This window comes from Streptomyces sp. NPDC002018, assembly GCF_042890865.1.
GTDB lineage: Bacteria > Actinomycetota > Actinomycetes > Streptomycetales > Streptomycetaceae > Streptomyces.
In genome coordinates this window covers 288,358-344,040 of sequence record NZ_JBIASO010000007.1, presented here as the reverse complement: position 1 = coordinate 344,040, position 55,683 = coordinate 288,358, and the positions used below count along the sequence as shown (strand labels likewise).

Here is a 55,683-nt window from a genome sequence, read left to right as displayed (position 1 = left end):
CTGGAGTACCGCAATCACATCGAATCCTGCTACTGCATCGAGGGTTCCGGCGAAGTGATCGAGCTGGACGGCACCTCGCACCCGATCGTGCCCGGGGTCCTCTACTCGCTCAACGAGCACGACGCCCACTACCTCGTGGCCAGCCCGCACGAGGACCTGCGTCTGGTGTGCGTCTTCTCCCCGGCGCTCCAGGGCGACGAGGTGCACCAGCTCGACGAGCACGTCTCCTCCGCCTACTGATCCACAGGTCATCCCTACGTCACCCGCACGACCGCCCGCCACTGATCCGTAACGGAAAGGCTCGCCGTGATCCGCTGGAACGCCGACCAGGCCGAACTGCGCGAAGGTCTGGCCCGGTGGGGTGAGGCGCTCAGCGCCGGCCACATAGAACAGGACGAACAGGCCACGTTCTCCTGGGACAAGTGGAAACTGATCCGGGAGACCGGCATCCTCGGACTGCCCTTCGACGAGCGGTGGGGAGGCCTCGGCCAGTCCCTGCTCACCACCATGTATCTGCTCGAAGGGCTGGGCGAGCACTGCCGTGACTCCGGGCTGAGCTTCTCGGTCACCACCACCATGGCCAGTACCGGCGTACCGGTGGAGAAGTTCGGTACGGACGAGCAGAAGGAGCGGTATCTGACCCGGATCTGCTCCGGAGAACTGATCGGTGCCCATGCCATCACCGAGGCGGAGGGCGGCTCGGACGCCATGGCGATGACCACCCGGGCGGTACGGGACGGCGACCAGTTCGTCCTGAACGGCTCCAAGATCTTCGTCAGCAACGGCCCCGTCGCCGATGTGTTCGTCGTCTACGCGCGTACTCATCCGGACGGCGGTCCGCTCGGGGTCACCGCGTTCCTCGTGGACCGGGACACCCCGGGACTCACGATCGGCAAACCGACCAAGAAGATGGGCCTGCGGACCTCGCCGCTCAGCGAGTTGTTCTTCGACGAGTGCCGTATCCCCAGGACCCAGGTGCTCGGCCGGGTCGGCGGAGGGTTCATGGTGCTCGACCATGTGATGAAGCGGGAGATCCTCTTCTCGTTCATCGTCAACGTGGGGGAGATGCAGCACCGGCTCGACCGCTGCCTCGACTACGCGAAGACCCGCCGTTCCTTCGGCAGGACCATCGGCTCGTACCAGTCCGTCGCCAACAAGATCGTCGACACGAAGATCCGGCTGGAGACGGCGAGGAAGTGGCTGTACGACACCGGTGAACGGCTCGCGGCCGGCGAGAACGTCACGGTGGATCTGGCCATCGCCAAACTGGTGACGAGCGAGAGCAATCTGGAGACCAGTCTGATCGCCGTGCAGCTCTTCGGCGGGCACGGTTACATGACCGAGTACGGACTGGAGAAGGACGTGCGCAACGCCGTGGCCGGCACGATCTATTCCGGCACCACGGAGATCCAGTACAACCGCATCGCCTCGATGCTGGGCCTGGGCAAATGATCCCGGAGCCCGCCTCCGGGCTCCCGGCGGGACACTCGGCCGCACCCGAGACCCGCCGGGTTCTGAAAGTCTGCGGGGCCACCTCGCCCGACGACATCGCCACGCTGGCGGCCGCGGGAGCGGACTGCGTCGGCGTGTGGCACGGCGTACCGGGCGGCCATGCCGAGCTGCCCGAGGAGCGCCTCACCGAACTCGTCGCGGCGGCCCGTGCCACCGGCCGGCTCGAACCGGTCCTCGTCACCTTCCTCGGTGACCCCCAAGCCCTGACCGGCCTGGCGCGCCGCACCGGCCTGCGCTGGCTGCAACTGCACGCGTACCAGCCGCCCGCCGTCGTCGGCGCGCTGCGCGCCGCCCTGCCCGACGCGGTCCTCGTCAAAGTCCTCCATCTGCGCGGCGGGAGCTGTGTCGAACGCCCGCTGATCGGCGCGTACGAACGGGCGGGCACCGATCTGTTCCTGCTCGACACGGCCACCGAGGACGGCCGTATCGGCAGCACAGGACACCGGCTGGCGGAGCCCGACGTGCTGGCGCTGCTGCCCCGGCTCACCCGTCCGTTCCTGCTCGCGGGCGGGATCACCCCGTACAACCGTCCCGACTACGACGGCGTCGCCGCGCATCCCGGGTTCCGCGGTGTCGATGTCGACACCGGCGCCCGGGACGGCCGCGGACGCTTCTCGGCGCCCGCCGTCACCGCCCTGGCCCGCGCCTGGCGGACCGCCCTGTCCCCCGAGGAGTCCGTATGACCGCCCGTTTCCTGGAAGCCCTGCTGGCCGCGGACCGCCCCCTGGTCATGGAGGTCAAACGGCGCGACGCCCACGGCTACGACCTGCTCGGCGGACGGACCCCGGTCGCGATCGTCGAGTCGTACGAGGCCGCGGGCGCCCCGTGCATCTCGGTGGTGACCGGACGCTGGTTCGGCGGGACCCCCGCCCTGCTGCGCGATGTCGCCGCGCTCACCGATCTGCCGCTGCTCCAGAAGGACTTCATCACCCGCAGGGACCAGCTCAAGACCGCGGTGGAACTGGGTGCCTCCGCCGTGCTGCTGACCGCCGCCCTGCTGCCCAGGTCCAGCATGCGCACCCTCATCACCGCCGCGCTCGGCAACGGCCTCACGCCCTTCGTGGAGGTGACCGAGGAGTCCGAGCTCGACGGTCTGCCGCACACCGACGAATGTGTGATCGCCGTCAACAACAAGGACATCAAGGCCAAGGAGAGCGACCGGGGCAACCTCGACCGCAGCCTCGCCCTGCTGCCCGCGCTCCAGGCCGCCGGGACGCCGTGCCCGGTCAGCGCCAGCGCCATCGACAGCCCGCTCGCCGCCGCCAGGCTGCTCGACGCGGGCTTCGCCGGACTGCTGGTCGGCACCTCGCTGCTGCGCACCGCGAGCGCCAGCGCCTGGCTCGACGAACTGGACCGCGCCAGGAACAGCTCCGTGGCCGCCCGCAAGGCCTGACGGCCCGGCCGCGCGGGTCCTTCGCCCGGAACGGGCCGCGCGCCCCGTGGACCGTACGGCAGGTCGCCAGGTCGCCCGCCCGGCTGCCGCGCCCCGCGCCCCGTTTCCCGTACCGCTCCTGCACCCGCTCCCCAGGAGAGCCGCCCGCCATGACCGCACCCGTCGCACCCGCCGTCCCCGCAGAACCGGCCGTTCCCGTCGCACCCGCCGTCCCCGCCGCACCGGCCGTTCCTGTCGTACCCGCCGTCCCCGCCGCACCCCCCGTCCCCGCAGCACCGGCCGTCCCCGCCGCACCGGCCGTCCTAGCCACGCCCGTCGTGCCGGCCGCGCCCGCCGTACATGCCGTGATCCTCGACGCCGACGGCATCGAGATGTCGGGTCTGCTCGCCGAACCCGAGGGCGTCGAGCCCCGCGCCGTGATCGTCGCCATCCACGGCCGGGGCATGTGCGCCGACTACTTCAACGGGCTGACCGACCCGGCCGGCTCCCTGCTCGCGCTCGGCGCGCGGCTGGGGTACTCCGTGCTGGCACTCGACCGCCCCGGCTACGGCGCCTCCGCACGGCAGCTTCCGGAGGGCCAGCCCCTCGGCGAGCAGGCGACGACCCTGCACGCGGCGCTCACCGACTTCGCCCGCCACCACAGGACCGGGGCCGGCTTCTTCGTGGTCGCCCACTCCGACGGCGGCAAGGTCAGCCTGCACATGGCGGCGCAGGAGGCGGGCGCCTCGCTGATCGGCCTCGACATCAACGGCTGCGGCTGGCGGTACGCCCGCGAGGCCCGGCACTTCCCCGACACCCTCGGTGGCGGCGCCTCCCGCCTCAACTGGGGTCCCCTGAACCTCTACGCGCCCGGCACGTTCCGCGCGAGCCGTTCCCTGCTGAGGTCCGTACCCCGGCGCGAGGAGATCCAGACGGCGGTGTGGCCCATCCAGTACCCGCGGCTGGCCGGCCGGATCACCAGCCCCCTGCGGCTGACCTTCGCCGAGCACGAGCTGTGGTGGGAGCTGGACGACGCCTCCCTGACCTCGATGACGGGCCGGCTGACGGCCGCGCCCCGCGTCACCGTGGACCGGCTGCCCGCCGCCGGGCACAACATCAGCATCGGCCGCGCGGCCCGCACCTACCATCTGCGGGCCGTGGCCTTCCTGGAGGAGTGCCTGCTGCTCGGCGGGGGCGACGCCAGGCGCGTCTGAACTCCCGTCCCCGCGCGGCCGGTTGACGGGGCCGGCCCGTACCCGTGATCAGTCCGTGGTCTTCCCCGGGTACCCGCGGCCCATCGCGGTTACTGTGTGCGGACCGTACGCATCCACACACCGAGCGACCAGGAAGGACACCCCGCCATGGCGGCAGAGAACGTGGAACGTCCGCGGCACTCCCGGCCGGGCCCGCGCCCGCTGACGGCCGACGGAGGGCGCTCGTACTCCTTCGAGTTCTTCCCGCCCAAGACCGAGGCGGGTGAGCGCACGCTCTGGAACGCGATCCGCCGTATCGAGGCGCTCGCGCCCACCTTCGTCTCGGTGACCTACGGGGCCGGGGGCTCCTCGCGCGACCGTACGATCGAGGTCACCAAGCGCATCGCCGCCGAGACCACGCTGCGCCCGGTCGCCCATCTCACCGCGGTCGGCCATTCCGTGGCCGAACTGCGCCACATCATCGGCCAGTACGCGGACGCCGGGATCCGGGATGTCCTCGCCCTGCGCGGCGATCCGCCGGGCGACCCGCGCGGCGAGTGGGTCCGCCATCCCGAGGGCTTCGCCCAGGCGAGCGAACTGGTCTCCCTCATCCGGGAGTTGGGCGACTTCACCGTGGGCGTGGCGGCGTTCCCCGAACGCCATCCGCGGTCGGCGGACTGGGAGAGCGACATCCGCCACTTCGTGGCCAAGTGCCGGGCGGGCGCCGACTACGCGATCACCCAGATGTTCTTCCATGTGGAGGACTACCTCCGGCTCCGCGACCGGCTCGAGGCCGCCGGGTGCACGACGCCGATCATTCCGGAGATCATGCCGGCCACCGACGTCCGGCAGATCCGCCGTTTCGCGGAACTCAGCGACGCCCGGTTCCCCGACGATCTGGCCGAGCGGCTGGAAGCGGCCCGTGACCAGCCGGGGGAGGGCCACCGCATCGGTGTCGAGTACGCCACGGCCATGGCCGGGCGCCTGCTCGCGGAAGGCGCCCCGGGGCTGCACTACATCACCCTGAACCGCTCCACGGCCACACTGGAGATCCACCAGAACCTGGGCGTCGGCCCGGGGGTCCGGAGCGTCCCCCTGCCCGCTGCCGCCTCCGCCCCCGCGGCCTAGGATCTTTCGTCTGGATCTGCCGGGGCACGCGAGCCCGGCAAGATCCAGACGAAAGGCCCCAGGCTCTCCGGCGCGGGGTGCTCCGCCCGCTGGAGTCCTGGTCGAGGACGGCTCCAGCGGGTCTGGCGGGCCACCGCCCGGCCTGCCATGATCTTCTGGCCGGTCAACTCCGGCTTGGACGCTGAGATATGAATCTGAGCTTCGTGGCTATGTACCGTCTCATCGCACTGGACTTGACTGGTCTCATGACGCGGATCATGAGAATTGCCCAGGGAACCGGACCAAAGGCCGCGTGGACACTCTGAGATCAGCGGGCAGACCCTTCGCCGTGTCACACGTCGGCGGCGGCGTCGACGACGACACCGTGGCGGCCGCCGGATCACCTCGTATCGGACGGCTTCGACCACCAGACAAGGACATCCCATGAGCTACAACCCGGCCGGAACCCCCAATCCCTACGCCGCCCACCCGCCGCAGGCCCCCGTCGCGGCGCCCGTGCGCCAGAGCAGGGCGGTCGGGCCGCTGCTGATGATCGCCACGGTCGCGATGGGGCTCATGGCGGGTCTCTTCTTCGCGTACGACATCTCCGTCATGCCCGGTCTGGCCAGGACGGACGACCGTACGTACATCGACGCGATGCAGAACTTCAACGCCCTGATCGACGGCAACGGACTGTTCGGCATGGTCTTCGTCGGAGCCCTGCTGGCCGCCGCGGTCGCGGCGTTCCTGGAGCACCGTCAGGGCCGCCGGGGCGCGGCGCTGTGGATCGGCGCCGCGGCCGCGCTCTATCTGGTGGCCCTGTTGATCACGTTCAGCGTCAACATCCCGCTCAACAACGAGCTGGCCGCCGCCGGTGACCCGGCCAAGATCACGGACTTCTCGATCGTCGACAAGTTCAAGGGCACCTGGGAGACGAGCAATATCGTGCGGACCCTGGTCTGCACGGCGGCGCTGGGCTTCCTGGCCCGCGCGCTGGTGCTGCACGGCCGTGGCAGCGGTGCCGCCGCCGCTGTCGCTCCCGCGATGCGCCCGTACGGCGTCTGACGGAGCGAACGGCCGGAAGAACGAACGAACAGAGGCCGGAAGAGCGAACGAACAGAGGAGGGGGCGACGGGCCCGGAGCCCGTCGCCCCCTCTCGCGTTTCTCCCGTGCCCGACGGGGGCCCCGGCGTACACCCAGGCCCACGGCCGTACACGCACGGGCCCCGGCCACCCGTGCGGGCGGGGCCGGGGCCCGTGTGAGCCGAAGCCGCCGTCAGCCGACCGGAGCGGGCGGAGTGGCCGAGGGGCTCTCCGCGGCCCGTTCCTGCTTGCTCTCCTCGGCGAGCCGCTCCAGACCACTGGTCGTCTTGAGCGGCTTCTCCTTGAGGAAGAGCACCGCGACCAGCGCGAGAGCGGCGAAGGGTGCGGCGACGAGGAAGAGCTCCGCCGTGGCCACGCCGTACGCGTGCTGCACGATCTCCCGCATCGGCGCGGGCAGCGTGGCGATGTCGGGTACGGCACCCTCGCCCGAGCCGCCGGACGCCGACTGGCCGGCGCCGCCCAGGCTCTTGGTCATCTCGGCCGTCACCCGGTTGGCGAGGATCGCGCCCAGCACGCTCGTCCCGATCGTGCCTCCCATGCTGCGGAAGAACGACAGCACCGAGGTGGCCGCGCCGAGCTCCGCCGCCGGCACGTCGTTCTGTGCCGCGAGCACCAGGTTCTGCATCAGCATGCCGACGCCGATACCGAGAACGGCCATATAGAGGCTGAGGACGCCGAAGCCGGTGTCGGCGTCGATGGTGGCCAGCAGACCGAGACCGCCCGTCATGATCACGGCGCCCGCGATCAGATGGATCTTCCACTTGCCGGTGGCGCTGATGATCTGGCCGGCGACCGTGGAGGACACCAGCAGACCGAGGATCATCGGCAGGCTCATCAGCCCCGCGACGGTCGGGGACTTGCCGAGCGAGATCTGGAAGTACTGCGAGAGGAAGACGGTTCCGCCGAACATCGCGACACCGACCAGCAGGCTGGCCACCGTGGTCAGGGAGACGGTGCGGTTGCGGAAGATGTCCAGCGGGATGATCGGTTCGGGGACCCGCGCCTCCACGAACACCGCGGCGGCCAGGAGCACGACCCCGGTGCCGGTCAGCGCGGCCGTCTGCCAGGACGCCCAGTCGAAGCGGTTGCCCGCCAGCGTGGTCCAGATCAGCAGCGCGCTGACACCGGCGACGATCAGGAAGGCGCCCAGGTAGTCGATCTTCACCTCACGGCGCACCGTGGGCAGTCGCAGGGTGCGCTGGAGGATCAGGATCGCGGCGAGGGCGAAGGGCACCCCGATGAAGAAGCACCAGCGCCAGCCCAGCCAGGAGGTGTCCACCAGCACACCGCCGACGAGCGGCCCGGCGACCGTGCCGACGGCGAAGACCGCGCCGAAGATACCGGCGTACTTGCCCAGCCGCCGGGGCGGGATGACCGCCGCCATCACGACCTGGGCGAGGGCGGTCAGACCACCCGCGCCGATGCCCTGGACGACCCGGCTGAAGATGAGCAGCCCGACGCCCTGCGAGAAGCCGGCGAGCAGCGACCCCACCACGAACATGGCGAGCGAGAGCTGGAGCAGCAGCTTCTTGTTGTAGAGGTCGGAGAGCTTGCCCCACAGCGGCACGGTCGCCGTCATGGCCAGCAGTTCGGCGGTGACCACCCAGGTGTACGAGGACTGGCTGCCGTGCAGGTCGGCGACGATGCGGGGCAGCGCGTTGGCGACGACCGTGCCGGCCAGGATGGCCACGAACATACCGGCCATCAGACCCGACATGGCCTGGAGTATCTGCCGGTTGGACATGGAGGTGGGCGCCTGTTCGGGCGCCTCGGTTGCACTCAAGGTGTCCTTCTTCGGATGGTGGTGGAAAGTCGGAGGACGAGGGAGGGACGGGGGAGTCGGGGGCGGCTCACTCCGCGGGAGGCGGTTGGGCGAGCCCGTCCGTCAGAAGGGTGAAAACGCGCCGGAACACCTCGGAGAAGTCGGCGTCCGGTCCTTGCGCGCACCAGTGCTCGACGGCCACCCGTACGGCCGTACCGGCGACGGCGGCGAGAAGCCGCGGGTAGAGGTCCGGTGCCGGGGTGCCGGCGCCGGGGCCGTCCCGGCGGGTCCCGTGCGGGGGCGTGCCCTTCTCGCCCGGGACGCGCGCGCCGAGCCGTACGGCGATGGCGTCGGCCAGCTCGATCTCCTCGGCCATGTGCGCGCCGAGGCCGCGGACCAGCAGCCGGGGCGAACGCTGGAGGACCGTGGCCCGCAGCCGCCAGATCTCCTGCCGCTCGGCCACATCGACCAGTTCGGTGGCGAGCGCCTCGCGCACCGCTTCGAGCGGGGAGAGACCGGCCGGCGCCTCGCGCACCGCCTGGCGCACCCGTTCACCGGCGTCCCGGTCCATCATGACGAACGCGTCGTCATGGCTGTCGAAGTAGTTGAAGAACGTACGCGGGGACACCCCGGCGGCCTCGCTGATCGCCTCGACCGTCACATTCTCGGCCCCGTGCTCGGCGGCCAGCCGTACCGCCGCGTCCGCCAGAGCCGTCCGCGTGGCCCGCTTCTTGCGCTCGCGGAGTCCCGGCGCCGCACCTTCGTTCGTCACATATTGCAGGGTATGCAAAAGTGCACGCTCCGCAAAATTGATTCCGGACGATCATCGTACGGGCCGGTCGCGGGTTGGGCCGATCGCGGTCCGATACACGCCACGTGCGCAAGAGTTGGTCGTTTCTGTGGCTGTATCGCTTCGAGCCCTGTAGCGTCTTGATCAGCTGTCGTGGTTCCGAAGTACCGCTCGCCCGTGACGTGCCGTCACGGGCGTTTGTGCTGTTCAGCGTCTCTGCGGACCAGGGCGATCACCTCCGGTTCCCGCACCGTGCGGGAATCACGCGTCCCTTGAAACGGAGACTGAGCAATGGCCAGTGGAACAGTGAAGTGGTTCAACTCGGAAAAGGGCTTCGGCTTCATCGCGCAGGACGGCGGTGGCCCCGACGTGTTCGCGCACTACTCGAACATCGCGACCTCCGGCTTCCGTGAGCTCCAGGAGGGCCAGAAGGTCACGTTCGACGTCACCCAGGGCCAGAAGGGCCCCCAGGCGGAGAACATCCTCCCCTCGTAACACCGCGTCCCGACGGCCCGGAAGGGCTGGGACGACAGGGCGCCCGCCCGGTGGATTCCCTTCCACCGGGCGGGCGCCCGCCGCATTTCGGGCCCGGCGCGGCGCGTCGCGGCAGCCGGACGGGGACGGCTGCCCATGCTGAGTGGGCCGCCTCCGAGCCCGGAAGCGGCCGAAGCGTCCCCCTGCCCGAGAGACAGACGGAGGAGATTCCGTGGCCCTGACCCGAGAAGAGCGCGAGCAGTTCCTGGCCGAGCCCCATGTCGGAGCGCTGGCGGTGAACGCGGCGGAGGGACAGGCTCCGCTCACCGTTCCCATCTGGTACCAGTACCAGCCCGGTGACGACCTCTGGATCCTCACCGGCCGGACCTCGCGCAAGGGGCGGCTCATCGGGGCCGCGGGCCGCTTCTCCCTCATGGCCGACCGGACCGAGCCCACGGTGCGCTATGTCTCGGTCGAGGGGCCCGTGACGGCCACCGACCCGGCCACGCGCGATCAGCTCCAGGAGATGTCGGCCCGCTATGTCCCGGCCGAGCACCTCGACGCCTATATCGAACTGGCCACGCGTGAGCACGGCGAACAGGTCGTCATCCGGATGCGGCCCGAGCGCTGGTACTCGTCCGACCTCGGAAAACTCTGAGACCTCCGGCCCGGCCCGCCGCCGGGCCACCCCTCCTTCTCTCGCCGGGTCACCCCTCCTTCTCGCCGGGCGGTCCGGAAGGGCCTCGTCCGCCCGGTCCGGACACGTCTTGTCCGCGGGGCGGCCGGACAGGGCCTCTCAGGCGGCGTTCTCCTTCTCCCGCGCCGAGGCGCGCAGCAGATCCTCGGGAAGGGTCAGATTCCATGCGGTGATCACCGGCCGGCCGTGTTCCGTACCGAGCCGGGAGAGGGTCCCCGTGGCGAGCTGGAAGAGCGCGCCCGCCGCCGGTGCCAGCCCCAGATAGCGCGCGGTGAGTACCCGCAGGACATGGGCGTGCGAGACGAGGACGACGTCCTCGTCGCCCGAATCGAGCGCTTCCAGGGCCTCGGAGAGCACCCGGTCGGCCCGGTGTCCGACCTCCGCCGGACTCTCCCCGGGCTGGCTCGGGGGGCCGGGAACGACTCCGTCGGTCCACAGATCCCAGCCGGGCCGCGTGCGATGGATCTCGGCGGTCGCGAGGCCCTCGTAGCCGCCGTAGTTCCACTCCCGCAGATCCGGGACGACACGGAAGGCGTCGAGCCCGGCCAGTTCGGCGGTGCGCCGCGCGCGGGTCATGGGGCTGACGAGCGTATGGCCGATCCGGCGCTCGCGCAGCAGCGGCGCCAGCGAGCGGGCCTGGTTCTCGCCCCGCTCGGTCATCGGAAGATCGGTGTAGCTGGTGTGCTGCCCGGACAGGGACCAGGTGGTCTCTCCGTGCCGTACGAGGATCAACTCACCCATGACCGCCGCCCACTTCCCGCTGCTCGCGCCCGTCGCCGCGCGGGCCGCCACGGGCCCGCCAAGGACAGTGTCCCTTCTTTCGGTGTCCGGTACCCGGCGGGAATGCCACCGGCGGGCGTCGCGTTACACCGACGTACCACCTGAGGGAAGTGCATGCACCACCAGGAAGGATTCCCGTATGAAGCCCCGTATCCACCCCGCGTCCCGTCCGGTCGTCTTCCGGGACCGTGCCGCGGGAGCCGCCTTCCTGACCCGTTCCACCGCGGACTCGACCGAGCGCGTGGAGTGGGAGGACGGCAACACCTATCCCGTCATCGACGTCGAGATCTCCTCCGCCAGCCACCCCTTCTACACCGGCAAGGGCCGGGTGGTGGACACCGCGGGCCGCGTGGAGCGCTTCGAGCGCCGCTACGGCAGCGGGCGTGAGGAGACGCGGAGCTGATCCCGCGACCGGTATCCGCGTGAGGGCCGGGCCACGATCCGAGGAGGACCGTGACCCGGCCCCTCTCATGTCCGCGTCGAGTGGGTCATAGGGCGCCGTCGAGCGCTTCGACGGTCTCCTGGACCAGGGGGGGGCCGGCTCCGGCCGCAGGGCCGCCTCGGCGAGGGCCTCCCGCAGGGCCTTGTCATCGGTGGGCCGGGCCTGCGCGAGCAGCCGCAGCCCCTCCTCGGCGACATCACATCGGTGCAGATCCTCCGGCGGTCGGTCGGGCAGAGAGAGCGCGTCAGCAGACCGCGGTCCTCCGGCCGGGTGACCAGACACCATGACCGTGCTCGGCTTCGGCGGTGCCTTCGCGGCGATCACCTCCATAGGGTCCTCGACCAGGCGTCCGCCGCCCCCACGCAGGCCTCGGCCGTCGCTATCGGAGCCTTCACCCTCGGTAACACGCTCGTCGCCCGGCTCGGCGGCATCGTCATCGCCGCGGGGTCCGGGTACACCGCGCCCGACTGGGTAGGCGCCGCCCTGGCGGGCTCCGCACTCGTCCTCGCGGCCGTCTCCAGTGCGCTGGAGCGCCGTACGCCCGCCGCGGGACGGGGGGTCGCCACGGCGACGGCCGCTCAGGAGCCCGGCCGGGCCGCCGCCGCCCGCCACTGAAGAGGGCCGGGCGGCGGAGGACCAGTGCGCCCGCCGCGCGGCCGCTGAGCGCGCCGGGGACGACGTCGTTACGTTGGTAACCGGTGTGTCCCCACGCGCGGGCGCCGCTTTCCCCCCGCGGGGAACCCGCGCGGAGAACCCGAAGAGAGACCGCAACGAAAAGGAACACCATGACCTCCGTCCCCGACATCGTCCTCAACAACGGCGTCAAGATCCCCCAGCTCGGCTTCGGTGTCTTCCAGGTCGACGACGCGCGGACCACCGATGCCGTGCTGGCCGCCCTGGAGGCGGGCTACCGCAGCATCGACACGGCCGCCGCGTACGGCAACGAGGAGGGCGTCGGCCGCGCCGTCGCCTCGTCCGGAGTGCCCCGCGACGAGCTGTTCATCACCACCAAGCTGTGGAACGACCAGCAGGGGTACGACTCGGCCCTCGCCGCGTTCGACACCAGTCTGGCCAAGCTCGGCCTCGACCACGTGGACCTGTACCTCATCCACTGGCCCACGCCGGCCCGCGACCGCTACCTCGACACCTGGCGCGCCATGGAGAAGCTGCTCGCCGACGGCCGGACCCGCGCCATCGGCGTGTCCAACTTCCAGCCCGCGCATCTCCAGCGGCTGCTGGACGAGACCGGGGTGGTACCCGTCCTGAACCAGATCGAGCTGCACCCCGGACTCCAGCAGGCGGCACTGCGCGACTTCCACGCGCAGCACGACATCGCGACCGAGGCCTGGAGCCCGCTGGCACAGGGCTCGCTCCTCCAGGAGGAGGCGATCACCGAGATCGCCGCGCGGCACGAGAAGTCGCCCGCGCAGGTGGTGCTGCGCTGGCACATCCAGCTCGGGAACATCGTGATCCCCAAATCCGTCACCCCCGCGCGTATCCGCGAGAACATCGATGTCTTCGACTTCGAGCTGTCGCCCGGCGACATGGCCGCGATGGCCACGCTCGACCGCGGACTGCGCACCGGCCCGGACCCGGACACCCTGAACTGACGCCGGGCCGGGCCACCCGACCAGAGCCGAGGGTCGGCCGGGATCCGGCCGAACGGCTGCGGGCGCCCAGGACGGGCACCCAAGGAGGCGGAGCGGGGTTCGGAAGGCGCCGGCGGGGCTCGGCGACGGGGCTCAGGGGGCGTCGGGCCCGGTGTCCTCGTCCGGGTTCCAGTCCAGCAGACGCACCTTCGCCACCGTCCGGACATGGCGCCGCATCGCGGCCGCCGCCGCCTTGCCGCGCCGGGTCTCGATCGCTTCGAGGATCGCGCGATGCTGCGCCAACGACCGCTTGGGACGCCCAGGTTGGCGCAGCGACTCGGTGCGGCTCTCGGCGATCCGCGCGGCGATCGAGCGCATGAACTCCGCGAGCAGCTCGCTGTGCGCGGCGGCCGTGACAGCGGCGTGGAAGAGCCGGTCGCCCTCGACGCCGTACCCGCCCGCCTCGATCTCGTCGGTCATCTGGTGCAGCGCGTCGTGCAGCGCCGCCAGATCCTGCTCCGTGCGCCGCTCGGCGGCGAGTTCGGCGAGCTTGGTCTCCAGCGCCTCACGCGCTTCCAGCACCTCGGGGAGCAGACGTCTGCGTTCCACGAGCCGTTCGACCGGTTCGGGGTCGAGGCTGTTCTTCACCAGATAGGTGCCGCCGCCGTGCCGCACCTCGACCAGACCCTGCACTTCGAGGACGACGATCGCCTGCTTGACGGACGCGCGGCTGACCCCGAGCCGCTGTGCCAACTCCCGCTCCGGGGGCAGCCGGTCGCCCGCGCCGAGGTTCCCCTCGACGGCATAGTCACGCAGCCGGCCGAGGACCTGTTCGTACAGCCGTGGCCGGGGCATCGGGCGCAGTGCGTCGGACATCCGGACCCCCCATCCCTGCCCACCGTCGCGCGGCCCCCGGTCCTGGGCCCCGATCGGCTCAGCCTAACATCGCGCGGTCAAGTGGCTGAGCCAATTCCTGTCCGGTCCCTTGACGTTCCCTCCGGCCGACGGTCAATGTGGTTCAGCCACTTGGCCAGTCGGTCGGCCGGCCAGTCGGTCCATGGGGGATCGTGGTGGGGGTGGTGCCCGCCACGGTCCGGCTGGCGCTGGCGCTGGCGCTGGCGCTGGTGCGGGTGCTGGTGGTGCCAGGCTTCGGATGACCGGTCAGACTCGTCGACAGCAAGGAGAACGACGCGTGTCCCCTCTCTTCCCGGCCCTCGCCGCGCGCGCCGAGCGGCCCGCCCTCCGGTTCGGCGACCGTACGCTCACCCATGCCGAACTGGCCGACGCGGCGGGCTCCCTGGCCGTCCGTGTCGCCGGCGCGCGACGGATCGCGGTCTGGGCCACGCCCACGCTCGGGACGGCCGTGGGCGTGGTGGCCGGGCTGCTGGCCGGGGTCCCCGTCGTACCGGTCAACCCCAGGAGCGGCGCCCGCGAACTGGCCCATATCGTCTCCGACAGCGCCCCTTCCCTGGTGGTCGCCGAGCCCGGCGTGGTCCTGCCGCCGGCGCTCGCCGCGCTCGACCGGGTGGACACCGGGGCAGTGGGCACCGGGGCGGACGGCACACCGGCGACGGAGCCGTCCGGACCGGCGCTGCCGTTCCCCGAGCACGCACCGCAATCGCCCGCGCTGATCGTCTACACCTCCGGCACCACCGGGCCGCCCAAGGGCGCCGTCCTGCCGCGCCGCGCCCTCACCGCCACCCTGGACGCGCTGGAGGACGCCTGGCAGTGGACCGCCGACGACGTCCTCGTCCACGCCCTGCCCCTCTTCCATGTGCACGGCCTGATCCTCGGCATCCTCGGCCCGCTGCGGCGCGGCGGCTCGGTGCGCCATCTCGGCCGGTTCGACACCGGGGGCGTCACCCGCGCACTCTCCTCGGGCGCCACGATGCTGTTCGGCGTACCGACGATGTACCACCGCATCGCGGAGGCGCTCCCCAGCGATCCCGCGCTGGCCGAGGCGCTGTCCGGGGCGCGGCTGCTGGTGTCCGGCTCCGCCGCGCTGCCCGTCCACGACCACCGGAGGATCGCCGCGGCCACCGGACGCCGGGTCATCGAGCGGTACGGCATGACGGAGACCCTGATGAACACCAGTGTGCGCGCGGACGGCGAGCCCAGGGCCGGCACGGTCGGGGTTCCGCTGCGCGGGGTCGCGCTGCGGCTGGTCGACGAGTCGGGCGACACGATCGAGGCGTTCGACGGCGAGACGGTCGGTGAGATCCAGATCCGCGGCGCGAACCTGTTCACGGAGTATCTGAACCGGCCCGACGCGACCGAGGCCGCCTTCACCGACGGCTGGTTCCGCACCGGTGACATGGCGATCCGCGACCCCGACGGCTATGTCCGTATCGTCGGCCGCAAGGCCACGGACCTGATCAAGAGCGGTGGTTACAAGATCGGCGCGGGCGAGATCGAGAACGTACTGCTGGAGCATCCGGGGGTGCGGGAGGCCGCCGTGACGGGAGAGCCCGACCCGGACCTCGGTGAGCGGATCGTCGCCTGGATCGTCCCGGCACACGCCGAAGCACCGCCGTCCGCCGAGGAGCTGGCGGACCATGTCGCGGCGCAGCTCGCCGCGCACAAGCGACCGCGTACCGTGCGCTATCTGGACGCCCTGCCCCGCAACGAGATGGGGAAGATCATGAAGCGGGCGCTCCATGACTGAGCGGCTGAGCGCGCGCGAGGCGATCGCCGCCGTCGCCGACGCGGGGACCTTCCTCGAACTGCCCGCGCCGCGGGACGTGTCCGCGCCGGACGGACCGCTGGCCTGGGAGGGGTACGACACGGCCCGTGCCCGCGCCGGGACGCGCACGGGCGAGAAGGAGTCCGTCGTCTGCGGCACGGCGCGGATCGGTACCACCGAAGCGGTACTGATCTCCTTCGAGTTCGGCTTTCTGGGCGGATCGCTCGGTGAGCGCACGGGCGACCGCCTGGAAGCCGCGCACACCCACGCGCGGGAGCGGCGGCTGCCGGTGGTCTCGCTGACCGCCACGGGCGGCAGCAGAATGCAGGAGGGGATGCGGGCGCTGCTCCAGCTCCAGCGGGTGGCACGGCAGTCCGCGCTCACCCGCGCGGCCGGACTGCCCCAGCTCGCGGTGGTACGTGACCCGACCACCGGCGGTGGCTGGGCCACGCTGGGCGCGGGAGCCGATGTCGTACTGGCGCTGGCGGGAGCCCAGATCGGTTTCGCGGGATCGCGGGTGCGCCCCGCCGACGCCGATCCGTACGCCTATACGGCGGAGGCGCAACTGGCGGCGGGACACGTCGACGCGGTGGTGCGCGGGGAGGACCTGCGCGCCGCCGTCGGCCGCTGGCTGAGGCTGCTCACGGGAGCCGGGACGGGAGAAGCCGCACCGCCCCCCGCCGCTCTGGGCGGCGGCGGGCGGCCCGTCTCCGGATGGGACGCCGTCGTACGGGCCCGCGCCGCCGGACGCCCCCGTGCGCACGCCTATGTGGACGCCTACTTCACCGAGCGCGAGACGATCTCCGGCGACCGCTGCGGCGGTACGGATCCCGGGATGCTCTGCGGGTTCGGCCGCCACGGGGGACGGACCGTCGCGTATGCAGCGCAGTGCGGCACCCCCACCCTTCCGGCCGGCTACCGCACCGCGGCCCGGCTGGTCCGGCTCGCCGGCCGGCTGGGCATCCCCGTACTGACCCTGGTGGACACCCCGGGGGCGGCCAACGACGCCGAGGCGGAGCGCGGGGGAGTAGGCGGCGCCCTCGCGGATCTCTTCGCCGCCATGGCCACCGCCCGGGTTCCCCTCACCACCCTGCTGATCGGCGAGGGCGGCTCCGGCGGGGCACTGGCCCTGTCGGCGCCGGACAACACCTGGGCCACGCCCGACAGTTACTTCTCCGTGATCGCGCCGGAACTGGCCACGGCGATCCTCAAGCGCCCTCCGGAAGAGACCCGGGCGACGGCCGACCAGCTCCGACTGCGCCCACAGGACCTGGTGTCGCTCGGCGCCGTACGCGGAATCGTCCCGGCCCGGTAGCGCGGCCGGTCCGCGTACGGGCCCCGTGCGGACCGGCCCCGGCGCGGATTCTCATGGGCCTCTCACCGGCCGTTCAGAGAAAGTGCTTAGGCTGAGGACCGTGACGTACACAACTCCGCCGGGCTGGTATCCGGATCCTGGGCACTCGGGCGACGGCCCCCAGCAGGAACGCTGGTGGGACGGTTCCGTCTGGACCGACGAACTGCGCGCCGCCGCCACGGCGGAGTGGGCGCCGCCGACCGCCCCTCCTCATCCCGGGGCGCCTCCCCTTCCCGCGTCACCGCCGGCCGGCCGGGGAGCCCGTGGCCGCCGGATAGCCGTCGGTGTCACCGCGGTGATCGTGGCGACGGCCATCGCGGGAGGTTTCTATCTGCTCGGACGTGACGGAGCCGCCAGCGTGCCGGTGCGCGCGGGCGATGTCCCGTCCACGGCCCCCTCCCAGCCCGGACGGGAGAGCCCGGCCCCCGAAGGACCGGGGGAGCGGGGCGGTCCCGGAGGCGGCGGGAGCGGCGCGCCCGGGATGCCGCAGACCGAGGACGGCTACGCCACCGACGCGGCCAGCGGGATCAGCATCCCGGTACCGGACGGCTGGACCGGTGAGTCCGGGGTCGTCGGCGCCGGGGTGACGACCGGGAAGTACTCGTGTCCCGGGGACACGTCCCAGAGCTGTGTACGGGGCGGGGTGTTCTCCGCCCCCGCGGCCGCGATGAAGATCGAGGCCACCACGGCCAAGGCGGCGGCGGAGAAGGACATCCAGGCCAACGCCGAGGAGTCCTACGGCGGGGCGAGCTACGGAAAGATCTCCTCCCACGAGGAGCTGAAGTCCGAGGCGGTCACCGTCGCCGGGCAGAAGGGCTATCTGGTGCGGTGGAAGGTCGTGACGAGCAAGGGTGACGACGGCTATGTGCAGTCGCTCGCCTTCACCTCGCCGACCGCCTCGGGGCTGATGGTCGTCGTACGCTCGGGCTTCGACGTCAACGACCAGGCGCCCAAGCTGTCCGTGATGGACCAGATCACCCGGGGCATCAAGGCCGCGGCGGGCGGCGGAAGCGGCGGCGGACAGGGAGTCTGACCGGCGGCGGCCGGCAGTCGGGACACACGCGAAATTCCAGGGCGGGCCGCCGTGTGCGGCCCGCCCTGTGGTGTGCGGTGACGCGTTGCGGCGGGCCGGAGCGGCGTCCGTTCCGGCCCGCCGGCCGTACACTCCCCTCATGGGGTGCACACGTGCGGTGAGGGAGTGCCCGGGACGGGCGCGCTGCGCACTGTGCCCGGCCGCCACCGGTGTGCCGGTCGCCGGGGCGGGCCCGTTGTCCCCGCCGGAGGCCGCCTGCCGGGCGCTGCACGGCCACGGCTAGCGCCCTGCCGCGGTTCGCACCCCGGAGCCCGGCCGCCCGGACGCGACGTCCGCACCGGCCGTACCACCTGAGCGGGCCGCACCGATCGAACCGTCCGAGCCGTTCGGGCTGTTCGGGGCTGTTCGGGCTGTTCGACGTGATGGAACTGGCCGAACCGGCCGGGGCGGGCCGTCAGGACCCGTTCGCGCGTCGCACCGGTGTCTCCGGCCGGCTCGTTCCCGATCTGCCGTAGCGGCCCGCCCACCGGGCCGGTCCGTGGTGTCGCCGCCGTCCCCCACTCGTACCCGCCCGTACTCCCCCCACCTGTGTCGCGATGCCTCGGCGTGCTGCCGGGTGAGCCGTACCCGCGAGCCGCGGATACGAGCCGCGATTCCGAGCCGCACCTCCGAGAGGATCCCTGTGAAGTTGAGCGAGTTGCTCGCCGGACACGACCACGAGACTCTGCGGGGGGATCCGGAGACGGTGATCACCGCGGGCGCCTGCTTCGACGCCCACCGGGTGGTGCCGGGCTCGCTGTTCATCGCCGTGCCGGGCCACCGGGAGGGCGGTCCCGGGGCCATCGGCCCCGCCCTCGCGCGCGGCGCGGTGGCGGTGCTGGTCGAGGCCGGGGCGCCGGAGCCTCCCGCGTCGGTATGGGCGGACACGGAGGTGTGTGTGGTGCGGGTACGGGACACCCGCACGGCCGCGTCGGCCGTCGCCTCCCGCTACCACGGCGACCCGGGGCGCGGGATGGACATCGTGGCCGTCACCGGCACCAACGGGAAGACCTCGGTGTCGTACATGGTCGAGTCGGTGCTGCGGCTCGCCGAGGGGGCGCGGGTCGGTGTCATCGGGACCGCGGGCAGCCGGATCGGCGACGAGGTGATCCCCATGCCGAGATCGGTGCTGACCACACCCGAATCGCCGGACTTCCAGTATCTGCTGGGGCGCATGCGCGACCGGGAGGTCACCACGGTGGTGCTGGAGGCGACGTCCATGGGCCTGCTGACGCACCGGGTGGACCACGCCTACGCCGATGTCGGCGTCTTCACCAATCTGACGCAGGATCATCTCGACGACCACGGCACGATGGAGAACTACCGGGACGCCAAACTCCGTCTGTTCCAAGGGCTCTGCCGGCGCGCCGTCGTCAACGCCGACGATCCGGTGGGCGCCGGGATCGGTGCCCTGATGCCCGGGGCCGTGACCACGTACGCCCTGGACACCGAGGCGGACTACCGGGCGACGGATCTCACCATGGACGCGTTCGGCACGCGGTTCACCCTCCATCACGGAGGACGCAAATATCCGGCGGCGATCCCGGTGCCGGGCCGGTTCTCCGTGTCCAACGCGCTGGCCACCGTGGCCGCTTGCCATCTGCTCGGGCACGATCTGCGCGGGCTGGTCGGCGCGCTGGACCGGATGCCGCCGGTTCCCGGGCGGTTCGAACGCTTCGAGACCCCGGGGGGCACCGCCGTCATCGTCGACTACGCGCACTCCCCGGACTCGCTGGAGAAGGTGCTCACCGCCATCCGGGACTTCGCGCGGGGCCGGGTCGTCACCGTCTTCGGATGCGGCGGCGACCGTGACAGCACCAAGCGCGCCCGCATGGGGGAGATCGCCGGTACCTACTCCGATCTGGCCGTTCTCACCTCGGACAATCCGAGGAACGAGGATCCCGGGGCGATCATGGACCAGATCACCCCGGGCCTGGTGGCCACCGGCTGCCGCTTCGAGCGGTTCGCCGACCGCCGCCGGGCCATCGCCTTCGCGCTGGCCGACGCGGGCCGGGACGACATCGTCCTGCTCGCGGGCAAGGGCAGCGAGCCGTACCAGATCGTCGGCGAACAGCTCCTGCCGTTCAGCGACATGGCGACCGTGCGCGAACTCGCCCGGTAGGCCCCGAACGCCGGGCCGCGGGGAACGCGGGCGGCGGGCGGCGGGAACCGGACGGCCGGCTGCCCGCCGTTCCGGGCCGGCGCACTCTATCCGGCGTCCGGCTCCTTGCCGAGGACGTACAGCTCCGGCAGATTGACCACGATCGCCTCCTGCGTGCTGCGGGCGATCACCACCACGGCCTCCTCGTCGGGGCTGGGATTCTCCTCGCGGTGCGGCACATACGGCGGTACGAAGATGTAGTCGCCCGGCGAGGTACGGATCCGGATCTCCTCGGGCGTACCGCCGGAGTCGTCGAGGAACACGAACTCCGGGTGTCCCCTCACCACATGGATGGCCGTCTCGGAGGCGCCGTGGTGGTGGTTGGCGGACGCCGTGCCGGGCGCGACATGTGTCTGGCCCATCCAGATGCGTGCTGAGCCGACGGTGTTTCCGCTGATCGCGGCGAAGCGCCGCATCCCGCCGGTCTGCGCGGTGTCACCGTCGAGCGCGTCGGCCCGGATGTGGTGCAGCCGGGCGCGCAGGGGCAGCGCGCTCCCGGCCCGCCCGTGCTCGCCGTCCTGGTCGCGGTCGTGGTCCGGCAGATCGGGGTGGAACGCGTCGGGTCCGGTGGGCGGGGTGTGCGGGGCCATGGGGATCCTGCTCGTCGGGGCTGCGGACGCGAGGTCCTGGCCGGGGTCTGGCGAGGGCTCAACGGGACCCGGCGGGGCGTGGCACGGCAGGGCGGGGTCCCGGCGCCGACCGTAGAGAGCGCGGCGAATGGATGTCAAGATGTGTCCATTGCCGCCGAGCCGGCCGGTCCCGGCGCTCGGACGGTATTCGTCAGGTACGGAGACCCGCGGGGAGACGGTGCAGATGCAGATATCGGCGAAGGCGGACTACGCGGTGAGGGCACTCGTCGAACTCGCCGCGGACAGCGCGCGGCCCCTGACGTGCGAGGGCATCGCGTCCGCCCAGGACATCCCGTTCCGCTTCCTCAAATCGGTCTTCCGGGATCTGCGGCAGGCCGGTCTGGTGCGCAGCCAGCGCGGCTGTGAGGGCGGCTACTGGATCGGCCGCGATCCGGCGGCGATCAGTGTGGCCGAGGTGATGACCGCGGTCGACGGGGAGTTCCTCACGCTCCGTGGCGCGCGGCCCGACACCCTCAGCTATCCCGGCGTCGCGCGGGGGCTGCCGGATCTGTGGCGCGCGGTCGAGGCCGCCGCGCAGTCGGTGCTCGGCCGGACGACCATCGCCGAACTCGCCGCCGAGGGCGCGCGGTCGCGCGGCGCCGGTACGGGCTCCCCGGCCCGTGCCGCCTCCCCGGCGGTTCCCGCGTGACCGGGAAGACCTCCCCGGCGGCCGGCCCCGAGCCGGGGGACGTGGTCCGGCCACTGGTCCGGATCACCGAGTACACCGATCCCGCCTGCCCCTGGGCCTGGGGCTCCGAGCCGGTCTTCCGGTCGCTGCGGCAGACCCTCGGACCGCGTGCGCGCTGGCGGCGGGTCTTCGGCATCCTCTTCGACGAGGACGACGACCCGGCGCCCGACCCGGACGCCGAGGCCCGCTGGTACGAGCGGTTCATCCGCGAGGTCACCACGCACACGGACGCGCCGTACGCGCACCGCCTGCGCCGGCTGACGCGTACGAGCTGGCCCGCGTCCCTCGCCGCCACGGCCGCGCGGTCGCAGGGCGCCGGGACCGCGGAACGGGTCCTGCGGCGCCTGCGCGAGAGCACCTTCGTCGTCGGCGAGCCCGCGGACACACCGGACGGTGTCCGCGCGGCCGTTCAGGGCGTCCCCGGGCTCGACACCGACCGGCTGCTGCGCGAACTGGCCGCTCCCCGGACCCGGGAAGCGGTGCGCTCCGACTGGGCGGAGACCCGTGCGCCGGTCCCCGAGGTACTCGCGCTCGACGGGCCAGGACCGCATCCGGGGCGGGCGAAGGAGGTCGGGGAGCACCGGCGTTATGCCCTGCCGACGCTGATCTTCGACGGTCCGGGCGGCCAGGTGTGCGTACCGGGCTGGCGGCCCGTCGGGACCTATCTCGAAGCCGCCCGCAGGGCCGCCGCCGCGCCGCTGCCCCGTACCCCCGTACGGCGGTCGCCCGCCGAGGCGCTGGAGCACTGGCGGACTCTGACCGGCCCCGAACTGGCCCTGCTCACCGGGGGGTCGGAGCCGCCGCCCGGGGCCGTACGGATCGACACGGGCCATGGTCCGCTGTGGCTGCACCCCGACGAGACAGGTCCGGGGACGGTCTGAACAGGGCCGCGGGACAGGCCCGTTCGGCCGGTGCCGCGGGATGCCGCCGGTAACCCCGGCCCCCGGGTGGAGAGCTGAAACCGCAGGTCGTCAGGGTCTCGGACCATGAGACACCAAGAGGTGTCCATTGACAGCGTGCCGCGCGGCCGTGAGGATACGGGGCATGCATTCGACGCACCCCGGTGTGCTCTGCCGCTACGTGGACTATCGGCGCACGTCCAGCGCCCTCTGTCGCTGACCCGACCGCCGACGCGGCCCTTCGAGGCCCTCGGCACTCCGGCCCCCGCCCCGGACTCTCCCACCGCGAGCGCGGTGACCCGGGGACGGACATCCGTACACCGGACCCGGACCCCCGCCGACCGGCGCGTCACGTGATCTCCCGTACGGCACCTTCCGCCGTAGCCGTAGCCGTAGCCGTAGCCGTACGCGTCAAGCCGTAGCGGGGCCTTCGCCGGCCCGAGCGCGGCTGCTTCCCCCCCCATCCGTGTCCGCCGTCGGCGGTTGCGGTGCTGTCACGCCCCAACGCCGCGGCGACGGACGGCACCGCGCCCCGCCATGGGCTCGCCCCGACGCACCGGGTCCCGCCCGCCACGTCGGTCCCGCCGGCCCCGCCGGCCCCACCGTTGTCCTCCCCGAGAACGAGTCCCCTCGTCGACCGTTCGTCCCGTGACCGTTCGTCCCGTTCGTTCTGTTCGTTCTGCCCGTCCGGGCTCTCCGGGCCCGTCCGACCGGGCGTCCCCCGGCCCCGCCCGCGTACCCGAGCGCACCGGCACGGCCCAGAAAGGTGGCGTACCCATGCCGATCTTCCGTACCTCCTCCACCACCGCCGGAGCGGACCGCCCGGCCCTCACCCCGCCGCCCGCCCCGCCCTCCCGTCCCGGCCCGGGGCGCCGCGCGTTCCTCGGGCTCTCCCTCGGCGCGGGGGCCGCGCTCGCCCTCACCGCCTGCGGAGGCGGGCCCACCTCGGCGGCGGCCGGCCGGGGCGGCACCCTCAAATGGGGCTGGGCGCTGCCGACCTCATGGGATCCGGTCACCTCGTCCGCCGGCTGGGACGTGCACTCGCTCTCGCTCGTCTACGCCGCGCTCACCACCCTCGACCAGCGCGGCAACGCCGTGCCCGCCCTCGCCGCCTCCTGGAGGTACAACGAGGAGGGCACGGTCGTCACCTTCACCCTCCGCGAGGGAGTGAAGTTCAGCGACGGCACCCCGATCGACGCCACCGCCGTGAAGAAGAGCATCGAACGGGGCCGTGACGACCGGAAGTCACTGATCGCCGCCCAGCTCACGGGCGTCGAGAAGGTCACGGCCGTCGACGCCCGCACCGTCGAACTGCGGCTCGCCGAGCCGGACTTCCAGATCCCCCTGCTCCTCGCGGGCAAGACCGGGATGGTCGTCAACCCCAAGGTCTTCGAGAGCGACGCCGCGAGCCTCGCCACCCGGCCCGCGGGATCCGGCCCGTACACCCTGGTCTCCTACGTCCAGAACGCCAAGGCCGTGCTGCGCCGCAACCCGGGCTACTGGGACGCGGACCGTGTCAGGACCGAGAACTTCGAGCTGTATCCGCTGCCCGAGGCCTCGACGGTCGTCGCCGCCCTCACCTCCGGGCAGTACGACGTCGCCCAGATACCGGGCAGTCAGGTCGAGGCGGCCAGGGCCGCCGGGCTGGAGGTCCAGGTCATCCCCTCCATGGTGGTGGCCGTCCTCGATGTCCACAACGGCAGGGAGCCCTTCACCGACCCGGATGTGGCGCTCGCGCTCAAGTACGCGATCGACCGCGAGGAACTGCTGAGGACCGCGTCCTTCGGCCATGGCGAGGTCACCCGCCAGCCCTTTCCCCAGGGGTACGCGGGCCATGACGACACCCTGGACACGCTCTTCCCCTACGACCCGGAGAAGGCGAGGCAGTTGCTGGCGAAGGCCGGTCACGCGGACGGACTGGAGATCACGCTCTCCACCTCCAAGGCCGAAGGCGTACCCGAGCTGATCCAGGCTCAGCTCAAGAAGGCCGGCATCACGGTCACCATCGAGACCATCCCGGCGGCCCGCGCGACCCAGCTGGTCTACGTCCAGCGCGGCAAGGCCCTCTACGCCGACCAGTTCGCCGGACGTGAGTCCGCCACCCAGGGCTTCCAGGTGCTCTTCGGCAAGGAGGGCCTGATGAATCCGGGCCGTACCACCTCGCCCGAGCTGGAGAAGGCGCTCGACACCGTGCGCCGTACCCCGCTGGACTCGCCCGACTACCCGGCCGTGCTCCAAAAGGCCACCGGGATCGCGGTGCGGACCATGCCGAACGTCTTCCTCTACACCGTGCCGCGGATCCTGGCCCGTCACCCCAAGGTCTCGAAGATCCCTCCGTACACCGTGGTCCAGCGGTTCGAGGGGGTCACCGTCTCATGACCGCGCCTCTCCTCACGCAGACGCGGCCCGGCCCCTCGCGTCTTCCGCGCGCCCTCTCCGTACGGCGGCGGCTGGCGGGAGCGCCGCGTCCACTGGGGCGGCTGCTCGGCATCACCGCCACGGTCTTCCTCCTGGCCTCGCTGCTCACCTTCGCGCTCGGCGCCCTGTCGGACGCCAACCCGGCGGCCGCCGTCCTCGGTGACCAGGCGACCCCGGCCGACATCGCCCGTATGGAGGCCCAGTTCGGACTGGACCGGCCTCTGTACGCCCAGTACCTGAGCTGGCTCGGCCACGCGCTCACCGGCGACCTCGGAGTCTCGTGGTTCACCGGAGCGCCCGTCGCCGGCAGCATCGCCGAGGCGCTGCCGGTCGATCTGTCCATCGCCGGACTGGCCCTGCTGCTCGCGGTGGTCATCGGCGGCGGCGCCGGGATCGTGGCCGCCCTCCACCACGGCGGGCGCTTCGACCGGGCCGTCACCCTCGTCTCCTCCGCGCTGGCCACACTGCCGCCGTTCCTCATCGGCATCGTGCTGATCGTCGTCTTCGCGGTGCAGCTCGGCGCGCTGCCCACCGGCGGTTACGTACCCCTCGGGGAGAGCCCGGGGGAGTGGCTGCGGTACGCGGTCCTGCCCTCGTTCGCCCTCAGTCTGGACGCCGCGGCCTCCCTCGCCCGGCAACTGCGCACCTCGCTCGTCGGGGCCCTGCGTGAGAACTATGTGACCGGCGCGCAGATGCGCGGCTTCTCCGCCCGGCGGGTGCTGTTCGGACATGTCCTGCGCAACGCCGCGGGACCCGCGCTCTCCGTCCTCGGCATCAGCGTGCCGGTGATCCTGGGCGGCGCGGTCGTCACCGAGAAGATCTTCAATCTCCCCGGCATCGCGCAGCTCTCGCTCCAGTCGGCGGAACAGCACGACATCCCGGTCGTCCAGGGAACGCTGCTGGTGACCGTCGCGGTGGTGCTCATCGCCAATATCGCCGTCAACGCGGCACTGACGGCGCTCAATCCGGCCGCGCGCAGACAGCCGGACGGCGGTCGCGGCCGGGCGGGCGACGGGAGCGCCTCATGAGGACGCTCCGCCGCGCCTGGCGGCTGCCGTCGGCCAGGATCGCGCTGGCCGTGCTCGCCCTCGTCGCGCTCGCGGCGGTCGCCGGCGGCGCCCTCGCCCCCTACGATCCGCTGGCCCAGGCCCCCGCCGACATGCTGCACGGGCCCAGCGCCGCTCATCTTCTCGGCACCGACTATCTGGGGCGCGATGTCCTCAGCCGGCTGCTGGCGGGCACGGGACGCTCGGTCGTGGGCGCCCTGGAGGCGGTCGGCGCGGCGATGCTGCTCGGTATCGTGCCGGGCATCGCGTCCGTATGGCTCGGCAGGACCGTCGAATGGACGGCGCAGCGGGCCGCGGACACCTTGATGATCATGCCGTTCACGGTCTTCGCCATCGCCGTGGTCGGAGCGCTGGGCAACGGGATGCACCAGGCGATGCTGGCGCTGGGCGTGCTCTTCGCACCGCTGTACTTCCGGGTGACCCGCGCCGCCGCGCTGGGACTGAGGCAGGCGCAGTACGTGGAGGCGGCCGAACTCATGGGCGCCTCCCGCTGGTGGATCCTGCGGGTCCATGTCTGGGGCAAGATCCTTCCGACGGTCGCCGTCACCACGGCGCAGGCCGTCGGGCAGGCGCTTCTGGTGGTCGCGTCCCTGACCTTCCTCGGGCTGGGGGTGCAGCCGCCCGCGCCGACCTGGGGCGGCATGCTCGCCTCGGATCTGGGCTATCTGGCCCAGCAGCCCTGGGCACCGCTGATCCCGGGCGCAGCGATCATGATCACGGTCGGCGCCCTGAACATCCTCGCGGACGCCGTACGCGACAGCGGGGCGGCGGACGACGCCGTCGCCGTGTCCTCCGCCACGCCCGTACGGGGGTCCGGCGGCTCCGGCGTGCTTCCCGGACAGGCCGACGGCGGCGCGCCGGGCCCCGGCCGGGGCGGCCCGACCGGACAGGAACCGACGGCCGGCGCCGCTCCGCACACCCCCCTGACCACCCGTCCAGAGGAGGCCGAGCAGCGTGTCACGACCGGCTGAACCCATCGCCCGCCCGCCCGCCGTCCTGGCCGTCGACGGACTCGACGTCACCGTCTCCGGTGGGGTACGGGCCGTCCGCGGGGCGACCTTCACCCTCGGCCGCGGTGAAGCCGTCGGCCTCGTGGGGGAGTCCGGCAGCGGGAAGAGCCTGACCTGCCGTTCCGTCCTGGGGGTGCTGCCCACGGGATGCGAGGTGTCGGCGGGCCGGATCACCCTCGGCGCCCCCGGCACGGAACCGGGCACCGGCCCCGGCTCCCGCGCCGAGCTGACCGCCTTCACCCGCACCCAATGGGACGCGGTACGGGGCCGCCGGATCGGAGCCGTGTTCCAGGACCCCGCCTCGTATCTCAACCCCTCCCTCACCGTGGGCCGTCAGCTCACCGAGCAGCTACGGGTGGGCGCCGGGCTGTCCAGGTCCGAGGCACACACCCGCGCCGTCGAACTGTTCACGGCCGTCGGACTGCACCGTCCCGAGGAGGTCTTCCACCAGTACCCGCACGAGCTGTCCGGCGGAATGCTCCAGCGCGTCCTGATCGCCATAGCCGTCTCCTGCTCGCCCGAACTGCTCATCGCGGACGAGGCCACCACCGCCCTCGATGTCGTCATCCAGGCGGAGATCCTCGAACTCCTCCAGCGGCTCAGGGCCGAACGGGGACTCGCCCTGCTCCTGGTCACGCATGACCTCGCCGTGGTGGCCGAGAGCTGCGACCGCGTCCTGGTCATGTACGCGGGCGAGATCGTCGAGGACGGCCCCACCGCCGAGGTGCTCGCCGCGCCCGCGCACCCCTACACGGAGGCGCTGCTGCGGGTGGCCTCGATCGGCGCATGGGGACGGCGGGAACTGGACATCATCCCCGGCCGCCCGCCCGAGACCGGCGCTGAGCTGCCCGGCTGCCGGTTCGCCGACCGCTGCGCCCATGCCGTCGCACGGTGCACCGAGGGGCCCGTCGCCCTGCACTCCCTGGACGGCGGACGCCGGGCGCGCTGTCTGCGACCGGCCGGACCGCTCGACGAAGCCCCCACGCCCGACGCGGCCGGCTCGGGCGAAACGCCCGAAACAGCCGTAGCGGAAGGAGCGTCCGTATGACCACCGTCCGGGAAACCGTTCTCACCCCCGGGCAGGGGGACACCGGGGCCACGGCGAAGGAACCCGCCGCACTCCTGGAGATCAGCGGACTCACCGTGTCCTACGGCCGGCGGGCCACCTCGCTGCGCCGCGCCGGGCGCACCCGGGTGCTCTCGGGCGTCGATCTCACCGTACGGGCGGGGGAGATCCTCGGGATCATCGGCGAGACCGGTTCGGGCAAGACCACCCTCGCCCGTGCCGCCGTCGGTCTGGTACGGACCGACAGCGGCGCCATCGGCTTCGAGGGCCGGGACCTCACCCGGCTGAACCGCCGTGAACTGCGGGACTTCCGGCGCTCGGGCCGGGTGCAGTACATGTTCCAGGACCCGCTGCGCTCCCAGGACCCGGAGCTGACCGCCCGTCGGACGGTGGCCGAGCCACTGGCCGCCGTCGGCGCGGCGAGCCGGCGGGAGCGGGCCGAGCGGGCCGACGAGGCCCTCACCCTGGTGGGTCTGGACGCGGACGCGCTCGGGTCCCGTACCTCGGGGCAGCTCTCCGGCGGCCAGCGCCAGCGCGTGTCGCTGGCCCGCGCCATCGTCACCCGGCCCCGGCTGCTGCTCAGTGACGAACCGGTCAGCGCCCTGGACGCCTCCAACCGCAATCTCGTGCTGAGCCTGCTCGACCGGCTCCGCCGTGAACTCGGCCTCGCCGTCGTCGTCATCTCCCACGACCTCAGCTCACTGGCGGGTATCGCCGACCGGGTCGCCGTCCTCTACCGGGGACGGCTGGTCGAACAGGGGCCGATCGGCGAGGTCCTGGAGCGCCCCCGGCACCCGTACACCGCGCTGCTCACCGCGTCCGCGCCGAGCGTACGCCGTGAACACCGGCTGCTGCCCGCCCAGTTGCGGCCCGACGCGGAGCGTCCGCCCTGGCCGGACGACGAGGGCTGTGTCTTCGCGCCCCGCTGCCGGTTCGCGGGCCCCGAGTGCCGGGACGAGCCGCCTCGCACCGCTCGCACCCCCCTCGCCGCTTCCGCCGAGGAGACCGGACCGTCCCACACCGTCGCCTGCCATCACAGCGCCACCTGGCGCGACCGGATCGGCTGAAAGCCCGCCCTGCCTTCCGCACCCAGGAGAGCCACCGCCATGCCCATCACCGCACCGCCCACCGGACGCCGTCCCGGCGGCCCCGCGCTGCCGGCCCTCGATCTCGGCCGGCTCCCCGCCGTCACCGAGGCACTCGCCGCCCGCGCGGCCGAACACGACCGCGACGCCTCCTTCCCGGCCGAAGGCTTCGTGCTCGCCCAGGAGGCCGGGCTGCTCACCGCCACCGTCGCGACCCGTCACGGCGGCCCCGGGGCCGGACTCGGCGACACCGTCCGTATCCTGCGCGCCCTCGGCGCCGGAGATCCCGCGGTGGCGCTCGTCACCGCCATGACGCTGTTCACACACGCCGCGGAGGCCCGTGCCCCCGGCTGGCCGCCCGCCGCGTACGCCGCACTCCTCGACGCGTCGGCCACCGGGCCCGCCCTGGTCAACGCCCTGCGGGTGGAACCCGAACTGGGCAGCCCCGTCCGCGGCGGACTGCCCGCCACCACCGCACGGCGCGACGGCGGCCACTGGCTGCTGACCGGGCGGAAGATCTACTCCACCGGCGCCGTGGGGCTCAGCCGGATGCTCGTCTTCGCACGGACCGACGAGGACCCGGTCCGGGTCGGCAGCTTCATCGTCCGCGCGGGCAGCCCGGGACTGACCGTCGAACCCACCTGGGACCATGCCGGGCTGCGGGCCAGCCGCAGCGACGATGTCGTCCTCGACTCCGTGCCGGTACCGGCCGGCGAGGTCATCGCGCTGGGTGAGCCCGGAGACATCCCCGGTGCCCGGCCCGACCCGGAGACCGGCGCCTGGAACGCCCTCGGCCTGACCGCCCTCTATCTGGGCGTGGCGGGTGCGGCCCGCGACTGGCTCACCGGGTTTCTGCACGAGCGGGTCCCGACCGCCCTCGGCGCGCCGCTGGCGACCCTGCCCCGGTTCCGGACGGCCGTCGGCGAGATCGAGGCGGCCCTGTTCGGGGCGGACACACTCGTCGACACCCTGGCCGCCCGTGTCGACGCCGGGGACCGGGAGGCCGCGGTCCGGGCGGGCGAGGCCAAGGTCCTCGGCACCCGCGCCGCGATCACGGCCGTCGACCAGGCCGTCGCCCTCGTCGGCAACCACGGTCTGACCCGGGCCAACCCCCTCCAACGCCACTACCGCGATGTGCTGTGCGCCCGGGTGCACACACCGCAGGACGACTCCGTACTTCTCACCACCGGCCGTGCCGCGCTCGACCGCGCGCTCGACCGCAGGTCCGCATCGAAAGGCGACTGACTCATGAGCGTCGAATTCATCGGAATGATCGGCACCCAGGACACCTCGGAGACCAGGCCGCCGAGCGGTCCGGCCGTCGACCCCGCGTACACGGCCCGTTTCGCCCGTGCCCACGAGGACGCGGGGTTCGACCGGATCCTCATCGGCTACAGCTCCGGCAGGCCCGACGGGGTCCAGGTGGCCGCGTATGTCGCCGGGCACACCGAACGGCTCGGTCTGCTCGTCGCCCACCGCCCCGGATTCATCGCGCCCACCCTGGCGGCCCGCTCCTTCGCCACCCTCGACCAGTTCAGCGGGGGCCGCGTCGCCGTGCACACCATCACCGGCGGCCACGACGCCGAACAGCGCAGGGACGGCGACTACCTGGACAAGGAGGAGCGTTACGACCGCACCGACGAGTATCTGTCGATCCTGCGCCGGGCCTGGTCCTCCGGCGAGCCCTTCAGCCACGAGGGCCGCCACTACCGCTTCGAGGAGTACGCCTCCGGGGTCCTGCCGGTGCGGGAGTCGGGCATTCCGCTCTACTTCGGAGGCTCCTCCGAGGCCGCTTACCGGGTGGGCGGACGGCACGCCGACACCTTCGCGCTCTGGGGCGAGCCGCTCGCCGAGACCGCCGAGCAGATCGCCTCCGTGCGCGCCGCCGCCGCGGCGGCGGGACGTACGGAACCGCCCGGTATCAGTGTCTCCTTCCGGCCGGTCCTCGGCGCGACCGAAGAACTCGCCTGGGAACGGGCCCATCGCATTCTGGACACCATCAAGTCCGGCCCCGGGCGGGCCTTCTTCGACCAGGCACGCCGCCACCAGGGCCAGGACGGACCCCAGAACACCGGCTCGCGGAGGCTGCTCGCGGCCGCCGCCAAGGGCGATCTGCACGACCGTGCCCTGTGGACCCCCACCGCCACCGCGACCGGGGCGGGCGGCAACACGACCGCGCTCGTCGGCACACCGGAGACGGTGGCGCGCGCACTGCTCGACTATGTCGACATCGGCGTGACCACGCTGCTCATCCGTGGCTACGACCCGCTCGACGACGCCATCGACTACGGGCGCGAGCTGATCCCGCTCGTCCGCCAGGAACTGGCCCACCGCGCCGCCACAGCGGATGCCACCGCCACCGCCCCGGCCGGGCCGGCCCTCGACTCCATCGGAAGCCGGCGATGACCGACCTGTACAGCGACACCGTTCCGGCTCCGGCTCCGGCTCCCGCCCTCGGCGTTCCGGTCCGGGACCCCGCTCCCTCCGCCGCCACCGCGGCGGAGGGGCCCGGCTGGCGGCCGCCCGCCGCGATCGCCCCGCGCGGCACGCTGCTCCTGCTGCCGGGCCGGGGCGAACACCCCTTCGTCTACGAGCGTTTCGGACGCCGGCTGTCCGCCGATGGATATGTCGTGCACGCGCTCGGTACGACTCCGGACGACACCGCGGAAGAGATCCTGCGGCGAGCGGCCGACGCCACAGGGCCCGGTCCCGTCGGACCCGTGGTTCTCGTCGGCAGCGACACGGGGGCCCTCCAGGCTCTGCACACCGCCGCGCACACCGCGGCGGCGGCCGGCGCACGGCTGCCGGTCGGGGGTGTCGTCGTCGCCGGGACCGCCCCGACCTCGCGGGTGGCTGAGCCACTGCCCGGCTCGGCCACCGGTCCGGACACGGAGCCCGGCGCGGACACGGCCACCGGTCCGGAGACGGATCCCGGCGCGGGTACCGGCACGGCGTGGGACGCCGAACTGGCGGCCCGTACCGCCTGCCCGACCCACCGCAAGCGGCTCACCGAGGACGAGGGCTTCGTACGGGGCCTGCTCGCCGGTCCCGTGCCCGACCGTCTGCTCGCCGAGGCGCTGCCCGACGTACCTGTCCTGGTCCTGCACGGCGGGAGCGACCCGGTCACCCCGCCAGGACAGGCACGCGACCTGGCGGCCGGGCTGCCGCGCGCCACCCTCGGCGTGGTGCGCGACGGGCTGCACGACGTCCTCAACGACGCGTCCCACCGGACCACGGCCGCGGTGCTCGTGCTGTGGCTGGAAAGGCTCCGTGCCGGCCCGGAGCTGACCCCGATTCTCACCGTCGAGCAGGGCGCGGCCCTGTGACCCTCACCCAGTCGAAGGGAAGCGGCATGACCGTGTCCACCGAACGCACCGCGGCCGGCACCCCGTCCGGCCACGGCCCCACAGCTCTCGCGGCCGACGAGATACTGCGCCGCACCCTGCGCCGGCACGCGGCCGGGGTCACCGTGATCACGGTGCCCGGACCCGCCGGCTTCACCGCCACCTCGTTCACCTCGGTCTCGCTGGAACCGGCCCTCGTCTCCTTCTGCCTCGGGGTCACGGCCTCGGCGCTTGCGGCGGTACAGGCCGCCGACCGGTTCGCCGTTCATGTGCTGGGCCCCGGGAACGCCGCGCTCGCCCGGCAGTTCGCGCGCAGCGGCACGGACCGGTTCGCGGGGCTTCAGTGGACGCGGAGCGCGGACGGACTGCCGCTGCTGGACGGCGTACCGGCCTGGCTCACCGCACGGGTGACGCTGCGTCAGCGCGTCGGTGACCATGTCCTGGTCGTCGGCGAGGTCGAGACGGGGGGCGGCCACGGGGAGGGTCCCGGCCTGGTCCACCACGACGGCGCCTTCGCCACGCCCGTACGCCTTTCCGCGCACAGCGGGGAGTGACACCTCCCGGGGCCCGAAGCCCCGGCCCGCGTCCCGGGGGCGTGTTCCGGGGTCGTGTCCCAGGCCCGTGTCCCGGGGTCGTGTCCCAGGTCCGCGTCCCCGAAGGCCGAGTCCCGAGCCCCCGCGCCCGCCGCGGGGGCTCACTCGTTCCGTGTCGTCTTCGCCCTGATTCGTTTGTCGAAGGTACGGACCTGCGCGCTGTCCGGAAACGTTCAGCACCTGAAGGCGTGGGCACGGTGGGTCGCGGGTGTACGGGGAGCCGGTCACGGTCTGCGCACCGGCCCGGCGGTCCGTTCCCACCTGGCACGACCGACGTCCGCCCGGCTCCCTCCCGGGCGGGTGCGGGGGCGTCAACCCTTCCCGGCCGGCTCTTTTTCTGACGAAGTATCAGTTCCGGAACTTGACGCAACACCTTGACGGCGCCTGGGGGCGACTCTAGCGTCCGGCAGTCGAGGGGAGCCCCACTTCGGAACTCCCCGCCCCCCACCCTCGGACGTCCGCACCATCGGGACACCGGCCACACGGCCGGGGTGAACGATGTGCGGAATCCTCGACTCCGTTTGGAGTATTCATGAGAACACCGCGGTCCGAGAACGGCCGCCGCGTCAGCAGGGGACGCGTGCGGGCGCTTCTCGCCGGACTGGTGGCGGTGTGTGCCGTCGCCGCCCAACTCCTCTTCGGTACCACCGGGGCGGTCGCCCAGGTGGAGAGCGAAGCCACTCGGCAAGCCGCTCCGGTCAAGGCGGCCGCCGCGCCGGACGTCGTGCGCGTGGCCGAGTTCCTGGCCGAGTGTAAGTTCAGCCACCGGCTGCCGGACGACCCGATCGTGGTCCCCGGCCTGCCCGGCGGCTCCCACATGCACAGCTTCTTCGGCAGCCACGCGACCGACGCGTACACCAACCTCGGCGATCTGAAGGGAGCCGCGACCACCTGCGACCCGGTGGTCGACCTCTCCGCGTACTGGGTGCCGACCCTCTATGTGAACAACCAGCCCGTCGAACCCACCGGCACCACGTTCTACTACCTCGGTGAGGGCGTGTCGGACGACATCATCGCCCGTACCCAGCCCATACCCGAGGGACTGAAGATCGTGGCGGGCAACGCCAAGGCGACCGGACCGAACGACGGGGACACCCGCGCGCGCTGGTCCTGCCTGCACGCCGGTCAGGTCAACCCGTCGAAGGACTTCGTCAACTGCCCGGCCGGCACGATGCTGGAGTCGTACCTCGACTTCCCGCAGTGCTGGAACGGCAGGGACCTCGACTCGGCGGACCACAAGAGCCACATGTCCTACCCGGTGAACAACGCGTGCCCGGCCACCCACCCGGTCCCGGTGCCCAAGCTGCGCCAGGTCCTCCGGTACCCGGTGAACGGGAACCCGGCGGGCTTCCGGCTCGCGTCCGGACCCGGTTACACGATGCACGGTGACTTCTTCAACGCCTGGCCGGCGGGGGAGATGGAGCGTCGCGTCCGCAACTGCATCAACCCGATCATCAAATGCGGCGTCAACGGGAATCCGTGATGGTGTGGGGCGGCGGCCGGCCGCACAAGGGTGGGCCGCCGTCCCGTCCGGGCCGCACGATCCGGGCGGGTGCGCTGCCGGCCGTGCTGCTGGCCGTGGTCCTGCTCGGCTCGGCGGGCTGCGGCGGTGCCGGCACCGGCGGTGGTGACCGGGCCGCGGACGGCGCCGGCGCCGGGTCTCCGGCGAAGACCGGCACCCCGTCCGTCTCCGCCACTGCCTCCGCCACCGGAGCCGGCGGCTACAACGCCACGGACCGGGGCTGGGCCCAGCTCATGGCACCCATGAACGAACGGACCCTGCTCCTCCTCGACCTGGTTGAGGACCGCGCCGCCGACCCCGCCCTGTCGGAGCTCGCGCGGCGCACGGAGGTGACGCACCGGGAGGAGCTGACCCGGCTGCGCGCGGTCCTCCGGGAGACGGGAGCGGCCGGAACCAACCCGCACGAGGGCCACGACATGAAGGGAATGGTCACCGACGACGAACTGCGGAGTGTCGCCGGGAGCCGGGGCAAGGCCTTCGACTCCCTCGCCATCGGCTATCTCCGTGAACACCTCGAACAGGGCATCCTGGTCTCGCGCGGCGAGCAGGACTCGGGCGCCGCGCCCTCCGCGACAGGCCTCGCCAAGGAAGTGGGAGAGCGCCGCGCCGGGCAGTTGAAGGCGCTGCGTCTGCTGGGCGGCTGACCGGTCCGGCCGGCAGCGCCGTCGGCCCCTTCCGGGGGCCGGCGGCCCGGCGCCCGGGGTGCGGTCCCCGGCCGTGGATCCGGCCGGGCGGCCGGCGGGTCAGACCGGGGGAGGGGACGCGGTCAGGCCAGGAAGGGGACGGGACGGGCCGGGGAGGCGACGGCCGTTCCCAAGATCTCGGGCCGGCCGCAGTAGGGCAGTCCCTCCAGCGGACGGTCGGTGCAGAAGCGGGCCACGAGATCGGCGAAGTCCGCGATCCGCTCCACCGGGGCGAGATGGTCGGTCTCGTCGATCGTCAGGAAGCGCGCCCCGGGAAGGCACGCGGCCACCTCGCGCCCCATCGCGGGTGTGCACAGGGTGTCGTACTCGCCGGTGACCACCAGGCTCGGCACGGCGGGCACCGGCTCGGGCCGGTACCACTCGTGCCGCATCAGCCGGGTGTTGTGCTCCGCTGACTTCCCGAGCTGCTCCGGGTTCTGTCCCGCGATCTGCTGGTACACGAGCCGGGAGACGGCCGCGTGCTTACGGACCCGGCCCGTGCCGGGCGGCGACATGAAACGGTCGGCCAGCTCCCGGGCGATGGACTCCGTCTCGCCCCGCTCGATCATGACGGACCAGCGTTCCATCGCCGCCGCGTAGTCCGGCGGGATCCGGGTGGTCATACCGACCAGCAGGAGCCGCGCGAGCATCCCCGGATAGTGCTGGGCGAAACGCAGTCCGACGGCACCGCCGTAACACGCCGCGACCAGGTTGACCCGCGGTACGCCGAGTTCGTCGAGCAGATGGCGGACGGCCGCGGCGAGGAAGTCCACGCCGTACGCCGCCGGCAGGAAGTCCGCGGTGCCGTACCCCGGCAGATCCACCGTGATGACCTGCCCCAGCGGGCCGAGCCACTTCTCGTGCCGTACCCAGGAGTTGCGGTCCTGCGAGGAGCCGCCCAGTACCAGCAGGGGTTCGGTCGTCGCCCTGCCGTGGCGCGCGACCCGGCAGGTGTAGCGGAACCCGTCGAACATGAGGTCCCGTTCCTCCACCCGGCCCGCCGCCCCTCCGGCACCCGCTCCCTCATCGGCCTCCTGGGCCTCCTGCCACGGGATCAGCGGGCGAGCACCAGGTGATTCCTGGTCCTGGGCGAGGACGGTGTCGAGGGACATGGGTGACTCCAGAGCTCCGGAAGGGACGACAACGTCCCTGCCTAGCAGTTGCTCCGTCCGGATCACGCATCGCTGACCCGATCGTGGGCGGTTCGCGGCCCGGGGCCCGCTGGTGGATTCGAGAGTCGCTCGCCCGTCGCCTCTCGCACGCGTTTGACTTGGAGTGTGCTCCAATTCGTAGCCTTCGGGACATGACCACGCCTCAGCACAGGATCGGATCAGGGTTCGGAGCCCGGAGCACCGCGGCGGACGTACTGCGCGGTATCGACCTCACAGGAAAGCTCGCCCTCGTCACCGGCGGTTACTCGGGCCTCGGACTGGAGACGACCCGCGCGCTCACCGGCGCCGGCGCCCAGGTCGTCGTGCCCGCCCGGCGGCGCGCGACGGCCGAGAAGGCGCTCGCCGGTCTCGACGGGGTCGAGATCGACGAACTCGACCTCGCCGACCTCGACAGCGTGCGCGCCTTCGCCGAGCGCTTCCTCGCCTCGGGCCGCACCCTCGACATCGTCATCGGCAACGCCGCCGTCATGGCCTGCCCGGAGACCCGGGTCGGTCCCGGCTGGGAGGCGCAGTTCGCGACCAATCACCTGGGCCACTTCGCGCTCGTCAACCGGCTCTGGCCGGCGATCGAGCCGGGCGGGGCGCGGGTGATCTCCGTGTCCTCGTCCGCACACCGCAACTCGGCCATCCGCTGGGACGACCTGTGGTTCGAGACCGGTTACGACAAGTGGAAGGCCTACGGGCAGGCGAAGACGGCCAACGCGCTCTTCGCCGTCCATCTCGACGCGCTCGGCCGCGACGCCGGCGTACGGGCGTTCTCGCTGCACCCCGGCGGGATCCTCACCCCGCTCCAGCGTCACCTTCCCAAGGAGGAGATGGTGGCGGCCGGCTGGATCGACGAGGACGGCAACCTCGTACATCCCTCCTTCAAGTCCCCGGAGCAGGGGGCGGCCACCCAGGTGTGGGCGGCGACCTCACCCCTGCTGGCGGACGCGGGCGGGGTCTTCTGCGAGGACTGCGACATCGCGGAGCCGGCGTCGGCCGACCCCTCGGTGCCCGGCGGGGTACGCGACTGGGCGACCGACCCGGAGCAGGCGGCGCGGCTGTGGCGGCTCTCGGCGGAGCTGACCGGGGTGGACGCGTTCGCGGCCACCGTCTGAACGAGCGAGCGGGCGGGCGGGCCGGTGGGGCGCGGCCGGGCCACGCACCGCCCGGTCGCCCGGTGGCCGAGCCACACCGGCCGGTGGTCCGGTGGCCGAGCCACCCATCGGCCGGTGGCCCGGTGGCAGGGCCACTGGGCCGTTCGGTGGACGGATCGGCCGTCGGCCCTGAGACTGGGGCCGCGGGTGCTCCGGCGCGGTGTCCGCGGCACACCGACCGGCCGGACCGACCACGGCGCGCCGGGCCGGGAGGTGCCCCGCATGACGGAACGACCACGGACGACTCTCACCGGCGCGGTGCTCGACGCTTCGGACGCGGGTGAGCTGGCCGCGTTCTACCGGCGCCTTCTCGGCTGGACGGTGGCGGCGGAGGAGCCGGACTGGGTCAAGCTCACCCCGCCGGGCGGTGGTACGGGCCTCGCGTTCCAGAGCGAGCGCGGCTACACCCCGCCCGTCTGGCCGTCGGAGTCAGGCCGCCAGCAGATGATGATCCATCTCGATATCGAGGTGGACGACCTGGAGCGCTCCGTCGCCTACGCCGTGGAGCTGGGCGCGACCCTCCACGGCTTCCAGCCCCAGGACGACGTACGGGTCTGTCTCGACCCGGCCGGACACCCCTTCTGTCTCTGGACCCGCACCTGACACCGCTCAGCTCGTCCGGCGTTCCACGAGGGTCGTGGGCAGCGTGAGCCGGTGACGCGGCCCGGCGGGGTCATGGATCTCATCGAGGAGCAGCCGGGTGATGGCCCGCCCGATCTCCTCGGTCGGCTGGCTGACGCTGGTCAGGGGCGGCACCGTATGACGGGCGACGATCGAGTCGTCGAACCCGACGACGGCCACGTCCTCCGGGACGCGCCGCCCCCGCTCGCGCAGCTCGGCCAGCGCGCCCGCGGCCATGACGTCGGACGCCGCGAAGACGGCGTCGAGGTCCGGGTGCCGGTCGAGGAGACCGCGCATGGCGGCGCGGCCTCCCTCCTCGGTGAAGTCGGCCGGCGCGATCAGCGACGCGTCCGGACGGAGACCCCGCTCGGCATGGGCGTCGCGCCACCCCTGGAGCCTGCTGTGGCCGACATCCATGTCGAGCGGTCCCGCAATGGTGGCCACGGTGGTGCGTCCCCGGCCGAGGAGATGCCGTACGGCCTGCGCCGCCCCGCCGACATTGTCGGAGTGGACATGGCTCAGTGGCTCGTCCGGTGAACGCCGCCCCACCAGGACCGTCGGTATCCGCGTCTTCTCCAGGAACGCGGGCAGCGGGTCGTCACGGTGGACCGACACCAGCAGCACCCCGTCGACCCGCCGGGCCTCCACGAACCGGATCAGCCGGTCCAGCTCACGCTGGTCGCGGACCAGGATCAGCAGCAACTGCATCTCCGTGGCTGCGAGTTCGGTGCTCACCCCGCGGATGACGGCGGAGAAGTACGGCTCCGCGGCCAGCCGGCTCTCCGACTCGGGGATCACCAGGGCGATGCTGTCCGTCCTGCTGGTGACCAGGCTGCGGGCGGCGGGATTCGGCACGTAGTGGAGTTCCGCGACGGCCGCCTCGACGGCGGTGCGGGCCTTCGCGCTGACGCCCGGGAGGCCGTTGACGACCCGGGAGGCCGTACCCCTGCCGACGCCCGCGAGCCGGGCGACGGCTTCGAGAGTCGGCCTCCGGGCCGCCCGTTCGGCGCTGCTCATCACGTCTCCTGACTGTGCTCTCCTGGGGCCGCACCACGGCGCCCACCAGGAAATTGTGCGGGGTGGCCGGAGAACCGGCCGCCCGGGGGCGGCGCCGGGCCCGTTCGGGCGCCGGAACCGGTGACGGCCCTTGACAGAGCCGGGCGTCAGCGGAGAGTCTTCCACAGTCCCTGGGAGCGCTCCCAGAGGGGCGCGGGTCCTCCTGGAGGACAGGGGCCTCCTCACGGTCGCTCCGTGCCCGTCGCCCTCTCTGTTCTCTGCTGTTTCTCTGCCTGTCTCTGCGGAAGGACCTCTGTGGCCACCTCAGCACCCACCCCCGGGCGCGCCCCGGACCCGGCGGCGCCCCTGAGCTTCCCGCCCGGCTTCCTGTGGGGCACCGCGACCGCCGCCTACCAGGTCGAGGGCGCCGCCCAGGAGGACGGCCGTACCCCCTCCATCTGGGACGTCTACTCCCGCACCCCGGGCCGGGTACGCAACGGCGACACCGGTGATGTCGCCACCGACCACTACCACCGCTGGCCCGAGGACATCGAGATCATGTCCGCCCTGGGGGTCGGCGCGTACCGCTTCTCGGTGTCCTGGCCCCGGGTCCAGCCCACCGGCGGCGGCCCCGCGTCCGAGAAGGGCCTCGACTTCTACCGGCGGCTGGTCGACGGGCTGCTGGAGAAGGGCATCCGGCCGGTCGTCACCCTCTACCACTGGGATCTGCCGCAGCACCTGGAGGACGCCGGAGGCTGGCCCGAGCGTGACACCGCCCACCGGTTCGCCGAGTACGCGGGGATCGTGGCCGACGCGCTGGGCGACCGCGTACGCACCTGGACCACCCTCAACGAGCCGTGGTGCAGCGCCTTCCTCGGATACGGCTCCGGGGTGCACGCCCCGGGCCGTACCGACCCCGCCGACGCCCTGCGGGCGGCGCACCATCTCAATCTCGGCCATGGTCTCGCGGTCCGGGAACTGCGCGAGCGGCTGCGGGCCGGGGCCGAGGTCTCCGTCACCCTCAATCTGCACCATGTACGGCCGCTGACCGGGAGCGAGCAGGACCGGGACGCGGTCCGCCGGATCGACGGGGTGGCCAACCGGGTCTTCACCGGTCCCATGCTCCAGGGGGCCTATCCGGACGATGTGAAGGCGGACACCGCGGGGATCACCGACTGGTCGTTCGTCCGGGACGGCGACACCGAGCTGATCCATCAGCCGCTCGACTTCCTCGGCGTCAACTACTACTCGCCGACCCTGGTGTCCCACCACACAGGTCCGGCCACCCATGGGTCCGACGGACATGGTGTGAGCGACCACAGCCCCTGGCCCGGCGCCGACGAGGTGGCGTTCCACCAGACACCCGGCGAGCGGACCGCCATGGGCTGGACGATCGACCCGAGCGGTCTGTATGAGCTGCTGACGCGCGTACGGCGGGACCATCCGGAGCTGCCCCTCATGATCACCGAGAACGGAGCGGCCTTCGACGACTACGCCGCCCCCGACGGCGAGGTCCGTGACCCGGAGCGGATCGCCTATCTCCGGGGCCATCTCGCGGCCGTCCACCGGGCCATCGCCTCGGGCGCCGACATCCGCGGCTACTTCCTCTGGTCGCTGCTCGACAACTTCGAATGGTCGTACGGCTACGGCAGACGTTTCGGCGCGGTCCATGTCGACTACGCCACCCAGCGCCGCACCCCGAAGTCCAGCGCCCACTGGTATGCCCGGGTCACCCGGACGAACACGGTCCCGCCGGCGGAGTAGCGGCGCCGGGGCCCACGCCGCACGCGCCGTCCGTACGTACGGGCGCGCCGCCCGCCCGTCCGTACGAGGCCCGCCCCGTACGGACGGGACCGGCTCGCGGAAGGCCAAGGGCCACGGTCTCGGCACGGACGGCGGGCGGCCCGGCACGGACGGCGGGCGGTCACCTCGGCCCACGCCTCAGCAGATGCGCGGCAGTTGCTCACCCAGCGGCATGTCCACCACCCGGGTCCCGCCCAGTCCGGTGGACGCCACCACGATGCCGGGATGGTCGGTCGTGCACGTACCGATCACCACCGCGCCGCTGCCCCGGGGATGCGCCCGCATCGCCGCGAGCACCCTGTCGGCGTGCGCCGGCGGTACGAACGCCACGAGCTTGCCCTCGTTGGCCACATACAGCGGATCGAGCCCGAGGAGGGCACAGGCGTTGGCGACCGCGTCCGGCACCGGAAGCGCGCGCTCCCTGAGCGTGATGCCCACCCCCGCCGCCGACGCGATCTCGTTGAGCGCGGTGGCCAGACCGCCCCGGGTCGGATCCCGCAGCACATGGAGATCGGGGCAGACGGCCAGCATGGCCCCCACGAGCGAGGCCAGCGGCGCGGTGTCGCTCCCGATCTCCACACCGAACTCCAGCCCCTCGCGGACACTCATGATCGCCACACCGTGCTCGCCGATCGCGCCGCTGACGATGACCACATCGCCCGGCGCGGCGCGCCGCGGCCGGATGTCGACCCCGTCGGGGATCAGCCCGATACCCGCGGTGTTGATGAACACGCCGTCGCCGTGTCCGGCGTCCACCACCTTGGTGTCACCGGTGACGACGGCCACCTCGGCCGCTCGGGCCGCGGCCCCCAGCGCCTCGGCCACCCGGCCCACCGTGGCCAGTTCGACGCCCTCCTCCAGAATGAAACCGCAGGACAGATAGGCGGGCCGGGCGCCCATCATGGCCAGGTCGTTGACCGTTCCGTTGACCGCGAGATCACCGATGCTGCCGCCGGGGAAGAACAGCGGGCGCACCACGTACGAGTCGGTGGAGAACGCCAGCCGCGCCCCGCCCAGGGTGACCGTCGCGGCGTCGCCCAGTTCCGCGAGGACGTCGCCGCCGAACGCCGGGGCGAAGAGATGCTCGACCAGTTCGGCGGAGAGCTGACCGCCGCCGCCGTGCCCCATCAGGACCTTCCGGTGGTCACGCAGCGGGACGGGACAGGTCCAGCCGGCGAAGTCCGGTACGGCGGAAGGCCGTTGCCGGGACCGGCCGCCGTCCGTCTCGCGGATCCCGGTCGATGTCGTCTCAGCCAACGGGGGTCACCTCTTCCTGGGGGCCGGCGGTGCCCGCCGGGCCCGGTGCGGCCAGCCTGCGGTACAGGTAGTACGCGGCACAGGCGCCCTCGCTGGAGACCATGGTGGCGCCGAGCGGATTGCGCGGGGTGCAGACCGTGCCGAACGCCGCGCACTCATGCGGCTTGATCAGTCCCTGGAGCACCTCGCCGCTGCGGCAGTCCGTGGACTCCTCGGTCCGGATGCCGGTCACCGAGAAGCGGTGCTCCGCGTCGTACGCCCGGTAGGCGGGGGAGAGCCGCCAGCCGCTGGCCGGGATCATGCCGATGCCCCGCCACGCGCGGTCGGTGACCTCGAAGACATCCTCCAGCATGGCCCTCGCCGCCGGGCTGCCCCCGGGCCGTACGGCACGCGGGTACGCGTTCTCGACGGTGTGCTCGCCGGCCTCCAACTGGCGTACGGCGCAGCGGATGCCCTCCAGGATGTCCAGCGGTTCGAAACCGGTGACGACGATGGGGACCCGGTGCCGCTCGGCGAGTTCGGGGTATTCGCCGGTCCCCATCACCGTGCAGACATGGCCCGCGGCCAGGAACGCCTGGACCCGGCAGTCGGGCGCGTTCATGATGGCGTCGATCGCCGGAGGGACCCGGACATGGGAGACCAGCAGGCTGAAGTTCTCGATGCCGAGCCTCCTGGCCTGGTGGACGGTCATCGCGTTGGGCGGGGCCGTCGTCTCGAAACCGATCCCGAAGAAGACCACCTGACGGTCCGGGTTCTCGCGGGCGGTCCTGAGCGCGTCGAGCGGCGAGTAGACCACCCGTACGTCGGCGCCCTCGCTCTTGACCTTGAACAGGTCCCGGCCGCTGCCCGGCACCCGGAGCATGTCGCCGAAGGAGCAGAAGATCACATCGGGACGGGAGGCGATCTCCAGCGCCTTGTCGATGGTCTCCAGCGGGGTCACACAGACCGGACAGCCCGGCCCGTGGATGAGTTCGACCTCGTCCGGGAGGAGCTGGTCGATGCCATGGCGGATGATCGAGTGGGTCTGGCCGCCGCAGACCTCCATCAGGGCCCAGGGGCGGGTGACGGTGTCCCGGATGTCGTCGAACAGCCGGGCGGCGAGATGGGGATCGCTGAACTCGTCGAGGTACTTCATCGTGCGTCCTCCTGCGGTGGTCCGGCCTGACGGCGGGCTGCCCCGGCGCCTCCGGGGGATGTCCCGGCGCCCTCGGGCGCCCCGGCTGCCGGAGCGGGAGGCCCGGACCGTCCGGCCCGGGATCCCTCGGCCCGTGGCTCCGTGGCACCGCCAAAATCCCCCGGGTCACGCGGCCGTTCGGCCCCCGCCTCCTTCGCGGCCCGCCCCCACGCGTCCCCGAACTCCTCCTCCAGGACGCCGAGATTCTCGAACAGCCTCAGCGTCTGCTTCGCGGACTCCTCGTCGAGCCGCTGGAGCGCGAAGCCGACATGCACGATGGCGTAGTCGCCGACGTTCATCTCCGGCACGTACTCCAGACAGACGTCCTTGACCACGCCGCCGAAGTCGACGTGTGCCATCCGGGTTCCGTCGCGTTCCTCGATGTCCAGCACTCTGCCGGGCACAGCAAGGCACATTGCTTCTCCTCACACCTGATCGTCCCGCCGGCCGCTCGGCCCGCCTGGTCCTGTCACGGGCTGCCCGGTCCCGGCCCGCCCGGTCCTGTCCCGCCCAGTCCTGTCCCGTCAGGTCCCGTCAGGTCCCGCCAGGTCCCGTCGTGGTTCGTCCCGCGCCCGCTCCGCCCGTCTCGGTCCGCCGTGACCCGGGCGGCGACCATCACCTGGCCCAGTGCCAGCCCGCCGTCGTTCGGCGGCACCACGCGGTGGCGCAGGACGGTGAATCCGTCACGCTCCAGCAGCTCCGTACAGCCGCCGGTGAGCAGGGCGTTGCAGAACACCCCGCCGCTCAGCGCGACGGTGGCCAGGCCCGTACGGTCACGGGCCGCGCGGCACAGATCACGCACCAGGCCGATCACCGCGCCGTGGAAGCGCGCGGACACCGCCGGGGCGCCCGCGCCGGACCGTATGTCGCGCGCCGCGGCGGCCAGTACCGGAGCCGGATCGGCCACCAGCCACGCACCGTCGGCCGGCCCGCCCGGGGCCAGCGCGAACCGGTAGCCGTCGGCGGGCCCCCCGGCCGCCACCGCCGCGCTCTCCAGCTCCATCGCCGCCTGGGCCTCGTACTCCACGCGATGGCACACCCCGGTGAGCGACGCGACCGCGTCGAAGAGCCGTCCCATGCTCGACGTCGGCACACAGGTGACACCCCGGGCGAGCAGCCGTTCCAGCAGCGGCCGTTCACCGGGAGGGCACGCGGCGACGCACGGCAGCGCGTCGGACCAGGGCACCCTCGCCGCCCGCAGATGCGAGAGCGCCATACGGTACGGATTGCGTACGGCGGCGTCCCCGCCCGGCAGCGGCACATACGCCAGCCGGGCGAAGCGCCGGAAGCCGTCGTAGTCCGCGAGCAGCACCTCGCCGCCCCACACCGCGCCGTCGTCCCCGTACCCCGTGCCGTCGAAGGCCACCCCGATCACCGGGGCCGAGCCGTCCAGCCCGTGTTCGGCCATCGTCGCGGCCACATGGGCGTGGTGGTGCTGTACGCGGCGCACGGGGCGGCCCCCGGCATGGCGTTCGGCCCACTGTCCCGAGCGGTAGCCGGGGTGCCGGTCCGCGATCAGCACCCCGGGCGTGACCGAGGTCAGCTCCGTCAGATGCCCCACGGCCGTCCCGAAGGCCGTGAGGGTGGCGAGGTCGTCCATGTCGCCGACATGGGCGGACAGCCACGCGTACCCGCCCTCCGCGACACAGAAGGCGTTCTTCAGATCCCCGCCGACGGCGAGCGCCGGCTCCACGGGCACGGGCAGCGCGACCGGCAGCGGAGCGTAGCCACGGGACCGGCGTACGGGCAGTTCCTGGCCCGCGCAGATCCGTACCACCGAGTCGTCGCACGGCACCCGCACCGGCCGGTCGTGCGTCAGCCAGGCGTCCGCCAGCGCGCCGAGCCGGGTCAGCGCCTCCGCGTCGTCGGTCACGATGGGCTCGCCCGACCGGTTGCCGCTGGTCATCACCAGGACGGGCGGGCCCGCCGGATCGCCGGGCAGACCCAGCAGCAGGTGGTGCAGCGGGGTGTACGGCAGCAGCACCCCGAGATCGGGACTGCCGGGCGCCACCCCGTCCGCCACGAGCGACGCGCCGTCCGCGCGGCGCCGCAGCAGCACGACGGGCCTGCGCCGGCCGGTCAGCAGCGCGCGCTCCAGAGGACCGACGACGGCGATCCGCTCGGCGGTCTCCGGCGAACCGGCCATCACGGCGAACGGCTTGGCCCCGCGGTTCTTGCGGGCGCGCAGCAGCCGTACGGCGGTGGCGTCCGAGGCGTCGCAGGCGAGGTGGTAGCCGCCGAGCCCCTTCACCGCGACGACCGCTCCGCCGGCCAGCAGCCGACGGGCCCTGGCCAGCGCCTCCTCGCCGGACAGCCGGGTGGTGGCGGCCGCGCCCGGCCGTCCCGTGATCAGGGAGAGCCGGGGGCCGCAGGCATGGCAGGAGACCGGCTGGGCGTGGAAGCGCCGGTCGGAGGGGTCCTCGTACTCACGCGAGCAGTCGGCGCAGAGCGGGAAGCCGGCCATGGTGGTCCGCGTCCGGTCGTAGGGCAGTCCGGTGACGATCGTGAAGCGGGGCCCGCAGTGCGTACAGGTGATGAAGGGGTGCCGGTAGCGGCGGTCGGCGGGATCGCGCAGCTCGGCCAGACAGTCGTCGCAGGTCGCCATGTCGGGGGAGACCAGTGTCCGTCCCGGTCCGCCGGACGAGGGACGGATGGTGAAGCCGCTGCCTCCGACGGCCGGTACCGGCCGGTGGCGTACGGACTCGACGACGGCGAGCGGTGGCGCGCAGGTGGCCAGGCGCTCGCAGAACGCCGCCACGTCACGCGCCGGTCCCTCGACCTCCGTACGGACGCCCTCGGCGCTGTTGGTGACCCAGCCGGTGAGTCCCAGCTCGGTGGCGAGCGCGTAGACGAACGGCCGGAAGCCGACGCCCTGCACCACGCCGCACACCAGGACGTTCCGGCGTTCACGGGGGGTCGTGGGGGAGGACAGGACGGTGCCGCGGGTGGTGACGGGTCCGCTCATGGCGCCTCTGCCGTTCCGCGGGCGGCGGACGGCGCCGGGCGGCCGGGACCCTGGTCGTCACTGTGGCCGTGGCTGTGGCCGTGGCCGTGAACGCGGCCCTGGTCGTCGCCGTGGTCGTGGCCCTGGTCGAGGCCCTGGTCGAGGTCGAGGTCGAGGTCGAGGTCATGGCCCTGGTCACCGTGACGGTCCTCGTGCGGGCCGTGGGCGTCCTCGTCGGCGTGACGGTGACGCAGATGGCGCTCGTGCTGACGGGCCAGCACCGGCCGGTGGACGGGCGCGCCGTCGGCATGGGCGAGGACGAAGGCGAGCAGCTCGTCCACACCGGCCCCGGTACGCGCCGAGGTCTCCAGCACCGGCACTCCCGGATTCACCTGGCGCACATGGCGATGGAACGCGGCCCCGTCGAACTCCACGGCCTCCGCGATGTCCGTCTTGGTGATGACCACGAGATGGACGAGACCGAACGCCGTCGGGTACTTGAGGGGCTTGTCCTCGCCCTCGGTCACCGAGCCGAGCACGATCCGCAGGCTCTCCCCGATGTCGTAGGAGGCGGGACAGACCAGATTGCCGACGTTCTCCACGAAGAGCACCCGGGTGTCCCGGGGCAGCCAGCCGTCGAGATGCCCGCGCAGCATCCCCGCCTCCAGATGGCAGAGTCCGTCGGTGAGCACCTGCTTGACGGGCGCGCCCGCCCGCGCCAGCCGGCGGGCGTCGTTCTCGGTGGCCAGATCGGCGGTGATCGCGGCGACGGCGATGCCCGCCGCGACGGCCCGGGAGAGCAGCCGCTCCAGCAGCGCCGTCTTCCCGCTGCCGGGGCTGGACAGCAGATTCACCTCGACCGTGCCCCGGGCGGCGAGATGCTCGCGCAGTTCCAGGGCACTGGCGTCGTTCTTGGCCAGTACGGCCTGGCGCAGATCAACGACTCGGCACATGAGGGGCCTCCTCGGGGGTACCTCGATCGTCACCGCTGTCCGGGCGGCGCGCATCCGAGGAATCCAGGAGGACGACCTCGGCGATCTCCAGTTCCCGGCCCGAGAGCAGCTCGCCCAGGGGCCGCGCGCAGTCGGCGCACCAGAGCAGGGGCGGCATCCCGACCTCGCTCTCCTGCCCGCAGCCGGCACAACGGGCCACGCCGGGAACGGTGTCCAGATCCAGCCGGGCACCCGCGAGGACGGTGCCCTCGCTCGCCAGACCGAAGGAGAACCGCAGTGCTTCCGGCACCACGCCCGCCAGTTCACCGATCCGCAGCCGCAACGACGCGACCCGTCCGCCGCCACGGGTACGGACGGCTTCCTCCACCTGGGCGACCACGGCGGTCGCGAGGGACAGTTCGTGCACGGATCTCACCTCGCTCCCTCGGCCCGGCCGTCCTCCGCCGCGTGGGCGGGCGACGGCTGGCCGGTGCTCCCGGGCGTGGTTAGCGTGGGGAAGGTGCGCGCCGCACCGTCGCACGGCCACATCAGGAGACCGCCGCCATGACGACGCACGACACCGAACGACGGGCGCTGATGAACCCCGTCATCCTGCTGCTGCTCGCCGAGCGGCCGGGGCACGGATACGAACTGACCCAGCGGCTGGGGGCCTTCGGCTGGGCCGAGGCCGAGTCCGCGCATGTGTACCGGCTGCTGCGCGGTATGGAGAAATGCGGTCATATCTCCTCCCAATGGCGGGCGTCCGCCTCCGGGCCCGCCCGCCGTGAGTACGAGATCACCCCGGCGGGCTCGATGAGCCTGTCGCTCTGGTTCGTCCGTCTGGGCGAGCTGCACAGCACGCTCCACCGGTTCCTGGAGCGCTACGCGCAACTGGACGGCCCGGGGCCCGCAGACCGTGAGGTACGGCCGCTGTCCGCGTCTCCGCCGTCCGCGCCTCCCCTGTCCGGGCCTCCGCCGTCGGCGCAGCCGCCGTCCGTGGGTCCGCCGACGACCGGACGGACAGGGCCCGACTGACCGCCTTCCGGCCGCGCTCCCGCGTGGCCGCTCACATCCGCCGCATCCGCAGATAGCGGCGCAGGTCCGGGACCGACTTCGCCGTCCCGTACGCCACCCCGGCCGCGGCCGCGCCGGCGCAGACCCACAGCCACGTCAGGTCCGGGCCCGTGGAGTGGGCCGTTCCTTTCCTCGCCCGCAGTTCGTGCATCGCGTGCATCACTCTCATCGCCTCCTTCGTCGGATGGGGTGCCGGGCACCGTGCCCGGCGGCTGCCGTACCAGATCGAGGACCAGTTCCGCCGCGGGACCTGCGGCGGCGGCCACCGGCGCGCTGAGCCCGATGCCCTCCTCGGTGGTGAGCGGCTGGCAGCCGACCACCACGATCCGCCCGGGAAGGGTGCCGCCCGCCCCCGCGCGCAGTTGGTGGACCAGCCGCAGTACGGACGCCGGATCCATGCCGTGTCCGTCCAGCCGGGCGGCGGCCGGGGCCGCCCCCGGGTCGGCGGGGTCGACTTCGAGCACATGGAGGGTGCCCGGGGGAGCGCCGCGGTCGACCGTGTCGACCAGGACGAGCAGGCGATAGCCGTCGAGGAGCCGGTAGGCGAGGTGGACGCCCCGGATGCCGGTGTCCATCAGATCGACGTCCGGGGGCAATTGGCGTCCGGTCAGCAGACGCAGGGTCTCGACGCCGAAGCCGTCGTCACCGAGGAAGACATTGCCGATCCCGGCGACCAGGGTCCGGCCGTACGCGCCGTACGCGCCGTACGCGCCGGGGGTGCCGGGCGTCCCGGACGTTTCGGGAGCCGGACTGTCGGGCGGGGGGACGGACTCCATGTCAGCCGCCTCCTTCCGGGGCCGTTCCGCGTCCGCCGCCGTCGTCGTCATCGTCGTCACCGTCGGCGGGCACGGGATCGATCTCGTCCGGGCGGAAGTACAGGAACCGGCCCTGCTGACGGCGTACGTCGGCGCCGGGATCGCCGTCGACGGTGACGGCGAGGTGCGTCTCGCCGTCGAGGTCCTGGAGCACCGCCTCGACCGTCGCGCCCCGGCCCGCCAGAAAGATGTCCTGGGCGTCGGACCTGCGCAGCCCCGGCCTCAGCACGACCCTGCTGCCCGCCGCGACCGGATGACCGGCGACCGTCACGGTGTCCTGCCCCGGCAGGTCGTGCGCGCCCTGGGCGGGGTCCCACCAGGGCAGCCCGGGACCGTTGGGCAGTTCGAGCCCCGCCGGGGACGGCCGCCCGGGAGGCGCCCCCTGCCCGGGTGCCCCTGGATCAGGCGTCCCCGGTGCGGGAGGTGTGCCCGGTCCGGGGCGTCCGGAGGTGTCGGCGCCGGACGCTGCCGTGCCTGTGCCTGTGCCCCTTCCCGTGCCTGTGCCTGTGCCCGTTTCGGTGCCGGTGCCAGTGCCAGTGCCAGTGCCAGTGCCCGGCACCGGGGAGGCCTCTCCCGCGTCGGGCCGGTCGCCGGTCACCTCGCGCAGACCGCGGATCGCGCCGTGGAGGCGCTCCAGGACCTCGGCCGGCATCCCGTCCACCAGGGCGATCACCTCGGCCGCCCGCGCGTCCGTGCCGCGCGCCTCCCGCTTCTCCTGCTCGGTGAGCGCGGCGGTCCGCAGCGAGAGGATCTCGTCGATCTCGGTGGCGTCGTAGAGCGGTCCCGGACTCTCCGCGGCGAGCTCGGGGTGGTCCTCCAGGATGATCGGCGAGGACAGCAGTACGTCGTCACGCCCCGCACCGCCCGCCAGCACGGGCCAGGTGTGTTCGTTGCGGCAGGTCCGCGCGGCGGGACCGGCCCACTCCGGCGGGTCCGTCATCGACAGGAACCGCCCTCCGGGCAGCCCCAGCAGCAGATGCGCGCCGATCAGACTGTGCGGCAGGGCGGCCTCGCGGTCACCGCCCCCGCCCGCCGGAACCGGCGCCCAGTCCGACGTGTTGTGCACGGTCGCGGTCAGCCGCAGCGCTCCGTACGGGCCCGGCAGCGGCTCGGTGGCCAGCCGTATCTCGCCCCTCAGCGCCCGGCTGCGCCGCACCAGACGTCCGACGGTCCGTCCCGCGCCGCCCTGGTCGTGGACCGGCTCGTGCTCCACCCCGCCAGGACGGTCGAACCGCAGCGTCCGCCCCCCTCCGGAGAGCCGGTCGAGCGGCACCCGGAGTTCGACCCGCTCCTCCTCGCCCTCGTCCCAGGGAACCAGCACCCGGTCGGCCAGGTCGAGCCGCGCCACCTCGGTCCAGCCGGCGCCGCCGGGCGCGGAACGCTCCACCGTGCGCCGGCGCACATGGAGGAAGCGCAGCTCGACCAGGAGCAGGCCCGCCCGGCGGGGTTCCAGAAGGCACTCCGTACGCTGCTCCGCGTGCTCGCCGTGTGCCTCGGCCCACGAGGGCGGCACCAGGACGCCGAACTGCCAGCGAAGTTGGTTCTTCCTGGCCGACGCCCGGTACGGATACAGCACATACCCCTCGAAGAGCAGCGCGTCCGCGACCCGGCGGGCCTCGTCGAAGCCCGCCGTCACCCGGTCCGCGGGAGTGCCGACGGCGGGGTCCGTGGCGCGTTCCGGCGTGCGGCCCGTGGCGTGTACCGGCGTGCGGCCCGTGGCGGGTTCCGGGGTGCTTCCCACGGTGGTCCCCGTGACGCTTCCGGCGGTGTCCTCCGTCATGACGGGCCTCCCCGGCCGGTGCCGCCGGGGGCCTCGGCCGTACGCAGCAGCTCCTCGAAGGTCCGCTCCCAGGAGAGCAGGGCGCGCTCCGAGCGGAAGCGGCGCAGCGCGTCGAGACAGTCGTCGCGGACCCGCAGCCAGCCGGAGCCGGGGAAGTACTGCTCGATCATGTTCCGCCAGACCTTCACCGGCATCCGGAAGGAGGTCTCCTTGTGCCAGGGGACCGGCTCGGCCACGAAGCCGCGGTCACCGGAGAAGACCGTGCCGGAGAACAGCAGGAGCAGCGGCACTTCGCCGTCCGCGAGCGCGCGGAAGTACTTGGTCGAGGCCACTTCCATGTCGTACGTGCAGGCCACCGGCAGTTCGATCTCGGTGGCGCCCGTGAAGCCGGGCACCGTCACCGAGGCATGGGCGAACTGGAGCGGTTTCAGGGTGGTGCTCCAGCGCTCCGGCTCGCCGAAGAGATCGCCGAGCATCTCCATCTCGGCCGGCGCGTACCGCCGCTGGACGGGCTCGATGCGCATCTGGCAGCGCAGGGACACCGCGTGGATCCGGGTCTCCGGGTCGTCCGCCTCGATCTGCAGCCGGAACAGCAGCGTCGGGCCCGTGCCGTACGGTTCCGGCCGTACGTCCGCACAGGTGAACGTGAGATCGGTCATCGGCCGTCCTCCCGCCCGCTCACCGGACGGGCCTTCGCCCTGACCCGGGTGAAGAAGTCCGTCAGGTCCGCGCGCGCCTCGGCGCCCCCGTCGAAGCCCTGCCAGTGCAGCCGCATCCGGCCCACCAGCTCGTAACAGGCGTCCACGGGCACCAGATAGCACTCGCCCGTGCCGGTTCCGGCCGTGCCGGTTCCACCTGTGCCGGTTCCACCCGTGCCGGTTCCGCCCGCGCCGCGCTCCCGCCGGACCAGCAGCGCCTCCGTGTCGGGCTGGAGCAGCGCCGCCAGCCGGCCGGAGCCGAGGACGTCCCGCCAGGTGCCGGGGTCGAGTTCGCTCTCCGTGGCGCCCGCCGGACTGGGATAGAACGCGGCCAGCCGGTCCAGTTCCGCGTTGCGGAAGAAGAACGCGAGCCCCACCGGGATCTGGAGGCGGTTCCAGCTCTCCTCGTCCAGGGTGAAGTCCGGGTCGGACAGATACCGGTCGGGAACCGCCCGGAACCGGCCCGCGCCCGCGCCCGGCCGGGTGAAGAGCAGGGAGCAGCCCGCGCAGGCACACAGCAGGGCGCGCCTGGCGGTGTCCACGAGATGCCGGTGCTCCCCGGCCAGGGGCTCGGCACACAGCTCGCACCGTTCCTCGGCGCGCGGCGGCCGGCGGGTGAATCCGCGCAGCCCCGGCGGTACGGCGGGTGATACTGCCGTGGAACCCGCCCCTGGTACGGCGGGTTCCACGGCCGTGGAGCCCGCGACGGGGGAGGTCCCGGCGGGGGAGCCCATGACGGGCGAGCCGCCGCCGAGGGGGCCCGCGCCACGGGCCGGGCGGGCGTTCACGGCCCCGCCGTCAGCAGCGCGGCCGGCAGGGCGACCCGTACGGAGCCGTTCTCCTCCAGCAGGGGCACGGGCTCCAGCCGGCCCCGCTCGCCCTGTCCCGCCTTACGGATGTCGTACTCCGCCGCGCACCCCGCACAGCGCAGCCGCTCGCCGTCCACCACCGCGCCGCCCAGCCCGCCCGAGCACACCGGGCAGCGGTCGCGGTACGCGTAGAGATTGCCGGGCAGCCTGACCAGCAGGAGCGCCGTGCCCGCCACCTCGCACACCCCGGTCCCGCCGTCGGCCGAGGGAGGATCCGGCAGCGGATGCCACCCGGCCCGCGCGTCCCCGGCGGCCGTCCCACCGGACGGCACCGCGCCCGTGCCTACGCCCGTGCCTACGCCCGCGGTCGCGTCCGGCGGCCGGGACATGATCTGGAGCAGCTCCGTCCGCGGCCGCTCCTCCGTCACCCCCTCGACCTCCACCCGCGCGATCTCGGGGGCCCGGCGCGCCACGGCCTCCTCGATGGTCCAGCGCACGGTCTGGGCGGACGAGGGACAGCCGTCGCAGCTCCCGCGCAGCCGCAGCCGCAGGGTCCGCCCCTCGGTTCCGTCGTCGCCCTCCGGGCCGATCCCGGCGATCTCCACATCACCGGCGTGCGAGCCGAGATACGGGCGTACCTCGTCGAGGGCCCGCTCGACCCGGGTGAGCGTGTCGTCGGGGTGCAGATCGTGCAGGATCAGCAGCCCGCCGACGATCTCGTCCGCGCCGAGCAGGGCGAGCGGCGCGGTGCCGTCGGGCGGGTCGCGCAGCAGCTCGACGGCGCGGGCCAGGCCGGCACCGTAGAACTCGACGATGCTGCGGACGAGTTCGTCCGCGAGGTCGCGGCCCGAGGGGCCCACCGATCTGCCCAGCTCGTCGAGGAGCGCGTCGATGTGCTCACCGGCCCGCTGCTCGTGCTCACCGGCCCTCTGCTCCTTGGCCGTCGCTGCCGTGTCAGCCATGTCAGCCATGTCACAGCGCCTTTCCTCCGGGGGGAACGGGTGTCCTTCCTGCAGTGAGGGACGGCCCCGGCACGGCGGCCGTCCCCACGGACAGGGGCCCGACTCGGGCCACGAACCGCTGTCAGCCGCCCAGTCCGCTGAGCCCGGTGGGCAGATGGGTCTCCCGGACGGTCCTGCCGCCGCCGACGTACATGTGCACGCCGCAGGGCAGACAGGGGTCGAAGCTCCGCACGGCTCGCATGATGTCGATGCCCTTGAAGCTCTCCGGCGGGTTCTCCTCGAAGATCGGCGTGTTCTGCACCGCGTCCTCGTAGGGGCCCGGCGTGCCGTACGAGTCGCGCACACTGGCGTTCCACGGGGTGGGCGGATACGGATGGTAGTTGGCGATCTTGCCGTCCCTGATCACCATGTGGTGGGAGAGCACGCCGCGTACCGCCTCGGTGAAGCCGACGCCGATGGACTCGTCGGGCACCTCGAAGCTCTCCCAGGTCCGGGTGTTGCCGGAGCGCACCTCCTCCATCGCCCGTTCCGCGAAGTGCAGGGCGCAGGCGGCGGTGTACGCCTGGAAGTACGTCCGCGCGCGGTTGCGCTCCAGGGCGTTGCTCCACCGCGGGATGTGCCACTCGAAGCTCTTCTCCGGCTTGGTCATGGTGCGCGGCAGATTGATCCTGACGCTGTGTCCGGTGGCCTGGACATAGCCGACGTCGACCAGTCCGGACAGGGCCGTGGACCACAGCCGGGCGAGGGGGCCGCCGCCGGTGTCGAGTGCGAGATGGTCCGTGCCGTCGAACCAGCGCGGAGACATCACCCAGCTGTACTTGTCCGCGAAGTCCCGCTTCTGCGGGGCCGGCAGGGTGTGCTGGTTCCAGGGGTGGCGCGCGTCCACGGGGTTGCCCAGCGGATCGCGGTCGACGAAGGTCTCCTGGCCCGCCCAGTCGTCGTAGTACGAACTGCCGAGCAGGATCCGGATGCCGAGATTGATGTCGACCAGGTCGTTGGTGACCAGCCTGCCGTCGACGATCACCCCCGGGGTGACGAACATGTGCCGGCCCCACTCCGACATGTTCCGGTAGGTGAAGTCGCAGTACTCCGGGTCGTTGAGCGCGCCCCAGCAGCCGAGCAGCACCCGGCGCCGGCCGACCTCCTCGTATCCGGGCAGCGCCTCGTAGAAGAAGTCGAACAGGTCGTCGTGGAGCGGGACCACCCGCTTCATGAACTCCACGTACCGCGTCAGCCGCGTCAGATAGTCCGTGAAGAGCTGGATGCTGGCCACGGTGCCGACGCCGCCCGGGTAGAGCGTGGAGGGATGCACATGGCGGCCCTCCATCAGACAGAACATCTCCCGTGTGTAGCGGCTGACATGCAGCGCCTCACGGTAGAACTCGCCCTCCAGCGGATTGAGCGAGCGCATGATGTCGGCGATGGTGCGGTACCCGTGGTCGCCCGCGTGCGGGGCCTCGGTGCGTTCGGCCAGTTCCAGGACGCCGGGGTTGGTCTCGCGGACCATCTTCTCGCAGTAGTCCACCCCCACCAGGTTCTCCTGGAAGATGTTGTGGTCGAACATGAACTCCGCGGCTTCGCCGAGATTCATGATCCACTCGCCGAGGGCCGGGGGCTTCACGCCGTACGCCATGTTCTGTGCGTACACCGAACAGGTGGCGTGATTGTCGCCGCAGATACCGCAGATACGGCTGGTGATGAAGTGCGCGTCCCGCGGGTCCTTGCCGCGCATGAAGACGCTGTAGCCGCGGAAGACGGAGGAGGTGCTGTAGCACTCGGCCACCCGCTTCTGGCGGAAGTCGATCTTGGTGTGGATCCCGAGGCTGCCCACGATCCGGGTGATCGGATCCCAGGCCATCTCCATCAGGCCACTGCCGTCCTCGGCTTGCTTGCTCGTCGGCGCCATGGGCTGCGCACCTTCCTGGGCGGTGGGGGTCCTCGATGCTGGGGGGAGGAGGGTCTCGCTCCGGCGGGTCCTGCCGCGCGGATCACCCCGGAGGGCGGCGGCGGGGACGGCGGATCGTGGGGGAGGGCGGGATCACCACGGGGGGTGGTAGCCGCTCAGGACCTTGTCGCTCCTGCGGCGCCACTTCGGTTCCTTGTCGACGGTCCTGGCCGTGACACCGCGCAGCCGGCGGATGACCCTGCCGTACGCCCCGCTGGCCGCCGCGGACACATGACCGCCCGGGGGCTCGTCCATGAAGGGCATGAACTTGTCCGGGAACCCGGGCATCGTGCAGGCGATACAGATGCCGCCGACATTGGGACAGCCGCCGACCCCGTTGATCCAGCCCCGCTTGGGGACATTGCACTTCACCACGGGACCCCAGCAGCCCAGCTTCACCAGACACTGGGGCGAGTCGTACACGGTGGCGAACTGGCCCTGCTCGTAGTAGCCGGCGCGGTCGCAC

General features: G+C 72.7%; 53 protein-coding genes and 3 pseudogenes (2 of these 56 cut by a window edge). 34 read left to right on the top strand and 22 right to left on the bottom strand.

Annotated features, from left to right (window positions below):
* The 7 genes from ACFYYH_RS14550 to ACFYYH_RS14520 form a co-directional block, all read left to right on the top strand.
* Positions 1-240, top strand: the 3' portion of a protein-coding gene (locus tag ACFYYH_RS14550) for an ectoine synthase (protein WP_388550307.1). It extends 135 nt beyond the left edge of the window; the window shows 240 of its 375 coding nt (coding positions 136-375); its start codon lies beyond the left edge, outside the window; it ends in the stop codon at positions 238-240.
* A 66-nt stretch (positions 241-306) separates the two neighbouring features.
* Entirely contained in the window at positions 307-1,452 is a 1,146-nt protein-coding gene (locus tag ACFYYH_RS14545; RefSeq protein ID WP_388550304.1) for an acyl-CoA dehydrogenase family protein, read from the top strand.
* Positions 1,449-2,195, top strand: a complete 747-nt coding sequence (locus ACFYYH_RS14540; RefSeq protein ID WP_388550301.1) for an N-(5'-phosphoribosyl)anthranilate isomerase — start codon at positions 1,449-1,451, stop codon at positions 2,193-2,195. Before ACFYYH_RS14545 ends, ACFYYH_RS14540 begins: the two co-directional genes overlap by 4 nt.
* Positions 2,192-2,905, top strand: coding sequence for an indole-3-glycerol-phosphate synthase (locus ACFYYH_RS14535; protein WP_388550298.1), 714 nt, complete (start codon positions 2,192-2,194; stop codon positions 2,903-2,905). Before ACFYYH_RS14540 ends, ACFYYH_RS14535 begins: the two co-directional genes overlap by 4 nt.
* Before the next feature lie 149 nt (positions 2,906-3,054).
* Positions 3,055-4,098: an alpha/beta hydrolase gene (locus ACFYYH_RS14530; RefSeq protein WP_388550295.1), complete on the top strand. Its 1,044-nt coding sequence runs from the start codon at positions 3,055-3,057 to the stop codon at positions 4,096-4,098.
* Positions 4,099-4,245: 147 nt separating this feature from the next.
* On the top strand, positions 4,246-5,205 hold the full coding sequence (gene metF, locus ACFYYH_RS14525) for a methylenetetrahydrofolate reductase [NAD(P)H] (RefSeq protein ID WP_388550292.1): 960 nt from the start codon (positions 4,246-4,248) through the stop codon (positions 5,203-5,205).
* Between the two features lie 423 nt (positions 5,206-5,628).
* Positions 5,629-6,249: a DUF1772 domain-containing protein gene (locus tag ACFYYH_RS14520; protein WP_388550289.1), complete on the top strand. Its 621-nt coding sequence runs from the start codon at positions 5,629-5,631 to the stop codon at positions 6,247-6,249.
* Between the two features lie 211 nt (positions 6,250-6,460).
* On the opposite strand, the gene ACFYYH_RS14515 is transcribed toward ACFYYH_RS14520, so the two are convergent.
* Both ACFYYH_RS14515 and ACFYYH_RS14510 read right to left on the bottom strand, forming a co-directional pair.
* Complete coding sequence (locus tag ACFYYH_RS14515) at positions 6,461-8,071, bottom strand: MDR family MFS transporter (protein WP_388550286.1); 1,611 nt, start codon at positions 8,069-8,071, stop codon at positions 6,461-6,463.
* A gap of 67 nt (positions 8,072-8,138) precedes the next feature.
* On the bottom strand, positions 8,139-8,831 hold the full coding sequence (locus ACFYYH_RS14510) for a TetR family transcriptional regulator (protein WP_388550468.1): 693 nt from the start codon (positions 8,829-8,831) through the stop codon (positions 8,139-8,141).
* Positions 8,832-9,131: 300 nt separating this feature from the next.
* On the opposite strand from ACFYYH_RS14510, the gene ACFYYH_RS14505 reads away from it, so the two are divergent.
* Together ACFYYH_RS14505 and ACFYYH_RS14500 are read left to right on the top strand one after the other, a co-directional pair.
* Positions 9,132-9,335 (top strand): cold-shock protein, encoded by a 204-nt coding sequence (locus tag ACFYYH_RS14505; protein WP_041994569.1) that lies wholly within the window; start codon positions 9,132-9,134, stop codon positions 9,333-9,335.
* Between the two features lie 211 nt (positions 9,336-9,546).
* A complete protein-coding gene (locus ACFYYH_RS14500) occupies positions 9,547-9,972 on the top strand; it encodes a pyridoxamine 5'-phosphate oxidase family protein (RefSeq protein ID WP_388550283.1) in 426 nt (141 codons plus the stop codon).
* 138 nt (positions 9,973-10,110) lie between these two features.
* On the opposite strand, the gene ACFYYH_RS14495 is transcribed toward ACFYYH_RS14500, so the two are convergent.
* Positions 10,111-10,752, bottom strand: a complete 642-nt coding sequence (locus ACFYYH_RS14495) for a histidine phosphatase family protein (protein ID WP_388550280.1) — start codon at positions 10,750-10,752, stop codon at positions 10,111-10,113.
* Between the two features lie 178 nt (positions 10,753-10,930).
* On the opposite strand from ACFYYH_RS14495, the gene ACFYYH_RS14490 reads away from it, so the two are divergent.
* Positions 10,931-11,194, top strand: a complete 264-nt coding sequence (locus ACFYYH_RS14490) for a type B 50S ribosomal protein L31 (protein WP_388550278.1) — start codon at positions 10,931-10,933, stop codon at positions 11,192-11,194.
* Between the two features lie 129 nt (positions 11,195-11,323).
* On the opposite strand, the pseudogene ACFYYH_RS14485 reads toward ACFYYH_RS14490, so the two are convergent.
* Positions 11,324-11,514 (bottom strand): annotated as a pseudogene (locus tag ACFYYH_RS14485) (MarR family transcriptional regulator); the annotation flags it as partial.
* Positions 11,515-11,563: 49 nt separating this feature from the next.
* Here ACFYYH_RS14485 and ACFYYH_RS14480 point away from each other — a divergent pair.
* Positions 11,564-11,848, top strand: a pseudogene (locus ACFYYH_RS14480) (MFS transporter); the annotation flags it as partial.
* Positions 11,849-12,018: 170 nt separating this feature from the next.
* Positions 12,019-12,843: an aldo/keto reductase gene (locus ACFYYH_RS14475; protein ID WP_388550276.1), complete on the top strand. Its 825-nt coding sequence runs from the start codon at positions 12,019-12,021 to the stop codon at positions 12,841-12,843.
* 132 nt (positions 12,844-12,975) lie between these two features.
* Here ACFYYH_RS14475 and ACFYYH_RS14470 read toward each other — a convergent pair whose 3' ends face one another.
* A complete protein-coding gene (locus tag ACFYYH_RS14470; protein WP_388550273.1) occupies positions 12,976-13,698 on the bottom strand; it encodes a FadR/GntR family transcriptional regulator in 723 nt (240 codons plus the stop codon).
* A 137-nt stretch (positions 13,699-13,835) separates the two neighbouring features.
* On the opposite strand from ACFYYH_RS14470, the gene ACFYYH_RS14465 reads away from it, so the two are divergent.
* From ACFYYH_RS14465 to ACFYYH_RS14445, 5 genes are all read left to right on the top strand, one after another.
* A complete protein-coding gene (locus ACFYYH_RS14465; RefSeq protein ID WP_388550270.1) occupies positions 13,836-13,979 on the top strand; it encodes a hypothetical protein in 144 nt (47 codons plus the stop codon).
* A 35-nt stretch (positions 13,980-14,014) separates the two neighbouring features.
* On the top strand, positions 14,015-15,487 hold the full coding sequence (locus ACFYYH_RS14460; protein WP_388550268.1) for an acyl-CoA synthetase: 1,473 nt from the start codon (positions 14,015-14,017) through the stop codon (positions 15,485-15,487).
* Positions 15,480-16,820, top strand: a complete 1,341-nt coding sequence (locus ACFYYH_RS14455) for a carboxyl transferase domain-containing protein (RefSeq protein WP_388550266.1) — start codon at positions 15,480-15,482, stop codon at positions 16,818-16,820. Before ACFYYH_RS14460 ends, ACFYYH_RS14455 begins: the two co-directional genes overlap by 8 nt.
* Before the next feature lie 100 nt (positions 16,821-16,920).
* On the top strand, positions 16,921-17,892 hold the full coding sequence (locus ACFYYH_RS14450) for a DUF2510 domain-containing protein (RefSeq protein ID WP_388550264.1): 972 nt from the start codon (positions 16,921-16,923) through the stop codon (positions 17,890-17,892).
* Positions 17,893-18,574: 682 nt separating this feature from the next.
* Complete coding sequence (locus tag ACFYYH_RS14445; RefSeq protein WP_388550262.1) at positions 18,575-20,053, top strand: UDP-N-acetylmuramoyl-L-alanyl-D-glutamate--2,6-diaminopimelate ligase; 1,479 nt, start codon at positions 18,575-18,577, stop codon at positions 20,051-20,053.
* Positions 20,054-20,139: 86 nt separating this feature from the next.
* Here ACFYYH_RS14445 and ACFYYH_RS14440 read toward each other — a convergent pair whose 3' ends face one another.
* Entirely contained in the window at positions 20,140-20,682 is a 543-nt protein-coding gene (locus tag ACFYYH_RS14440) for a cupin domain-containing protein (protein WP_388550260.1), read from the bottom strand.
* A 223-nt stretch (positions 20,683-20,905) separates the two neighbouring features.
* Between ACFYYH_RS14440 and ACFYYH_RS14435 the strand changes: the two genes are divergently transcribed.
* From ACFYYH_RS14435 to ACFYYH_RS14375, 13 genes are all read left to right on the top strand, one after another.
* A complete protein-coding gene (locus ACFYYH_RS14435; protein WP_388550466.1) occupies positions 20,906-21,370 on the top strand; it encodes an RrF2 family transcriptional regulator in 465 nt (154 codons plus the stop codon).
* Positions 21,367-22,290 carry a DsbA family protein gene (locus ACFYYH_RS14430; RefSeq protein ID WP_388550257.1) on the top strand — a complete coding sequence of 308 codons (924 nt, stop codon included), beginning with the start codon at positions 21,367-21,369 and terminating at the stop codon, positions 22,288-22,290. Before ACFYYH_RS14435 ends, ACFYYH_RS14430 begins: the two co-directional genes overlap by 4 nt.
* A 795-nt stretch (positions 22,291-23,085) precedes the next feature.
* A complete protein-coding gene (locus tag ACFYYH_RS14425; RefSeq protein WP_388550254.1) occupies positions 23,086-24,687 on the top strand; it encodes an ABC transporter substrate-binding protein in 1,602 nt (533 codons plus the stop codon).
* On the top strand, positions 24,684-25,754 hold the full coding sequence (locus tag ACFYYH_RS14420; protein WP_388550252.1) for an ABC transporter permease: 1,071 nt from the start codon (positions 24,684-24,686) through the stop codon (positions 25,752-25,754). The genes ACFYYH_RS14425 and ACFYYH_RS14420 overlap by 4 nt, the downstream gene beginning before the upstream one ends.
* On the top strand, positions 25,751-26,764 hold the full coding sequence (locus ACFYYH_RS14415) for an ABC transporter permease (protein ID WP_388550251.1): 1,014 nt from the start codon (positions 25,751-25,753) through the stop codon (positions 26,762-26,764). The genes ACFYYH_RS14420 and ACFYYH_RS14415 overlap by 4 nt, the downstream gene beginning before the upstream one ends.
* A complete protein-coding gene (locus tag ACFYYH_RS14410) occupies positions 26,748-27,851 on the top strand; it encodes an ABC transporter ATP-binding protein (protein WP_388550248.1) in 1,104 nt (367 codons plus the stop codon). The genes ACFYYH_RS14415 and ACFYYH_RS14410 overlap by 17 nt, the downstream gene beginning before the upstream one ends.
* Positions 27,848-28,936, top strand: a complete 1,089-nt coding sequence (locus ACFYYH_RS14405; RefSeq protein ID WP_388550246.1) for an ABC transporter ATP-binding protein — start codon at positions 27,848-27,850, stop codon at positions 28,934-28,936. The genes ACFYYH_RS14410 and ACFYYH_RS14405 overlap by 4 nt, the downstream gene beginning before the upstream one ends.
* 39 nt (positions 28,937-28,975) lie before the next feature.
* Positions 28,976-30,199 carry an acyl-CoA dehydrogenase family protein gene (locus ACFYYH_RS14400; protein WP_388550243.1) on the top strand — a complete coding sequence of 408 codons (1,224 nt, stop codon included), beginning with the start codon at positions 28,976-28,978 and terminating at the stop codon, positions 30,197-30,199.
* A gap of 3 nt (positions 30,200-30,202) precedes the next feature.
* Positions 30,203-31,360, top strand: coding sequence for an LLM class flavin-dependent oxidoreductase (locus ACFYYH_RS14395; RefSeq protein WP_388550240.1), 1,158 nt, complete (start codon positions 30,203-30,205; stop codon positions 31,358-31,360).
* Positions 31,357-32,280, top strand: coding sequence for an alpha/beta hydrolase (locus tag ACFYYH_RS14390; protein WP_388550238.1), 924 nt, complete (start codon positions 31,357-31,359; stop codon positions 32,278-32,280). The genes ACFYYH_RS14395 and ACFYYH_RS14390 overlap by 4 nt, the downstream gene beginning before the upstream one ends.
* A gap of 26 nt (positions 32,281-32,306) precedes the next feature.
* On the top strand, positions 32,307-32,852 hold the full coding sequence (locus ACFYYH_RS14385) for a flavin reductase family protein (RefSeq protein WP_388550236.1): 546 nt from the start codon (positions 32,307-32,309) through the stop codon (positions 32,850-32,852).
* A 571-nt stretch (positions 32,853-33,423) separates the two neighbouring features.
* Positions 33,424-34,374 (top strand): DUF1996 domain-containing protein, encoded by a 951-nt coding sequence (locus ACFYYH_RS14380; protein WP_388550234.1) that lies wholly within the window; start codon positions 33,424-33,426, stop codon positions 34,372-34,374.
* Positions 34,350-35,057: a DUF305 domain-containing protein gene (locus ACFYYH_RS14375; protein ID WP_388550232.1), complete on the top strand. Its 708-nt coding sequence runs from the start codon at positions 34,350-34,352 to the stop codon at positions 35,055-35,057. The genes ACFYYH_RS14380 and ACFYYH_RS14375 overlap by 25 nt, the downstream gene beginning before the upstream one ends.
* A gap of 122 nt (positions 35,058-35,179) precedes the next feature.
* On the opposite strand, the gene ACFYYH_RS14370 is transcribed toward ACFYYH_RS14375, so the two are convergent.
* Positions 35,180-36,208, bottom strand: a complete 1,029-nt coding sequence (locus tag ACFYYH_RS14370; protein ID WP_388550229.1) for an alpha/beta fold hydrolase — start codon at positions 36,206-36,208, stop codon at positions 35,180-35,182.
* 191 nt (positions 36,209-36,399) lie between these two features.
* On the opposite strand from ACFYYH_RS14370, the gene ACFYYH_RS14365 reads away from it, so the two are divergent.
* The gene (locus ACFYYH_RS14365; protein ID WP_388550228.1) at positions 36,400-37,368 is read left to right on the top strand and encodes an SDR family NAD(P)-dependent oxidoreductase; all 969 of its coding nucleotides are present in this window, start codon (positions 36,400-36,402) and stop codon (positions 37,366-37,368) included.
* A 261-nt stretch (positions 37,369-37,629) separates the two neighbouring features.
* On the top strand, positions 37,630-38,010 hold the full coding sequence (locus ACFYYH_RS14360; RefSeq protein ID WP_388550226.1) for a VOC family protein: 381 nt from the start codon (positions 37,630-37,632) through the stop codon (positions 38,008-38,010).
* A gap of 6 nt (positions 38,011-38,016) precedes the next feature.
* Here ACFYYH_RS14360 and ACFYYH_RS14355 read toward each other — a convergent pair whose 3' ends face one another.
* Positions 38,017-39,045, bottom strand: coding sequence for a LacI family DNA-binding transcriptional regulator (locus ACFYYH_RS14355; RefSeq protein ID WP_388550224.1), 1,029 nt, complete (start codon positions 39,043-39,045; stop codon positions 38,017-38,019).
* 294 nt (positions 39,046-39,339) lie between these two features.
* Between ACFYYH_RS14355 and ACFYYH_RS14350 the strand changes: the two genes are divergently transcribed.
* The gene (locus ACFYYH_RS14350) at positions 39,340-40,788 is read left to right on the top strand and encodes a GH1 family beta-glucosidase (protein WP_388550221.1); all 1,449 of its coding nucleotides are present in this window, start codon (positions 39,340-39,342) and stop codon (positions 40,786-40,788) included.
* A 177-nt stretch (positions 40,789-40,965) separates the two neighbouring features.
* Here the strand turns inward: ACFYYH_RS14350 and hypE are convergent, their stop codons facing one another.
* From hypE to ACFYYH_RS14320, 6 genes are all read right to left on the bottom strand, one after another.
* A complete protein-coding gene (gene hypE / locus ACFYYH_RS14345) occupies positions 40,966-41,955 on the bottom strand; it encodes a hydrogenase expression/formation protein HypE (protein WP_388550463.1) in 990 nt (329 codons plus the stop codon).
* A gap of 121 nt (positions 41,956-42,076) precedes the next feature.
* A complete protein-coding gene (hypD, locus tag ACFYYH_RS14340; protein ID WP_388550218.1) occupies positions 42,077-43,219 on the bottom strand; it encodes a hydrogenase formation protein HypD in 1,143 nt (380 codons plus the stop codon).
* Entirely contained in the window at positions 43,216-43,674 is a 459-nt protein-coding gene (locus ACFYYH_RS14335; RefSeq protein ID WP_388550215.1) for a HypC/HybG/HupF family hydrogenase formation chaperone, read from the bottom strand. Before ACFYYH_RS14335 ends, hypD begins: the two co-directional genes overlap by 4 nt.
* A 53-nt stretch (positions 43,675-43,727) precedes the next feature.
* On the bottom strand, positions 43,728-46,223 hold the full coding sequence (hypF, locus tag ACFYYH_RS14330; RefSeq protein WP_388550213.1) for a carbamoyltransferase HypF: 2,496 nt from the start codon (positions 46,221-46,223) through the stop codon (positions 43,728-43,730).
* Entirely contained in the window at positions 46,220-47,155 is a 936-nt protein-coding gene (gene hypB, locus ACFYYH_RS14325) for a hydrogenase nickel incorporation protein HypB (protein ID WP_388550210.1), read from the bottom strand. Before hypB ends, hypF begins: the two co-directional genes overlap by 4 nt.
* Positions 47,139-47,561, bottom strand: coding sequence for a hydrogenase maturation nickel metallochaperone HypA (locus tag ACFYYH_RS14320; RefSeq protein ID WP_388550207.1), 423 nt, complete (start codon positions 47,559-47,561; stop codon positions 47,139-47,141). Before ACFYYH_RS14320 ends, hypB begins: the two co-directional genes overlap by 17 nt.
* Before the next feature lie 137 nt (positions 47,562-47,698).
* Here ACFYYH_RS14320 and ACFYYH_RS14315 point away from each other — a divergent pair, with 137 nt between their 5' ends.
* Positions 47,699-48,169 carry a helix-turn-helix transcriptional regulator gene (locus tag ACFYYH_RS14315; RefSeq protein ID WP_388550204.1) on the top strand — a complete coding sequence of 157 codons (471 nt, stop codon included), beginning with the start codon at positions 47,699-47,701 and terminating at the stop codon, positions 48,167-48,169.
* 31 nt (positions 48,170-48,200) lie between these two features.
* Here the strand turns inward: ACFYYH_RS14315 and ACFYYH_RS14310 are convergent, their stop codons facing one another.
* The 8 genes and pseudogenes from ACFYYH_RS14310 to ACFYYH_RS14275 form a co-directional block, all read right to left on the bottom strand.
* On the bottom strand, positions 48,201-48,359 hold the full coding sequence (locus ACFYYH_RS14310) for a DUF6893 family small protein (RefSeq protein ID WP_388550461.1): 159 nt from the start codon (positions 48,357-48,359) through the stop codon (positions 48,201-48,203).
* A gap of 82 nt (positions 48,360-48,441) precedes the next feature.
* Positions 48,442-48,984: pseudogene (locus tag ACFYYH_RS14305) on the bottom strand (hydrogenase maturation protease); the annotation flags it as partial.
* Position 48,985: 1 nt separating this feature from the next.
* Positions 48,986-50,803 (bottom strand): hypothetical protein, encoded by a 1,818-nt coding sequence (locus ACFYYH_RS14300; protein WP_388550202.1) that lies wholly within the window; start codon positions 50,801-50,803, stop codon positions 48,986-48,988.
* On the bottom strand, positions 50,800-51,462 hold the full coding sequence (locus tag ACFYYH_RS14295; RefSeq protein ID WP_388550199.1) for a DUF6084 family protein: 663 nt from the start codon (positions 51,460-51,462) through the stop codon (positions 50,800-50,802). Before ACFYYH_RS14295 ends, ACFYYH_RS14300 begins: the two co-directional genes overlap by 4 nt.
* Positions 51,459-52,289 carry a DUF5947 family protein gene (locus tag ACFYYH_RS14290; protein WP_388550197.1) on the bottom strand — a complete coding sequence of 277 codons (831 nt, stop codon included), beginning with the start codon at positions 52,287-52,289 and terminating at the stop codon, positions 51,459-51,461. Before ACFYYH_RS14290 ends, ACFYYH_RS14295 begins: the two co-directional genes overlap by 4 nt.
* Positions 52,286-53,272 (bottom strand): NifU family protein, encoded by a 987-nt coding sequence (locus ACFYYH_RS14285; protein ID WP_388550194.1) that lies wholly within the window; start codon positions 53,270-53,272, stop codon positions 52,286-52,288. Before ACFYYH_RS14285 ends, ACFYYH_RS14290 begins: the two co-directional genes overlap by 4 nt.
* A 121-nt stretch (positions 53,273-53,393) precedes the next feature.
* Positions 53,394-55,178: a nickel-dependent hydrogenase large subunit gene (locus ACFYYH_RS14280; RefSeq protein WP_388550191.1), complete on the bottom strand. Its 1,785-nt coding sequence runs from the start codon at positions 55,176-55,178 to the stop codon at positions 53,394-53,396.
* Between the two features lie 132 nt (positions 55,179-55,310).
* Positions 55,311-55,683: the 3' end of a hydrogenase expression protein HypE gene (locus tag ACFYYH_RS14275; RefSeq protein ID WP_388550189.1), read on the bottom strand. It continues 716 nt past the right edge of the window; the window shows 373 of its 1,089 coding nt (coding positions 717-1,089); its start codon lies beyond the right edge, outside the window; its stop codon occupies positions 55,311-55,313.

Excerpts from the sequence above, each read along its gene's own strand:
- ACFYYH_RS14540 (WP_388550301.1), top strand. The coding sequence starts at position 1,449 with ATGATCCCGGAGCCCGCCTCCGGGCTCCCGGCGGGACACTCGGCCGCA.
- ACFYYH_RS14535 (WP_388550298.1), top strand. The coding sequence starts at position 2,192 with ATGACCGCCCGTTTCCTGGAAGCCCTGCTGGCCGCGGACCGCCCCCTG.
- ACFYYH_RS14530 (WP_388550295.1), top strand. The coding sequence starts at position 3,055 with ATGACCGCACCCGTCGCACCCGCCGTCCCCGCAGAACCGGCCGTTCCC.
- metF (WP_388550292.1), top strand. The coding sequence starts at position 4,246 with ATGGCGGCAGAGAACGTGGAACGTCCGCGGCACTCCCGGCCGGGCCCG.
- ACFYYH_RS14520 (WP_388550289.1), top strand. The coding sequence starts at position 5,629 with ATGAGCTACAACCCGGCCGGAACCCCCAATCCCTACGCCGCCCACCCG.
- ACFYYH_RS14505 (WP_041994569.1), top strand. The coding sequence starts at position 9,132 with ATGGCCAGTGGAACAGTGAAGTGGTTCAACTCGGAAAAGGGCTTCGGC.
- ACFYYH_RS14495 (WP_388550280.1), bottom strand. The coding sequence starts at position 10,752 with ATGGGTGAGTTGATCCTCGTACGGCACGGAGAGACCACCTGGTCCCTG.
- ACFYYH_RS14490 (WP_388550278.1), top strand. The coding sequence starts at position 10,931 with ATGAAGCCCCGTATCCACCCCGCGTCCCGTCCGGTCGTCTTCCGGGAC.
- ACFYYH_RS14475 (WP_388550276.1), top strand. The coding sequence starts at position 12,019 with ATGACCTCCGTCCCCGACATCGTCCTCAACAACGGCGTCAAGATCCCC.
- ACFYYH_RS14470 (WP_388550273.1), bottom strand. The coding sequence starts at position 13,698 with ATGTCCGACGCACTGCGCCCGATGCCCCGGCCACGGCTGTACGAACAG.
- ACFYYH_RS14455 (WP_388550266.1), top strand. The coding sequence starts at position 15,480 with ATGACTGAGCGGCTGAGCGCGCGCGAGGCGATCGCCGCCGTCGCCGAC.
- ACFYYH_RS14440 (WP_388550260.1), bottom strand. The coding sequence starts at position 20,682 with ATGGCCCCGCACACCCCGCCCACCGGACCCGACGCGTTCCACCCCGAT.
- ACFYYH_RS14435 (WP_388550466.1), top strand. The coding sequence starts at position 20,906 with ATGCAGATATCGGCGAAGGCGGACTACGCGGTGAGGGCACTCGTCGAA.
- ACFYYH_RS14425 (WP_388550254.1), top strand. The coding sequence starts at position 23,086 with ATGCCGATCTTCCGTACCTCCTCCACCACCGCCGGAGCGGACCGCCCG.
- ACFYYH_RS14420 (WP_388550252.1), top strand. The coding sequence starts at position 24,684 with ATGACCGCGCCTCTCCTCACGCAGACGCGGCCCGGCCCCTCGCGTCTT.
- ACFYYH_RS14415 (WP_388550251.1), top strand. The coding sequence starts at position 25,751 with ATGAGGACGCTCCGCCGCGCCTGGCGGCTGCCGTCGGCCAGGATCGCG.
- ACFYYH_RS14405 (WP_388550246.1), top strand. The coding sequence starts at position 27,848 with ATGACCACCGTCCGGGAAACCGTTCTCACCCCCGGGCAGGGGGACACC.
- ACFYYH_RS14400 (WP_388550243.1), top strand. The coding sequence starts at position 28,976 with ATGCCCATCACCGCACCGCCCACCGGACGCCGTCCCGGCGGCCCCGCG.
- ACFYYH_RS14395 (WP_388550240.1), top strand. The coding sequence starts at position 30,203 with ATGAGCGTCGAATTCATCGGAATGATCGGCACCCAGGACACCTCGGAG.
- ACFYYH_RS14390 (WP_388550238.1), top strand. The coding sequence starts at position 31,357 with ATGACCGACCTGTACAGCGACACCGTTCCGGCTCCGGCTCCGGCTCCC.
- ACFYYH_RS14385 (WP_388550236.1), top strand. The coding sequence starts at position 32,307 with ATGACCGTGTCCACCGAACGCACCGCGGCCGGCACCCCGTCCGGCCAC.
- ACFYYH_RS14380 (WP_388550234.1), top strand. The coding sequence starts at position 33,424 with ATGAGAACACCGCGGTCCGAGAACGGCCGCCGCGTCAGCAGGGGACGC.
- ACFYYH_RS14375 (WP_388550232.1), top strand. The coding sequence starts at position 34,350 with ATGCGGCGTCAACGGGAATCCGTGATGGTGTGGGGCGGCGGCCGGCCG.
- ACFYYH_RS14370 (WP_388550229.1), bottom strand. The coding sequence starts at position 36,208 with ATGTCCCTCGACACCGTCCTCGCCCAGGACCAGGAATCACCTGGTGCT.
- ACFYYH_RS14365 (WP_388550228.1), top strand. The coding sequence starts at position 36,400 with ATGACCACGCCTCAGCACAGGATCGGATCAGGGTTCGGAGCCCGGAGC.
- ACFYYH_RS14360 (WP_388550226.1), top strand. The coding sequence starts at position 37,630 with ATGACGGAACGACCACGGACGACTCTCACCGGCGCGGTGCTCGACGCT.
- ACFYYH_RS14355 (WP_388550224.1), bottom strand. The coding sequence starts at position 39,045 with ATGAGCAGCGCCGAACGGGCGGCCCGGAGGCCGACTCTCGAAGCCGTC.
- hypE (WP_388550463.1), bottom strand. The coding sequence starts at position 41,955 with ATGGGGCACGGCGGCGGCGGTCAGCTCTCCGCCGAACTGGTCGAGCAT.
- hypD (WP_388550218.1), bottom strand. The coding sequence starts at position 43,219 with ATGAAGTACCTCGACGAGTTCAGCGATCCCCATCTCGCCGCCCGGCTG.
- ACFYYH_RS14335 (WP_388550215.1), bottom strand. The coding sequence starts at position 43,674 with ATGTGCCTTGCTGTGCCCGGCAGAGTGCTGGACATCGAGGAACGCGAC.
- hypF (WP_388550213.1), bottom strand. The coding sequence starts at position 46,223 with ATGAGCGGACCCGTCACCACCCGCGGCACCGTCCTGTCCTCCCCCACG.
- hypB (WP_388550210.1), bottom strand. The coding sequence starts at position 47,155 with ATGTGCCGAGTCGTTGATCTGCGCCAGGCCGTACTGGCCAAGAACGAC.
- ACFYYH_RS14315 (WP_388550204.1), top strand. The coding sequence starts at position 47,699 with ATGACGACGCACGACACCGAACGACGGGCGCTGATGAACCCCGTCATC.
- ACFYYH_RS14310 (WP_388550461.1), bottom strand. The coding sequence starts at position 48,359 with ATGCACGAACTGCGGGCGAGGAAAGGAACGGCCCACTCCACGGGCCCG.
- ACFYYH_RS14300 (WP_388550202.1), bottom strand. The coding sequence starts at position 50,803 with ATGACGGAGGACACCGCCGGAAGCGTCACGGGGACCACCGTGGGAAGC.
- ACFYYH_RS14295 (WP_388550199.1), bottom strand. The coding sequence starts at position 51,462 with ATGACCGATCTCACGTTCACCTGTGCGGACGTACGGCCGGAACCGTAC.
- ACFYYH_RS14285 (WP_388550194.1), bottom strand. The coding sequence starts at position 53,272 with ATGGCTGACACGGCAGCGACGGCCAAGGAGCAGAGGGCCGGTGAGCAC.
- ACFYYH_RS14280 (WP_388550191.1), bottom strand. The coding sequence starts at position 55,178 with ATGGCGCCGACGAGCAAGCAAGCCGAGGACGGCAGTGGCCTGATGGAG.